At 46.6% G+C, this 57,671-nt stretch carries 53 protein-coding genes and 1 tRNA gene (1 of these 54 running past the window's edge); 45 read left to right on the forward strand and 9 right to left on the reverse strand.

All coding sequences use genetic code 11. From position 1 onward, the window contains the following. Positions 1 to 331: 331 nt before the first annotated feature. The 9 genes from HMPREF0240_RS01950 to HMPREF0240_RS01990 all read left to right on the forward strand — a co-directional run bounded on the left by HMPREF0240_RS01950 (position 332) and on the right by HMPREF0240_RS01990 (position 12,371). Entirely contained in the window at positions 332 to 1,324 is a 993-nt protein-coding gene (locus HMPREF0240_RS01950; protein WP_035312254.1) for an ABC transporter ATP-binding protein, read from the forward strand. After that, positions 1,308 to 2,174 (forward strand): ABC transporter permease subunit, encoded by an 867-nt coding sequence (locus HMPREF0240_RS01955; protein ID WP_009001781.1) that lies wholly within the window; start codon positions 1,308 to 1,310, stop codon positions 2,172 to 2,174. Before HMPREF0240_RS01950 ends, HMPREF0240_RS01955 begins: the two co-directional genes overlap by 17 nt. A gap of 12 nt (positions 2,175 to 2,186) precedes the next feature. Beyond that, the gene (locus HMPREF0240_RS01960; protein ID WP_009001782.1) at positions 2,187 to 3,671 is read left to right on the forward strand and encodes a GldG family protein; all 1,485 of its coding nucleotides are present in this window, start codon (positions 2,187 to 2,189) and stop codon (positions 3,669 to 3,671) included. Positions 3,672 to 3,685: 14 nt separating this feature from the next. Beyond that, a complete protein-coding gene (locus HMPREF0240_RS01965) occupies positions 3,686 to 4,594 on the forward strand; it encodes a DUF4340 domain-containing protein (RefSeq protein ID WP_009001783.1) in 909 nt (302 codons plus the stop codon). 257 nt (positions 4,595 to 4,851) lie between these two features. Next, positions 4,852 to 5,259 (forward strand): Zn-finger containing protein, encoded by a 408-nt coding sequence (locus HMPREF0240_RS01970; RefSeq protein ID WP_009001784.1) that lies wholly within the window; start codon positions 4,852 to 4,854, stop codon positions 5,257 to 5,259. Between the two features lie 150 nt (positions 5,260 to 5,409). Next, positions 5,410 to 6,129, forward strand: a complete 720-nt coding sequence (locus HMPREF0240_RS01975; protein ID WP_009001785.1) for a J domain-containing protein — start codon at positions 5,410 to 5,412, stop codon at positions 6,127 to 6,129. 774 nt (positions 6,130 to 6,903) lie between these two features. Next, positions 6,904 to 7,416: an NADH-quinone oxidoreductase subunit NuoE gene (nuoE, locus tag HMPREF0240_RS01980; RefSeq protein WP_009001786.1), complete on the forward strand. Its 513-nt coding sequence runs from the start codon at positions 6,904 to 6,906 to the stop codon at positions 7,414 to 7,416. Positions 7,417 to 7,420: 4 nt separating this feature from the next. Further along, a complete protein-coding gene (locus HMPREF0240_RS01985; protein ID WP_009001787.1) occupies positions 7,421 to 10,549 on the forward strand; it encodes an NADH-ubiquinone oxidoreductase-F iron-sulfur binding region domain-containing protein in 3,129 nt (1,042 codons plus the stop codon). 40 nt (positions 10,550 to 10,589) lie between these two features. Then, positions 10,590 to 12,371: an NADH-dependent [FeFe] hydrogenase, group A6 gene (locus tag HMPREF0240_RS01990; protein WP_009001788.1), complete on the forward strand. Its 1,782-nt coding sequence runs from the start codon at positions 10,590 to 10,592 to the stop codon at positions 12,369 to 12,371. A gap of 180 nt (positions 12,372 to 12,551) precedes the next feature. Here HMPREF0240_RS01990 and HMPREF0240_RS01995 read toward each other — a convergent pair whose 3' ends face one another. Both HMPREF0240_RS01995 and HMPREF0240_RS02000 read right to left on the reverse strand, forming a co-directional pair. Continuing rightward, a complete protein-coding gene (locus HMPREF0240_RS01995) occupies positions 12,552 to 12,773 on the reverse strand; it encodes a cation transporter (protein WP_009001789.1) in 222 nt (73 codons plus the stop codon). 113 nt (positions 12,774 to 12,886) lie between these two features. Then, on the reverse strand, positions 12,887 to 13,108 hold the full coding sequence (locus tag HMPREF0240_RS02000; protein ID WP_009001790.1) for a cation transporter: 222 nt from the start codon (positions 13,106 to 13,108) through the stop codon (positions 12,887 to 12,889). Positions 13,109 to 13,598: 490 nt separating this feature from the next. Between HMPREF0240_RS02000 and HMPREF0240_RS25270 the strand changes: the two genes are divergently transcribed. After that, entirely contained in the window at positions 13,599 to 13,910 is a 312-nt protein-coding gene (locus HMPREF0240_RS25270) for a hypothetical protein (protein WP_347462541.1), read from the forward strand. A 276-nt stretch (positions 13,911 to 14,186) separates the two neighbouring features. Here HMPREF0240_RS25270 and HMPREF0240_RS02010 read toward each other — a convergent pair whose 3' ends face one another. Beyond that, the gene (locus tag HMPREF0240_RS02010) at positions 14,187 to 14,390 is read right to left on the reverse strand and encodes a helix-turn-helix transcriptional regulator (RefSeq protein WP_009001791.1); all 204 of its coding nucleotides are present in this window, start codon (positions 14,388 to 14,390) and stop codon (positions 14,187 to 14,189) included. 142 nt (positions 14,391 to 14,532) lie between these two features. Here HMPREF0240_RS02010 and HMPREF0240_RS02015 point away from each other — a divergent pair, with 142 nt between their 5' ends. After that, a complete protein-coding gene (locus HMPREF0240_RS02015) occupies positions 14,533 to 14,835 on the forward strand; it encodes a hypothetical protein (RefSeq protein WP_035312255.1) in 303 nt (100 codons plus the stop codon). A 505-nt stretch (positions 14,836 to 15,340) separates the two neighbouring features. Next, positions 15,341 to 15,826: a hypothetical protein gene (locus tag HMPREF0240_RS02020; RefSeq protein ID WP_035312257.1), complete on the forward strand. Its 486-nt coding sequence runs from the start codon at positions 15,341 to 15,343 to the stop codon at positions 15,824 to 15,826. 406 nt (positions 15,827 to 16,232) lie between these two features. Here HMPREF0240_RS02020 and HMPREF0240_RS02025 read toward each other — a convergent pair whose 3' ends face one another. Continuing rightward, positions 16,233 to 16,436 (reverse strand): helix-turn-helix transcriptional regulator, encoded by a 204-nt coding sequence (locus HMPREF0240_RS02025; protein WP_009001793.1) that lies wholly within the window; start codon positions 16,434 to 16,436, stop codon positions 16,233 to 16,235. Positions 16,437 to 16,578: 142 nt separating this feature from the next. On the opposite strand from HMPREF0240_RS02025, the gene HMPREF0240_RS02030 reads away from it, so the two are divergent. Then, positions 16,579 to 16,881, forward strand: coding sequence for a hypothetical protein (locus HMPREF0240_RS02030; protein ID WP_035312258.1), 303 nt, complete (start codon positions 16,579 to 16,581; stop codon positions 16,879 to 16,881). Positions 16,882 to 17,275: 394 nt separating this feature from the next. Here HMPREF0240_RS02030 and HMPREF0240_RS02040 read toward each other — a convergent pair whose 3' ends face one another. Then, positions 17,276 to 17,563: a helix-turn-helix transcriptional regulator gene (locus HMPREF0240_RS02040; RefSeq protein WP_009001795.1), complete on the reverse strand. Its 288-nt coding sequence runs from the start codon at positions 17,561 to 17,563 to the stop codon at positions 17,276 to 17,278. Positions 17,564 to 17,740: 177 nt separating this feature from the next. Here HMPREF0240_RS02040 and HMPREF0240_RS02045 point away from each other — a divergent pair, with 177 nt between their 5' ends. Continuing rightward, a complete protein-coding gene (locus HMPREF0240_RS02045; RefSeq protein WP_050794465.1) occupies positions 17,741 to 18,010 on the forward strand; it encodes a hypothetical protein in 270 nt (89 codons plus the stop codon). A gap of 63 nt (positions 18,011 to 18,073) precedes the next feature. Here the strand turns inward: HMPREF0240_RS02045 and HMPREF0240_RS02050 are convergent, their stop codons facing one another. Further along, on the reverse strand, positions 18,074 to 18,280 hold the full coding sequence (locus tag HMPREF0240_RS02050) for a helix-turn-helix transcriptional regulator (RefSeq protein WP_009001796.1): 207 nt from the start codon (positions 18,278 to 18,280) through the stop codon (positions 18,074 to 18,076). 543 nt (positions 18,281 to 18,823) lie between these two features. On the opposite strand from HMPREF0240_RS02050, the gene HMPREF0240_RS02055 reads away from it, so the two are divergent. After that, positions 18,824 to 19,681, forward strand: coding sequence for a hypothetical protein (locus HMPREF0240_RS02055; RefSeq protein ID WP_009001797.1), 858 nt, complete (start codon positions 18,824 to 18,826; stop codon positions 19,679 to 19,681). Between the two features lie 240 nt (positions 19,682 to 19,921). Next, positions 19,922 to 21,196: a site-specific integrase gene (locus tag HMPREF0240_RS02060; RefSeq protein WP_035312261.1), complete on the forward strand. Its 1,275-nt coding sequence runs from the start codon at positions 19,922 to 19,924 to the stop codon at positions 21,194 to 21,196. A gap of 63 nt (positions 21,197 to 21,259) precedes the next feature. Here the strand turns inward: HMPREF0240_RS02060 and HMPREF0240_RS02065 are convergent. From HMPREF0240_RS02065 to HMPREF0240_RS02075, 3 genes are all read right to left on the reverse strand, one after another. After that, positions 21,260 to 21,343, reverse strand: a tRNA-Leu gene (locus tag HMPREF0240_RS02065). Positions 21,344 to 21,450: 107 nt separating this feature from the next. After that, positions 21,451 to 22,182: an SWIM zinc finger domain protein gene (locus HMPREF0240_RS02070; protein WP_009001799.1), complete on the reverse strand. Its 732-nt coding sequence runs from the start codon at positions 22,180 to 22,182 to the stop codon at positions 21,451 to 21,453. Positions 22,183 to 22,192: 10 nt separating this feature from the next. Continuing rightward, positions 22,193 to 24,787, reverse strand: coding sequence for a DEAD/DEAH box helicase (locus tag HMPREF0240_RS02075; protein ID WP_148486271.1), 2,595 nt, complete (start codon positions 24,785 to 24,787; stop codon positions 22,193 to 22,195). Positions 24,788 to 25,420: 633 nt separating this feature from the next. Here HMPREF0240_RS02075 and HMPREF0240_RS02080 point away from each other — a divergent pair. The 29 genes from HMPREF0240_RS02080 to HMPREF0240_RS02225 all read left to right on the forward strand — a co-directional run. Beyond that, on the forward strand, positions 25,421 to 27,160 hold the full coding sequence (locus tag HMPREF0240_RS02080) for a histidine kinase (protein ID WP_009001801.1): 1,740 nt from the start codon (positions 25,421 to 25,423) through the stop codon (positions 27,158 to 27,160). Then, positions 27,157 to 28,593, forward strand: coding sequence for a response regulator (locus HMPREF0240_RS02085; RefSeq protein ID WP_009001802.1), 1,437 nt, complete (start codon positions 27,157 to 27,159; stop codon positions 28,591 to 28,593). Before HMPREF0240_RS02080 ends, HMPREF0240_RS02085 begins: the two co-directional genes overlap by 4 nt. Before the next feature lie 320 nt (positions 28,594 to 28,913). After that, positions 28,914 to 30,314 carry a sugar ABC transporter substrate-binding protein gene (locus HMPREF0240_RS02090; RefSeq protein WP_035312262.1) on the forward strand — a complete coding sequence of 467 codons (1,401 nt, stop codon included), beginning with the start codon at positions 28,914 to 28,916 and terminating at the stop codon, positions 30,312 to 30,314. A 107-nt stretch (positions 30,315 to 30,421) separates the two neighbouring features. After that, the gene (locus tag HMPREF0240_RS02095) at positions 30,422 to 31,312 is read left to right on the forward strand and encodes a sugar ABC transporter permease (RefSeq protein WP_009001804.1); all 891 of its coding nucleotides are present in this window, start codon (positions 30,422 to 30,424) and stop codon (positions 31,310 to 31,312) included. After that, on the forward strand, positions 31,309 to 32,142 hold the full coding sequence (locus HMPREF0240_RS02100; protein WP_009001805.1) for a carbohydrate ABC transporter permease: 834 nt from the start codon (positions 31,309 to 31,311) through the stop codon (positions 32,140 to 32,142). Before HMPREF0240_RS02095 ends, HMPREF0240_RS02100 begins: the two co-directional genes overlap by 4 nt. Before the next feature lie 101 nt (positions 32,143 to 32,243). Beyond that, positions 32,244 to 32,819 (forward strand): 2-oxoacid:acceptor oxidoreductase family protein, encoded by a 576-nt coding sequence (locus HMPREF0240_RS02105; RefSeq protein WP_009001806.1) that lies wholly within the window; start codon positions 32,244 to 32,246, stop codon positions 32,817 to 32,819. Further along, positions 32,816 to 33,142: a 4Fe-4S dicluster-binding protein gene (locus tag HMPREF0240_RS23705; RefSeq protein WP_009001807.1), complete on the forward strand. Its 327-nt coding sequence runs from the start codon at positions 32,816 to 32,818 to the stop codon at positions 33,140 to 33,142. Before HMPREF0240_RS02105 ends, HMPREF0240_RS23705 begins: the two co-directional genes overlap by 4 nt. Next, positions 33,126 to 34,337, forward strand: a complete 1,212-nt coding sequence (porA, locus tag HMPREF0240_RS02115) for a 2-ketoisovalerate ferredoxin oxidoreductase subunit alpha (RefSeq protein ID WP_009001808.1) — start codon at positions 33,126 to 33,128, stop codon at positions 34,335 to 34,337. Before HMPREF0240_RS23705 ends, porA begins: the two co-directional genes overlap by 17 nt. Further along, positions 34,327 to 35,253 (forward strand): thiamine pyrophosphate-dependent enzyme, encoded by a 927-nt coding sequence (locus tag HMPREF0240_RS02120; protein ID WP_009001809.1) that lies wholly within the window; start codon positions 34,327 to 34,329, stop codon positions 35,251 to 35,253. Before porA ends, HMPREF0240_RS02120 begins: the two co-directional genes overlap by 11 nt. Positions 35,254 to 35,350: 97 nt before the next feature. Further along, positions 35,351 to 36,517, forward strand: a complete 1,167-nt coding sequence (locus tag HMPREF0240_RS02125; protein WP_009001810.1) for a PLP-dependent aspartate aminotransferase family protein — start codon at positions 35,351 to 35,353, stop codon at positions 36,515 to 36,517. Positions 36,518 to 36,535: 18 nt separating this feature from the next. Next, entirely contained in the window at positions 36,536 to 38,728 is a 2,193-nt protein-coding gene (locus HMPREF0240_RS02130; protein WP_050794466.1) for a TIM-barrel domain-containing protein, read from the forward strand. 20 nt (positions 38,729 to 38,748) lie between these two features. Then, on the forward strand, positions 38,749 to 39,870 hold the full coding sequence (locus tag HMPREF0240_RS02135; protein WP_009001812.1) for a uroporphyrinogen decarboxylase family protein: 1,122 nt from the start codon (positions 38,749 to 38,751) through the stop codon (positions 39,868 to 39,870). After that, positions 39,858 to 40,934, forward strand: a complete 1,077-nt coding sequence (gene pta / locus HMPREF0240_RS02140) for a phosphate acetyltransferase (RefSeq protein ID WP_009001813.1) — start codon at positions 39,858 to 39,860, stop codon at positions 40,932 to 40,934. Before HMPREF0240_RS02135 ends, pta begins: the two co-directional genes overlap by 13 nt. After that, a complete protein-coding gene (locus HMPREF0240_RS02145; protein WP_035312263.1) occupies positions 40,885 to 41,796 on the forward strand; it encodes a glycyl-radical enzyme activating protein in 912 nt (303 codons plus the stop codon). Before pta ends, HMPREF0240_RS02145 begins: the two co-directional genes overlap by 50 nt. A gap of 22 nt (positions 41,797 to 41,818) precedes the next feature. Then, positions 41,819 to 44,026 (forward strand): pyruvate formate lyase family protein, encoded by a 2,208-nt coding sequence (locus HMPREF0240_RS02150; protein ID WP_009001815.1) that lies wholly within the window; start codon positions 41,819 to 41,821, stop codon positions 44,024 to 44,026. 28 nt (positions 44,027 to 44,054) lie between these two features. After that, a complete protein-coding gene (locus tag HMPREF0240_RS02155; protein ID WP_035312265.1) occupies positions 44,055 to 45,272 on the forward strand; it encodes a uroporphyrinogen decarboxylase family protein in 1,218 nt (405 codons plus the stop codon). Positions 45,273 to 46,184: 912 nt separating this feature from the next. After that, positions 46,185 to 47,147 carry a beta-ketoacyl-ACP synthase III gene (locus tag HMPREF0240_RS02165; protein WP_035312267.1) on the forward strand — a complete coding sequence of 321 codons (963 nt, stop codon included), beginning with the start codon at positions 46,185 to 46,187 and terminating at the stop codon, positions 47,145 to 47,147. Between the two features lie 87 nt (positions 47,148 to 47,234). After that, a complete protein-coding gene (locus HMPREF0240_RS02170; protein WP_009001818.1) occupies positions 47,235 to 47,459 on the forward strand; it encodes an acyl carrier protein in 225 nt (74 codons plus the stop codon). 27 nt (positions 47,460 to 47,486) lie between these two features. Continuing rightward, positions 47,487 to 48,425 carry an enoyl-[acyl-carrier-protein] reductase FabK gene (fabK, locus tag HMPREF0240_RS02175; protein WP_009001819.1) on the forward strand — a complete coding sequence of 313 codons (939 nt, stop codon included), beginning with the start codon at positions 47,487 to 47,489 and terminating at the stop codon, positions 48,423 to 48,425. Then, on the forward strand, positions 48,418 to 49,338 hold the full coding sequence (fabD, locus tag HMPREF0240_RS02180) for an ACP S-malonyltransferase (protein WP_009001820.1): 921 nt from the start codon (positions 48,418 to 48,420) through the stop codon (positions 49,336 to 49,338). The genes fabK and fabD overlap by 8 nt, the downstream gene beginning before the upstream one ends. After that, positions 49,332 to 50,072 (forward strand): 3-oxoacyl-[acyl-carrier-protein] reductase, encoded by a 741-nt coding sequence (fabG, locus tag HMPREF0240_RS02185; RefSeq protein ID WP_035312268.1) that lies wholly within the window; start codon positions 49,332 to 49,334, stop codon positions 50,070 to 50,072. The genes fabD and fabG overlap by 7 nt, the downstream gene beginning before the upstream one ends. A 12-nt stretch (positions 50,073 to 50,084) precedes the next feature. After that, positions 50,085 to 51,323, forward strand: a complete 1,239-nt coding sequence (gene fabF / locus HMPREF0240_RS02190) for a beta-ketoacyl-ACP synthase II (RefSeq protein ID WP_009001822.1) — start codon at positions 50,085 to 50,087, stop codon at positions 51,321 to 51,323. Positions 51,324 to 51,347: 24 nt separating this feature from the next. Then, on the forward strand, positions 51,348 to 51,815 hold the full coding sequence (gene accB, locus HMPREF0240_RS02195) for an acetyl-CoA carboxylase biotin carboxyl carrier protein (protein WP_009001823.1): 468 nt from the start codon (positions 51,348 to 51,350) through the stop codon (positions 51,813 to 51,815). Between the two features lie 70 nt (positions 51,816 to 51,885). After that, positions 51,886 to 52,317 carry a 3-hydroxyacyl-ACP dehydratase FabZ gene (fabZ, locus tag HMPREF0240_RS02200; RefSeq protein ID WP_009001824.1) on the forward strand — a complete coding sequence of 144 codons (432 nt, stop codon included), beginning with the start codon at positions 51,886 to 51,888 and terminating at the stop codon, positions 52,315 to 52,317. A 15-nt stretch (positions 52,318 to 52,332) separates the two neighbouring features. After that, positions 52,333 to 53,667, forward strand: a complete 1,335-nt coding sequence (locus HMPREF0240_RS02205) for an acetyl-CoA carboxylase biotin carboxylase subunit (protein WP_009001825.1) — start codon at positions 52,333 to 52,335, stop codon at positions 53,665 to 53,667. A gap of 79 nt (positions 53,668 to 53,746) precedes the next feature. Beyond that, entirely contained in the window at positions 53,747 to 55,444 is a 1,698-nt protein-coding gene (locus tag HMPREF0240_RS02210) for an acetyl-CoA carboxylase carboxyl transferase subunit (RefSeq protein WP_009001826.1), read from the forward strand. A 23-nt stretch (positions 55,445 to 55,467) separates the two neighbouring features. Beyond that, the gene (locus HMPREF0240_RS02215) at positions 55,468 to 56,517 is read left to right on the forward strand and encodes a nitronate monooxygenase family protein (protein WP_009001827.1); all 1,050 of its coding nucleotides are present in this window, start codon (positions 55,468 to 55,470) and stop codon (positions 56,515 to 56,517) included. A gap of 49 nt (positions 56,518 to 56,566) precedes the next feature. Next, on the forward strand, positions 56,567 to 57,013 hold the full coding sequence (locus tag HMPREF0240_RS02220) for a MarR family transcriptional regulator (RefSeq protein WP_009001828.1): 447 nt from the start codon (positions 56,567 to 56,569) through the stop codon (positions 57,011 to 57,013). A 127-nt stretch (positions 57,014 to 57,140) separates the two neighbouring features. Continuing rightward, a protein-coding gene (locus HMPREF0240_RS02225; RefSeq protein WP_009001829.1) for a DUF6465 family protein crosses the window boundary here: on the forward strand, positions 57,141 to 57,671 show its 5' portion. It continues 6 nt past the right edge of the window; the window shows 531 of its 537 coding nt (coding positions 1–531); it begins with the start codon at positions 57,141 to 57,143; the stop codon falls past the right edge of the window.

The following is a 57,671-nucleotide window of genomic DNA, read 5'->3' on the forward strand; positions in this document are numbered from 1 at the left end:
CTGCACAATCATCAAGATTGTGCAGTGAATGTCTCTGATGCCTCAAAATCCGGCAGTGTTTCCATTTAGCCGTTCTCAGCAAATGCCCCGCGAACGAAAAACGGCATATCCGCTTCCCCCTGCCCCGGCAGAGGTCCGCTCCAGACATTCCCGCCTCCGCCATTTCCGAGGCGTCCCTTTGGCGCCACCCGTACCCCAAAAATTCCACACTTATAACACAATTTTGTCACAAACTTCTGTTAATTTTATCACTATGTGAAGCAATCCAATGTTTCATCCCTGCCGGTTCAATAAGATCCGGCACGAATTAAAAGACCAGGGAGGTAAGGACTTGATTGAGGTAAAAAACTTAGTGAAAAAATATGGAAGTCATCTGGCCATAGACCACCTGAATTTCAAGATTGAAAAAGGGAAGATCTATGGCTTTTTGGGTCCCAACGGAGCAGGAAAATCAACGACCATGAATATCATGACAGGGTACCTTGGAGCAACGGAGGGCGAGGTGCTTATTAACGGGCATGATATTCTCAAAGAACCGGAAGAAGCAAAGAAGCATATCGGATATCTTCCCGAGCTTCCCCCACTGTACACGGAAATGACAGTGCAGGAGTACCTGGATTTTACTGCGGAGCTAAAAGGAATATCCAGAGACAAGCGGGAATCCTCGGTGGAGGAGGTGCTAAAGCTGGCAAAACTGATGGATGTCAGGGGAAGGCTGATCCGCAATCTGTCGAAAGGATACCGGCAGAGAGTCGGTCTGGCCCAGGCTGTGCTTGGTTTTCCTGATATCATCATACTGGATGAGCCGACAGTAGGACTGGACCCGAAACAGATCATAGAGATCAGGGAGCTGATCCGTAAACTTGCAAAGGACCATACTGTAATTCTCAGTTCACACATTCTGGCTGAGGTCAGAGAGGTGTGCGATTATATTATGATCATATCAAAAGGCCGGCTTGTTGCCAGCGATACACCGGATAACCTGGAACACCTGATGGATGATTCAGAAACCGTTGAGATACTGGCAAAAACTGAGCCATCCAGACTTCGGGAAATATTGTCCTCTGTCAACGAGATTTCGGGCATCAAGACAGAAAAGAGAGCAGACGGAACAACCTATGCTACATTAGAAGTAAAAGAACATAAGGACATCAGAGAAAAAGTATTCTTTGCTTTTGCGGGAGCAAATTGCCCGCTTCTTATGCTGAATACAAACCGCGCAAGTCTTGAAGAAATCTTCCTGGAACTGACGCAGGGGGAAACTGGATCGAAACTGCTGTCTGCAGAGAGAGAGGAGGATGAGACAGATGCTGGCGATTTATAAGAGAGAACTGAGGTCTTATTTTCAGTCCATGATTGGATGTGTCTTTATAGCGTTCCTGGTAGCTTTTGCAGGAATTTATTTTATGGCGTATAACCTGAATGCGGGTTACCCCTATTTTTCCTATACATTGTCCGGCGTACTGATTGTATTTCTGGTGGGAATCCCGCTGATTACAATGAAAAGTTTTTCAGAGGAGCGAAAAAACAAGACGGATCAGCTGCTTCTGACGGCACCGGTGAGCCTCCGCAAGGTAGTGATGGGAAAATACCTTGCCATGGTTTCCGTGCTGGCAGTGCCGAACCTGATTTTCTGTTTATTCCCTCTGATTATTAAAATGCAGGGAACCGCATATCTGAAGGTGGATTATATATCAATCGCCGTATTTTTCCTTCTGGGATGTGTGTATATTGCAATCGGAATGTTTTTATCCTCACTGACAGAAAGCCAGATCATAGCATTTATCACCACGTTCGGGGTTCTGCTCGTTCTGTATCTGTGGGACGGGATTCTGTCATTCCTTCCGAGTTCTGCAATCAGCGGCGTTGTGGGGATTATCATACTTTTGACTATTGTGGCCGTTTATGTCCAGCAGATGACGGGCAACTGGTTTATCAGCGGAGGGATTGAGCTGATTGGTATTGCAGCCTGTGTGGTTACGTATATTGTAAAATCCAGCCTGTTCGAGAATATTCTGACGAAGTTCCTGGGAAATCTTGCGCTTGCAAATGTTTTCACGGATATTACGTCGAACAGTATTGTAGATGTCAGCGGTCTTATTCTGTATTTATCTGTTATTGTAGTGTTCATCTTCCTGACAGTACAGGCAATACAGAAAAGACGCTGGAGTTAGGAGGGCCGGAAATTGCAGAAAATAAAAAATTTATTTAAGACAGCGGGAACAAAAAACGGAACTTACAGTGTGGGGCTCACCGTGATCGTGATAGCAATCATAGTAGTAGCCAATATGATATTTGGGCAGATACCTGAAAAATACAGAAATATTGATGTCAGCAGTACAAAGATCTATGAGATAACGGATACCAGCCGGGAACTTTTGAAAGACCTGAACCATAAAGTAACGTTTACAGTTTTGGCGGAGAAAGACAAGGCGGACGACAGGATTAAAACGTTCCTGAGTAAATATGCCGCTTTATCTAAAAATATATCCGTGGAATGGATAGACCCGGTACTGCATCCTTCTGCGTTGACGGAACACGAGGCGAGCGAAAATACAATCGTCGTAGAATGCGCAGATACAGGCAAGAGTACAACCGTTTCATTTGATGATATTGTCGTAGTGGATACTTCCTCCTATTATTACACGGGCAGTGTATCGGAATCCGAATTCGACGGAGAAGGCCAGCTGACCAGCGCAGTAAACTATGTGACAAGTGATGTGAATAAAAAAGTATACAGGACAACCGGACATGGTGAGTCTACGTTATCAAGCTCAATTACAGACTTAATGAGCAAAAATAACTATAACATGGAAGAACTGAATCTGGTAATGCAGGCGTCCATACCGGAAGACTGCGATCTTCTGCTTATGTATGCGCCTGCCACGGATTTGACAGACGATGAAAAAACGGCCATGCAGAATTATCTTTCTGAAGGAGGAAAAGTGATGATTCTCCTGGGAGATACAAGTACGTCAGAACTTCCGAACATTGCCTCCATTATGAAGGAATACGGAATGGAAGAAGCAGAAGGGTATATTGCGGACCCGCAGAGATGCTACCAGGGCAATTACTATTATATATTCCCGACGCTTTCACTGTCCGGGGATATGGCGAAAGGAATTTCCTCCCAGATGGTACTTGTCACCAACACACGCGGCCTGAATATGGTAGATGCCGCGAGAGATACCATTACAGCGACCTCCTTTATGACAACAACAGACAGTGCTTATGCCGTGACGGAGGATAATCAGACACAGGGAACCTATACTCTCGGTGCAGTTGCCACAGAGCAGATCAGTTCAGGAACAGATACTGACGGCACGGATGACGGAAAGGAAGATGCAGAAGCGGAAGAAAGCAAAGACACATCTGATGATACAGAGGAAAGCTCCAAAGAGAGCCGCCTGACAGTGATCACCGCAGGCAGCCTGATTGATTCCCAGATAACCGATACCTTTACACAGCTTGAGAATACAACCGTATTCATGAATGCAGTGAGCAGCAACTTTGACGGTGTACAGAACATTTCAATTGAACCGAAGAGCCTTGCTACAGAGTATAATACAGTGCAGCATGCAGGACTGTTCAGCCTTCTTGTTATATTCGGCATTCCGCTGTTGATTCTGGCCGGCGGATTCGCAGTCTGGTTCAAGAGAAGAAAAGCATAGGAGGATGGATGAAGATGGAACAAAAAAAGAAGAGATCTTTCCTTTTACTGTTCTGCCTTCTGCTGATTCTTCTGATTGCCTACTTTGGGCTTCAGTCATGGAATAAGAAGCAGGAAAAAAAACAGGAGGCGAAGACAGAGAAAGAAGCAGTATATGCCACCGATATTGAGGAAATCACGGGAATTAAATACGATGTGGGCAGCGGTGAATTCGATCTCGTTAAAGAAGACGGTACGTGGTACAATGCAAAGGACCGGGACTTCCCGCTGGCACAGAGCTATCCGGAACAAATGGCCTCTGATTTTGCAAAGCTGAAAGCAGAGCGGGAGCTGAAGGACGGTGATTCACTGGAGGATTATGGCTTAAAAGATCCTGTATATACGGTGGTACTGACAGATAAAGAGGGAAAAGAAACCACAGTTTATTATGGAAATTCTACGGGGGATAATTACTACGTTACCGTCGGGGATGAAGGCAAAGTATACACGGTCAGCAGTACTTCCATATCCGATCTGCAGTATACCCTTGAGGATATGGCACAGCTGGATACCTATCCAAGCATCGGAAGCGGCAACCTGAAGAAAGAAGTTATAACCAGGGACGGCAGCGAGACCACCTATGACGCGGATAATGATGACGATGCGGAGAATATTGCCGCAGTTGCAGGCGGACTGGGAGCCGTGACATTAAGTGAGGCCGCAGATTATTCGGTGGAAGACAAAGATCTGGCAGGATTCGGGCTGGACGAAGCGGCCAGAATTACCGTTCAGGCAACTTATACAAAAGACGATGAAGAGCAGACACTGACCCTGTATATTGGGAAAGAAAACGGTGAAGGAAGCCGTTATGTCATGATGAATGATTCCAGAATTGTATATCTGATATCGGATGAAGTGTGCAAAAACATATTGAACGAAGAGTAACAGGCTGAAGTTAAGAAGGCAGGCGGCAGAAGTGCTGCCTGCCGGAAATTTTATATTTATTTTATAAGCCTTTTATTGACAATTCAGAGAAAACAGAGGAAAATATCTCTCATATAGGGCAAAGCCCCTTCAGCATGCTGACCGGCATAAAACTTGCATCGAAGCGGGCTGCGGAGAATTTGACCCTGGCGGCAGCGGCCAAGGAAGAACCGGCTTTGGACGACTGTTCGCGGGAATAAAAGTGAGGTTGGTAAAACATGAAAGAAAAACTGATACGTTTCATGCAGGGAAGATACGGAGTCGATACATTTTCGAAGTTCCTGCTTATTATGGGTCTGGTAGTAGTGCTGATTTCTTCTATTTTTAGTGGAAAAACATTTGGCATTATTTTTTATATACTGGGCTGGATTCTGATTATCTACTGCTATTTCCGGATGTTTTCAAAGAATGTGACAAAACGGTACGCAGAGAATCAGGCATTCCTGGCAAAGACAGGCGGGATACGCGGTTTTTTCAAGAATCAGAAAGCAATGTGGAAGCAGAGAAAAACGCACCATATTTATAAATGTCCGAGCTGCGGACAGAAGATCAGGATCCCAAAGGGAAAGGGTAAAATTGAAGTGTGCTGTCCAAAGTGCAGTACCACCTTCATAAAGAAAAGCTAATGAATAACGCCGGAAAAAGGCATCTGCCCCGCTGGAGCCAGCGGTCGGTATGCAGCCGGGGCAGAGGTGTATTTTGCAGGCAGGATACACTTCTGCTGCGGTGTATTTTTTTCGGCAGGGGATAGAGACGTTGAGGAGAATGAAGACAATATGAGTGATCCATATAAAGTACTGGGTGTGTCAGGGGATGCATCTGACGAGGAGATTAAAAAAGCATACCGGACAATGAGCAGAAAGTATCATCCCGATGCGAATATCAACAACCCAATGCGTGATGAGGCGGAAGCAAAGTTCAAAGAAGTGCAGCAGGCTTATCAGCAGATCATGGATGAACGGGAGCATGGATATACCGGAAGCGGAGACAGTTATGGCGGCTACGGCAATACCGGAAGTTACGGTGGATATGGCGGTTTCGGCGGCTTTGGCGGTTTTGGAGGGTATGGCCCATACGGCCGTCAGGAACAGCGCACGGCGGGGAACAGCGAGACAGACATTCATATGAAAGCTGCCGCCAACTACATACAGGCAGGGCGTTATGAGGAGGGACTGCATGTCCTGAACGGAATCAACGACAGGAGTGCCCTGTGGTATTTTTACAGTGCATCCGCTAATTCGGGCATGGGAAATAATGTCACTGCGCTGGAACATGCTAAAGAGGCCGTCAGACTGGAACCTGAGAACATGCAGTATCAGATGATGCTTCAGCGCCTGCAGGGCGGGGGCTCATGGTATCAGCAGAGGCAGAGTTCTTACGGATACCCCGGAATGGGGGGAAGTGACCTCTGTATGAAGCTTTGTATTGCGAATTTGCTGTGTAACTTGTGCTGCGGAGGAAGCGGACTTTGCTGCGGAGGGGGAAGATATATATAAAGTTTTTCGAGGGGAGGACGCTTACCGAGAGCCGGGACGGGCTGCGTAAAGCACCTGTCCTGTTTATAATTCGGGCGCTGCGCCAAACAGCAGTAAGAGGAAATCCGTAAAATCAGCCGGGACCGAACGCATTCAGCGCTTAATCTGATGATTAAGCGCCTCAGGCGTTCTGAAAAGTTGCTTCGGTAGCAACTTTTCCCCGGCTGACTTTACGGATTTCCTCTAACTGCTGCTAGTGCTCGCTGGATGAATTTTAAACAGGACAGGTGCTTTACGCAGCCCGTCCCGGCTCTCGGTAAGCTGGGTTCATCCGCAGGCGGGAAATTCCTTTATGAGGGGGATCTTCTGGCGGGGGAGGCGTATGTGGGTTGGATAAGGGGGAATTTTTGAATATGTTCGTCAACGAGGCTGAAGCTCGTTGACTGATTTTTGATCGGATGTGAATGTCTGTTTATATGGGGGTTCTGAAAATATTTCTTGACACATATGATGTTACTGTGATATTATCGAAACAATTATATAAAATACGATGAATTGTTTATTGAATTTTGTACAATTTATAACGAACTTATCGTTCCTGATTTTTATGCGTTATACCGGAAGCAGGAGGGAATTATGGTAAAGTATCAATATCTTCGGAAAAAGTCCGGAAAACGGGACTCAGTTTGTAAAAAACATATAGAGAGACTTTTAGCGGGAGCTGCCAAACAGGCAGCTCCCGCTTTTACTTTGTATGTTTTTTCACAATAAAAAAGAAAAAGGAGGCACTTATTGATGGGCGATTACACACAGGGGTGCTGTGGATGTGACCACAGTGAAACGGCTCTGCTGCAGCGGATCGGGGAGCTGGCTGCGGAGTATAGGGGGAAGGAGGGAAGCCTGATTCAGGTTCTTCATATGGCTCAGGGGCTTTATGGGTATCTGCCGCTGGAAGTGCAGGAGGTTATAGCGGACAGTCTGGACCTTCCGCTGGCTGAGGTGTCGGGAGTTGTTACGTTTTACTCGTTTTTTGCTACTCAGCCAAGGGGGAAACATACGATACGTGTCTGTCTTGGTACGGCCTGCTATGTGCGGGGTGGGAAAAAGATTGTGGAGCGGTTGAAGAAGATTCTGGATGTGGAGATTGGAGAGACGACTAAGGATCGAAAATTCACTTTTGAGGTGGCACGCTGCATCGGTTCCTGCGGTCTGGCTCCGGCCATGTCCATAGACGATCAGGTGTATAAACAGGTGAACCCTGACAAACTGGAACAGATTCTGCAGCGCTATTATGAGGAGGAGGAGTAAGATTATGGCGGGAATAAATGAAATATCCAGGGAGAAACGGCTGGTTAGAGACCAGATGGATCTCCGCGTGATCAAGGGGGATTACCTGGCGCGGCGGAGAAAGTACAGACGCCAGGTGCTGGTATGCGGGGGCGCAGGCTGTATATCCTCCCATTGCCAGGAAGTGAAAGACGCACTGTACGAGTCGCTGGCGAATTATCAGCTGAAGGATGAGGTGGAGGTTCTGGTCACCGGATGCATGGGGACCTGCTCACTGGGGCCGGTAATCCTGGTTGAGCCTGACGGGGTTTTTTACACACAAATGGAACCGGAAAAGGTGGATCATATCGTGTTCAGTCATCTGATGAATGACGAGATCTGTGAGGAATATACATACTTTGACGATGACATGGGCATCCATGTGCCGCTGATGAAAGATATCAGATTTTTTGAGGGACAGATCCGCATCGCCCTGAGAAACTGCGGGCGCATGGAGTTCTCTTCTCTGGAAGCTTATATCGCAAGAGATGGTTATGGAGCGATTGCGAAAGTATTGGGCGGCATGAGCCAGGAGGACGTGGTTGCTGTTATAAAAAATTCCGGGCTGCGGGGCCGCGGCGGCGCTGGTTTTCCTACTGGAGTGAAGTGGGAAGCCGGGAGGAAAGCCCAGTCACCGGACGGGCGCAAGTTCATGGTCTGCAATGCTGATGAAGGGGATCCAGGAGCATTTATGGACCGCAGTCTTCTGGAGGGGGATCCCCATAGCATTATAGAAGGCATGATGCTGGGTGGTTATGCCATTGGTGCATCCAGGGGCTATATCTATGTCAGGGCGGAATATCCCATTGCGGTAGAGAGACTTGGAAATGCGATCGACCAGGCAAGGGCAGCCGGTATACTGGGAAAGAACATCATGGGCAGCGGCTTTGATTTTGATGTGGAGATCCGTATTGGGGCCGGAGCGTTTGTGTGCGGCGAGGAAACTTCTCTGCTGGCTTCCATAGAGGGAAGAAGAGGCGAGCCCAGGCAGAAGCCGCCGTTCCCGTTTGAGAAAGGATTGTTTGAATGTCCCACTATTATCAACAATGTGGAGACTCTGGCCAATGTGGCTCCTATTATTCTGAACGGTTCAGAGTGGTACCGCAAGATCGGTACGGCAGGCAGTGCCGGGACTAAGGTATTTGCTCTGGCCGGGGATATCGTGAATGCCGGTATCATCGAAGTGCCCATGGGTACAGTTCTGGGTGATATTATTTATAAGATCGGCGGAGGTATCATTGGAGGCAAACGATTTAAGGCTATTCAGTCCGGCGGACCTTCCGGCGGCTGTCTCACCAGGGCACACCTGAATACCCGGGTAGATTATGACTCACTGGCGGAGCTTGGAGCTATCATGGGATCCGGCGGCCTGGTGGTCATGAATGAGGATACCTGCATGGTGGATACGGCGCGGTATTTCATGGACTTTATCTGTGATGAATCCTGCGGCAAATGTCTCCCCTGCCGTAACGGCACCCGTCGGATGCTGGAGCTTCTGGAGGGAATTACGGAAGGAAAGGGACGGCCGGAAGACCTGGATCTTCTGGAGGAACTGGCGGAGACAATCAAGCAGACTGCTATGTGCGGTTTGGGACAGACAGCGCCCAATCCGGTTCTTTCCACTTTAAAATATTTCCGTGGGGAATATGAATCCCACATCTATGATAAATACTGTCCGGCAGGTGTCTGCGCGGAACTTCAGACCTCTCCGTGCCGCAATGCGTGTCCGGCAAATGTTTATATACCAGGCTACTTATCTCTTCTGGCCGCAGGGCGGATCGATGATGCATACCGCCTGATCCGGCAGGATAACCCATTCCCGGCAGTGTGCGGGCGTGTCTGTACACATCCCTGTGAGGATCACTGCCGAAGGGCACAGGTGGATGAGCCGGTGTCTATCTGCTCGATAAAAAGGTTTATCGGGGATTATGCGCTCCGGGATGACTATACCATCCCCACAGTAGAGCCGCTGCCGTCTACCGGAAAGAAGATTTCGGTCATCGGCGCCGGCCCATCGGGGCTGACCTGTGCTTACTATCTGGCAAACCTGGGTCATGAGGTACATATTTATGAAGCGGAATCTGTGGCCGGCGGCGTGCTGTACTGGGGAATCCCGGAATACCGGCTGCCAAAGAAGGTTCTTGAGAAGGAGATCCACGCTATCGAAAAGAGCGGTGTCCATATCCATCTAAGCACCAGTATAGGGAAGGATCTGAGCCTTGAGGATATGCGCAGCCAGTCGGATGCCATCTACATTGCGGCAGGCACCCAGAGCTCCCGTCTGCTGGATATTCCGGGAGAGGATCTGGAAGGCGTGGAAAGCGGCCTTGGTTTCCTGAAACGGATTGGTTTGAATAAAGATCTGTCTGTGCCGGACCGTCTTGTTGTCATCGGCGGGGGCAGTACGGCTATCGATGTTGCAAGAACTGCTGTCCGCCTTGGCTCAAGCCAGGTTACAGTCATCTACCGCAGGGCTGAGCAGGAGATGCCTGCAGGAAAGGAAGAGGTAGAAGAGGCACGGGAAGAAGGGATAGAGGTTATCTCAATGGCGTCCCCGGTTGAATTTAAGGGTGAGGGAGGAAAAGTGACGGGGATACATCTGATTCGGCGTTATAAAGCGGAGTTTGGTTCCGATGGGCGCAGATTGACCAAGCAGATGTCAGGTTCGGACTTTACCCTCGACTGTGACGGCATTGTTACCGCGATCAACCAGGATGTAGATCACAAGGTTTATAAAACAACAAATGTAGGTCTGGATAAGACCGGCAAACTGGAGATTAACAGATTTACCAGACAGACTGCGGAAGAGGGCATATTCGCTGGTGGAGATGTCAGTCCGTGGGGCAAGAACGTGGTGATACAGGCAATTGCCGATGGCAAACATGCGGCTGTGAAGATCGACCAGTACCTGGGAGGAAGCGGGGAATTAAATAAGGGACAGCAGTTCGACATCCCGGAGATTGAACTGGAAGTAAATGAACCCCATGACCGCTATCCAACCAGATGCCTGAAGCCGGAAGACCGGGCCGATAATTTCCGGGAAGTAAACTGTGGATATCACAAGCTGGACGCGATGGCGGAATCCCTGCGCTGCCTGCATTGCGACAGGCGATAGCAGCGGAAACCCTTAACAAGACAGAGACCAGGAGGTTATTATGATACATTTAACAATAAATGGAAAGCCGGTGGAGGTATTGGAAGGCTCCACCATTATGGAAGCGGCAGAGGCTTCCGGTATCCGTGTGCCCAGCCTGTGCCATATGAAACATGTCCACCAGTACGGCTCCTGCCGGATCTGCGTGGTAGAAGTGGAAGGAATGAAGAACCTGCAGGCATCCTGCATGGTAAAGGTTCGGGAGGGAATGAAGGTGAAGACCCATTCCCCCAAGGTTCTGGAAGCCAGGAAAGTCCTGTATGAACTGCTGCTGTCCAATCATTCCCGGGACTGCTTAAATTGCAGCCGCAACCTGAGCTGTGAGCTGCAGGCCCTCGGAAATGAGCTGGATGTGACCGAAAGCCGTTTTGAGGGCGTTGTGTCTGAAGGGCATGTGGATATCTCGCCGTCCATCACCCGTGATACCAGCAAATGCATTTTGTGCCGCCGCTGCGTCACTGCCTGCGCAGAGATCCAGAAGGTAGGCGCGATCCAGGCACAGAACCGGGGCTTTGATACTATGGTCAGCCCGGCTATGGGGCTGCCGCTGAACTCAACATCCTGTGCCATGTGCGGCCAGTGTACCATCGTCTGTCCCACCGGGGCGCTTAAGGAAACCGATGGCCTGACGCCGGTATGGAAAGCTCTGGCTGATCCCGAAAAGCGGGTAGTAGTCCAGGTGGCTCCCGCTGTGCGTGCGGCACTGGGGGAGGAATTCGGGCTGCCCTGCGGAACTCCTGTGACAGGAAAGATCGCAGCGGCACTGGGGGATATCGGGTTTGATGATGTATTCGATACCCTGTTCTCCGCGGATCTTACGATCCTGGAAGAAGGCACAGAACTGCTTGGACGCCTGAACGCTGCTCTGACGGGCGAAGAGGCTGTGCTTCCGATGATTACGAGCTGCTCTCCGGGATGGATCAAGCATGTGGAGCACCAGTTTCCGGAGGCACTGGGGCATTTGTCCACCTGCAAAAGCCCTCACACCATGATGGGCGCTTTAGTGAAGACCTTCTATGCAGAGAAGACGGGCACGCGGCCGGAAGATATGTTTGTCGTTTCCGTTATGCCCTGTACGGCGAAAAAATATGAGATCCAGCGGCCGGAGATGGAAGTGGACGGCATCCGCGATGTAGATGCGGTGCTGACCACCCGGGAACTGGCACGGATGATCAGGAAGTCCGGCATTGACTTCGTGAAGCTGCCGGATGAAGCGTTTGATGCTCCTATGGGGCTGGGGACCGGCGCGGCAGATATCTTCGGCGTGACCGGAGGCGTTATGGAAGCCGCCCTGCGTACAGTCTATGAAGTAGTAACGGGGGAGGAACTGCCCTTTGAAAAATTGCATGTGACACCAATTATTGGGCTTGAACAGGTGAAGACAGCGGAGATCGCCATCGTGGAAACACTGCCGGAGTACGCCCATCTGAAAGGTGTAACGGTGAAGATTGCCGTAACCAGCGGTCTTGCCGGGGCTTCTAAGTTGATGCAGGAAGTTGCAGACGGTACATCGCCCTATCATTTTATCGAAGTAATGGGATGTCCCGGTGGCTGCATCAACGGCGGCGGACAGCCGCGCTGCAGCGAGGAAGGGTACCGTGAAAAGCGGACACAGGCACTGTACAGCGAGGATGAGCGCAAGGTACTCCGCAAGTCCCATGAAAATCCGGATCTGCTGAAACTGTATGATGAATATCTGGGGGATCCGAATGGACATAAGGCACATCATCTGCTGCATACTCATTATGTACCGAGGGGGAAATATAATCAGCTGGCAGAGTGAGCCGGTTCCAAAAGACAGGGTAGTACAGATATGCCCCAATAGGGCAGTATATTCAAATATGAAGGAATATGAGCCAGCCTAAAACAGCGGTGCATCGCTCCTTCCCGGAAAAGGGATATTGAGTGATGCACCGCTGCAGCGTGTTAAGAAGATTGTACAAATTCTGACGGCCTGCCAAAATCATCGGTTGGGACAATTCTTACAGTAAAATGGCTTCGCAAGAATTTTTTGAATCTGGCTGTCAATCTCGGCTTCTTTATCATCGTCCATATTGACAGTTAGCTTCTTTAATTTAAATGAAACCATCGCCGATGTTACGCCTGTGAGAGAATTAACATGTGCTTCCGTTACTTGGGCACAATGTGTACAGGTTACATTTTCTAAGGCATATATTTTTTTCATTCTTTTCCTCCTCTAAAAATTGGATGACTTTCGGCTAATGGCACTATGTAAAGACAGCGATATGCTGCCGTGTCTTCTGCCGGATTGTACAAAATTCCGATAGCCTGCCCGAATTATCGGTTAGGACAAGTTTTGCAGTAAACCGGGTTCTCTATCAGCTCGAGAACCTGACTTTCAACCTCAGCTTCTTTATCATCGTCCATATTAACAGTCACTTTTTTTAATCGAAATGAAATCATTGCTGATGTTACGCCTGCGATAGAACTGATTTTTGTCTCCATCACCTGCGCGCAGTGTGAACAGGTTACATCTCCTAAAGCATAAATTTTTTTCATCTTTTCCCTCCTCTTAGAATGGGTGACTTTTGGATTGTTTGAAAGAAATGCCTCTTTCGTGAACAGTAACGAAACAGCCGCAGATGTATTATGCCGGTGTACACTTTGGGGGTCTTTTTTTTCTGTCCTATTGTCACTTTTTTTGCTGCAATAAACTTATAATTTAATTATATTGAAAAGAAAAGTTGCCGTCAATGGGCCTTTAGTAGTATAAATTTTTCGGAATTCTCAATAAATCAGGTATTCAGACTACACATGCTGGAGGTATTACAGTATCAAGCATAGAGTAGACTGCTGTAGACAATATCAGCAGGTTTAGAAGAAGTAATCCGCTGTATTTTGCTTGCACCAGGTGATTTTTTTGGGCAATCCCCAATTTATGTCGGGATTTTCTGTTAGCCATGATAGAATATACTTACTGCAGGATAAAACATTTAGGGAGATTCTGAGAAGGATTGTGGCTTATTGAATGGAAATGGAGGAAATGCTATTGGACAGGAATATAAACATAATAACAGACTTGAATGGAAATAAAATTGTTCTGATCAATGATATTGTATTCAAAGGGAAAAAGTCTATAAATTGGGATGGTGTAAGAACGTATCCTGAATCATATGTGGGTGAGTTTTATAAAATAGCCGATACAAAAGATATCGTGTATATCGGCAATGACTTGCCGGACGAGTATGCAGGCTCCAGATATACCTATTCTTTAAAAGGTGCGAATGCGAAAGCAAAGGCTAATTCGGCACAGGGGATACCTCAAATGCGAAAGATTGCAGTTGGAAAACATTTCAGGTAAAATTCAGGGGAAAAACATCAACGAAGTGCGGAAAATGGCTGGTACAGATACGATTCCCGTTTTGCTTTACCAGTTTATGATGACAGGGGGAAAATTGAACGATATAATGTGTTCCATGCATCCATGTTGATTCTCCATGCGAATGATGGAAAAATGTATCTGTACGATATTTTAGACATAAAAAAAGAAACGAGCAGCCCATTCAAATCATAAGATAATTGTTAACAGTTTGATTAAATAAGTCACTTTTGTGCCGGATATGACTAGCAGATAATACTATTTTTGATTTGTACGTCCTAATAGGTAGTCAACTGTAACGCCATACAAATCAGCTAATTTCTCAAATACTTCGACAGGAATATTAATTTTACCTAACTCGTATTTGGAATATGTTGTTTGCGTAATATTGAGATAATCAGCAATTTCTTTTTGCGTTTTATCCTTATCTTCGCGTATATTGCGAATATTTTCATAAATCATGTTTTGGCCCTCTTACTGTTTTTTATATTATAAGAAAGTCTAACCACGACTATTGAAAAATAGTCTTATTACGACTATACTTATTGAAAGAAGCATGATAATCAGATTATTATTTGAGCGGTATGTAGTGGAGAATGGTATTATGTATAGAGAAATGTCCATTGAAATGACAGATAAAGAAGTTAAGAAGTGTATGGCTATGCTCGTGGAGGATAGCATTATTTTAAAAATTAAAAGGGATACAGTCCAGAATGCAATAGATATAAAATTCAAAGTACGGGGAGACTGTAGTAAGAAAAAATATCGTATCTCATTATTACCAGATGCAGTCGAAGAACTATCTGAAGGTATTAAATTAAAGACCAATGGCGAATATTTATATCAACAGTTTATGATTGCAAAGGGATATAGTGATTACTGGAAAGATAACATTTTTATAGACTGATCTATACAGAGATATACTAAAAATTTGAGATACAAAATAGGAGGGGGCTTTTTCACATCTATGATAAAGTATAAAAATGGAAATAAGGTCAAAAAAATATTGAAAACAAAGGAGTCTTCCGAACAATGTTATTTTAAGACTCCGAACACATTTCCGAACTTGTCCATTTTCATTCCAGAATCATCCATCCTTTTACACATCCTTCTATCATATCCCGCATCAACTCCAATCCCTCAAACACCATATATTTCATACTAAAATCAGGCACATGCACCCTCTTAAATATAACAATCTTCGAAGTCTAAATATAAAGTGGTATAATAAATGATTCAATTAAGAAGTGTAATAGATATTATTATAAATTAATGGTAATATATAACAAAGAAACACTTGAGCTAATAGGGAGGTGAGAGACATTAAAATCAACAAAAATACGATATGCAATATTGCTTTAATTTTTTCTTTTATCCTCTGCATGCTTAGTATATGTCAGATAAGAATGAGAATGTTTTGGATTTATATTCTTATATTAATTATCGCTGCAAGCAAAAAAAATCGTACAATAGTAATATTATGTGGATGTTTCTGTTGTATTATTTTGTTATCTTATTATTATTTGACTGCTAACTATTTGGATAGATTTAGGTTTCCAATTTTAGAACCTTTCTACGAAGCAGAAGCAAAAGCGATTTTAAAAGATGAAAAAGTAAGCGAAGGTGAATATACTCGTCATACAGTTGGGGATAGAGGTTCTTGCATATTTCTTTCATATAGCCATGAATATCATATTTATAGAGACAATGATATTACCACAATATATTTACCAGTACAGAGAAATCTTTTGCATAGTTATGGCTATGCATACTGTGAAAATGAATTTGATGTGGACGCACCGGCATATTCACTTAGGAACGAGGAGGTATTGGCAATAGAAAATTATGATTGGGTCGAAATACTAAACGAGCATTGGGCTTATGTTAAAGTTTTTTAGATTAGAAAGATATATCCAGTTGTTTTGACAGAAGAAATAATACACAGATTGAGACACAGTTAGAAGAAGCATTAAAATTTAATAATGAAAAAAGTAACATCATAACTTTTGTAAATCCATGTAACATGAATCAGGTAACCATAGGTAACCAAAATCAAATCTAAAACAATTCAATAAAAAAAGCGGAGAAGCCTTAATACATAAGGACTTCTCCACTTTTCCACCAATGCGGAAGAAGAGACTTGAACTCCCTTTATCTGCATAAAACTACGTAGGAAGGGGCATTCGTACATCATCCAATTAGAGGTAACCAAAAAAGTAACCGGAAAGAAGAAAATGTTGTTGGAATTCTTAACAGTTTGATTAAATAAGCCACTTTTATGCCGAATATGACTAACAGATAATACTATTTATGATTTGTACGTCCTAATAGGTAGTCAACTGTAACGCCATACAAATCAGCTAATTTCTCAAATACTTCGACAGGAATATTAATTTTACCTAACTCGTATTTGGAATATGTTGTTTGCGTAATATTGAGATAATCAGCAATTTCTTTTTGCGTTTTGTCCTTATCTTCGCGTATATTGCGAATATTTTCATAAATCATGTTTTGGCCCTCTTACTGTTTTTTATATTATAAGAAAGTCTAACCACGACTATTGAAAAATAGTCTTATTACGACTATACTTATTGAAAGAAGCATAATAATCAGATTATTATTTGAGCGGTATGTAGTGGAGAATAGGATTATGTATAGAGAAATGTCCATTGAAATGACAGATAAAGAAGTGAAGAAGTGTATGGCTATGCTCGTGGAGGATAGCATTGTTTTAAAAATTAAAAGGGATACTGTCCAAAATGCAATAGATATAAAGTTTAAAGTGCGGGGAGACTGTAGAAAGAAAAAATACCGTATCTCATTATTACCAGATGCGGTCGAGGAACTATCAGAGGGTATCAGATTGAAAATCGATGGAGAATATTTATATGAACAGTTTATGATTGCAAAAGGATATAGTGATTACTGGAAGGATAATATTTTTATAGACTGATATATATACAGAGATATCTAAAAATTTAAGATACAAAATAGGAGAGGGCTTATTCTATAGGTCTTCTCCTATTTTGCAGGGGTGGTTTACATTTTGGAGCAATGAGATTGAGATAAAAGATGGTATATGTATTACATGCGAACGTCAACCGGCAAAATATTATTTCGAACGTGTTTCATTAATTGGAAAAATAGAAAAGCCTGTATTAATAGGACTTTTTACATATATGACAGGATGGAAAGATGAGATTAAAGTCTAAAAAGCATTGAAAACTGAGGCGTTTTCCGAACACTGTTATTTTAAGCCCCCGAACGTAGTCCCGAACTCTCTACTACGCCCGAATTAAATAATCATTATGAATAGAGATTATACCTTTTTCATATCTTCTGTAGACTTATTTTCGTTTGATCAGCAAATTAACCATTTGTCTCACAACCTCAACCTCATGTTCATCCAGACCGCTGACGTCAACTACTTCCATTTTCTCCAGCCCTAAAAGATAATCGGTGGACACGTGAAAAATTCTCGATAATGAGATCAACACATCATAGGAGGGATACCTATTACCAGCTTCATAAGCAGATATTGCGCTAACTGCTACGCCGGCTAAACTTGCTAATTGCTTTTGCGTAAAATTATACTCTTTACGAAGTTGCTTTATTTTTTTACCAAAATCCACCATATGTAACACCTGCTTTCACAAATAGTGTACTAAAAATGATTTCCCCATAGGTGTAGTTATATACACTCAAACGGAAAATATGCGTTGAAAATAAGCAAAGGTAATAGTAGAATAATAATTATGTATGACTAAACTACTGAGATTGGAATTATGCATGATATATATGGGGGAATATATATGAGCAAAGAGTACAAAATTAACTTAACGATGGAACAGCATAAGAAATTTGAACGTTTTGTAATGGGTAACGACTTAGACTTTTACGAAGATTATGTTATAAATCTAATAGATAGAGATCAACAAAAATTTTTCCTTGAAAATCCCCAATTTATGTCGGAACTTCCCGTTAGTCATGATAAAATTCACTTACTACAGGATAAAACATTTAGAGAGATTCTACGAAAAATTGTGGCCTATGAGGAGGACAAAGAAAATAGCATTAAATAAATGTACGGAGTGTAGAAAAGAATTAAGTACTAAGGCTGGGGCAGGATGGAATGTCCGGGAATTTCAAAGTTTTCTAATTGTACGTCCTATAATATAATCCACACTGGTTTTATACAGATCAGCCAACTTTATTAAGTAATCAATAGGAATGGTGTGCGTACCCTTTTCATACCTTCTGTAGACTTCTCTTTGTATACCCAAATGATCAGCAATCTGCTTTTGGGTCAAATCATGGTCGACTCGTAAATCTTCCAACCGTTTAAAATACATATAATCACCTCGTAAAATAATGCTACTATATAGTTGTATTACGTCAAATAAAGAAAAATACACTTGCAAACATATGTTCGGTATGATAGTATAATTGTGTAATCCACAGAACAGTAAAGTTAACAATATAATATGTCTCGTAGGTGCTAGGGTATTTGATATAAGTTTATAAACCACTGGACTCAGATCATGTTTAGTGGTTTTTTAATTGCAAACAATTAGGGCAATTAAAAAACCGATGCTGGTAACATCGGCTGGATACGAGTGCTGGTAACACTCTGTATTGGATTTAAACGACACATGAAGCATCGTATATATAATGCAGTTAAGTATAACAGAAAGTTTTGTGTCGTGTCAATAAGGAACCTCTCCTTACTTATCCCCCTGATTTTCACATAGATACAATTACATACAGCAGGTTTCTCAGAACCATTTTTCAAAACTGAAGGGGCAGCAGGCAGACCCAGAAAAAGATGTCTAGGGTGACTTTCTAATAAGTACAAAATTGCAAGGGAGATTATAGGTATTAGCAGTAACTACGAAATGACAGCGAGTATCCACACGTTGTCAATAAAATTCAACGGATTTACGGGAAGCATCCAAAAGGAAGTAAAAGACTGCATGAAAAGCGGGTTTTTTGAGGAATCGGGAATAACCAGCAGTAAGATTAATGTGAACAGACTTTACGGAGATATTTACAAATATAGTGAATTTCAGACAGCATTAAATACGATCCTTTTAGATGCAGGAGTAAAAGATTACAGAATAACGCGGGTCGATGTAAGATTGGACTCGTACGACAAAGAGCATTATAAGCGGTATATGAAACTCAACAGGATCATCACAAGTTTACTTGGCACGACATATAAAACGCAAAATAACTATAGATGTGTTGATTTGTTTTCAAATAAGCAGTTGTCCATAGCGGTTAAAAATGATTATTTTCAGATTGAACATTACGACAAAAACCAACAAAGTCAAGGCCGGGATAAAGCAAAGAGCCGACTTGAATTGAGGTCGTTAAAATGGAATACTACTGAGGATAAGCTAAAGGACAAATTTATTGCTGAATGGGAACACAGATTAGATAAATCCGTTGAAAATTATGGAAAGATGCAGATGCGGTATAATGATGAGCTGGTGCAGTTATTTAAGCAGGAAATGAATAAGTACCCTAAAAGGTATAATAATCTGACGGGTTTTCTGTTACAGTATCAGGATTGCATTTTTACCAAAGAGCAGATGATAGATTTGCTAAAACGTTTTGATGAAGTTAGTAACCCCCAGAACAAAGAAAAGAATCACAGGCAAAAGTATGGTATTGACTATTACTCAAAATTAGATGTGCTGGAAGCAGTGGAGATAATTAAAAGGGCGGTCAGGGCATATTTTGACAGCTGATATATAAAGCTATCCGTATTACGGGAGAGAGTTATGGGCTTTTTCCCGTATACAAAGGGATATCTTGAATCGAGTGCTATGTTTATATCTAAATCTAGGAGATATGAATATTTATAATATATTTTGGGGAGGTAACTTTAAGTTAAAGCGTCAGAATCACAGTTAAATAATACAGAGATATTGAATCAAGCCATTGCCAGTGGTATCATTAATTTGGATGATGTGCGGATAAAACTTGATATGGCAACTAATGTAGAGATACTAAACGCACATAATAAAGCTAAATGGCAAGGAAAGGATGGTAAGTGGTACACACATGTATATGATTCGACTAAAAAAGACAATAGAAGGCTGTTAAAGCGTAAAACAGAAGAAGCGCTGAATACTGCAATCATTAAAATTGTTAAAAATCAACTTGCGAAGAAAAAGAAAAAGAAAGACAAAGAGAAGATTACACTGGAAATAATATACCCGGACTGGCTGGCTTATAAGAGTTTACATACAGAGAAAACGTCTTCTATTAAGCGATATTCTACTGAATGGAAGCGTTACTATATGTCAGATCCAATTATAAAAAAGCCTCTGGATGAGCTGAGTGTACTAATGCTGGATGAGTGGGCTCATAGAATGATTAAGCAACATAAAATGAATAAGAAGCAGTATTATACGATGTCAATTATTCTCAGGCAGTCTTTACAATACGCAAAGAATCGGGGAGATATCAGTGAAAATCCGTTTGAAGCTGTAAAGATTGAATCGAAAATGTTTCGCAAGACGAAGAAAAAGGCTGATGAAACCCAGGTCTATCTGGTAGAAGAGCAGGCGTTAATTATTCAGGAAGCATGGAAGGATTACAATTCATCCAATGCCAAGGAGACAACACCTCTGGCCGTAATTTTGGCATTTTATTTAGGCTGTAGACCGGGAGAAACAGTTGCTATCAGAGAAGAAGATATAAGAGGGCAGTATATTCACATACAGCGGATGGAGATAGGCGAATTTGAGACAACAGACGGAATAAACTATATAAAAACCGGCGTGGATGTTGCAGAGCACACAAAGACAGATGCAGGAGACAGGGAAGTATATGCCACATCAGAAGCAATGGAATTAATTCGTATGATAAAATTTGCTAATCAGAAGCAAGGATGCAGTGGAGAGTACTTATTTATGCAGGACGGTGAACGTACGAAGGAAACAGCGGTTGCATGGAGACTGGAAAAATATTGTAACCATATTGCCATCCCTTATAAAAGCCCGCACAAGATGAGGAAAACATATATTTCAACACTGATAGATAATAACCTCAATATTAACACCATTAGGAAATTAGTCGGTCATGAAGATGAAAAAACTACATACCAGAGTTATTGTTTTGACAGAAGAAATAATACACAGATTGAGACACAGTTAGAAGAAGCATTAAAATTTAATAATGAAAAAAGTAACATCATAACTTTTGTAAATCCATGTAACATGGATCAGGTAACCATAGGTAACCAAAATCAAATCTAAAACAATTCAATAAAAAAAGCGGAGAAGCCTTAATTTATAAGGACTTCTCCACTTTAACACCAATGCGGAAGAAGAGACTTGAACTCTCACAGGATAAACTCCCACTAGAACCTGAATCTAGCGCGTCTGCCATTCCGCCACTTCCGCTCGACAAGTGATATTCTATCACAAGATACCAGACTTTGTAAACCCCTATTTTAAAATTCTTTACCTTTGCTTCTTTTGAATGAATTTTCAGATATTTAATAGCGCTGTTAATCCAGGACCCCAAACAGACTGGCCACATCGTCAGAATCCATTATCCGGCTGCTTGGCTTTTCGGCATTTGCCAGCATGGAATCCACTTTGCTTGCCAGCGTCACATCTATAAACTTTCCGACATCAATACCACGGAGTTCAAAGAACAGAAGCGGCTGTTCATCCAGACGCACGCCAACACCATAGAGTGATGCCGCTACGTGTTTGCACATCAGGGCCCAGTCTGGGCAGCTGCAGCTGAAGCTGATTTCTTTTGGCGTGGGAAATAATCCATCCTGTCCCTGAAACAGTTCTTTCATTTCTAACGGGAAATTACCCGACATAAGCTCTTCAAGATTCTGCACCTTTTTTTCGCATCTTTGGATAATCGCCTGGCACTTTTCTTCCGATAGAGGGCTGATTCTGATTTCTACCTTATATGGTGTTTTGCGGGTTCCCTGTACTCTGGATATAATTTTTCCTTTTTGAATCTTAAGGTCAATGACTGCTCCTGTTCTGACATAACGCCGTCCCCGGTCAAGGCGGCTGTCATAATCAGCATACTGTTCCAAATTATCGCACCATGCTTTCCCCCACCAATTATTTACTATGGTCCGGCCCTGTATTGTAACCGGTTCGAGCATCTTTCCTTTGCTCTGTTCTTTCTTTTTACTTTCAGCTGATTTTTGCCTGATCTCCGCCGCAGTAGGCTGACTGTAGCGTGGTGTATCGTTCCAATATCTACTCATACTGATCCTCCTATCCCAGACGCAGCATGGACATCAGTTCCTCATTACTGAGTTCTGTAATCCATTTCTCTCCACCAGATCCAATTACATTCTCCGCGAGTTCTTTTTTAGAATTTATCATAGCATCTATTTTTTCTTCTATGGTTCCTGTACAAACCAGCTTATGGACCATTACATTTTTTTCCTGGCCGATCCGAAATGCCCGGTCAGTGGCCTGATTTTCTACAGCCGGATTCCACCAGCGGTCAAAATGGATCACATGATTGGCTTTCGTAAGATTTAATCCTGTTCCGCCCGCTTTTACGGAAAGCACAATATAAGGTATGTACTTTTCGCCCTGAAATGCTTCTACGATCTCACTTCGTTTTTTTACGGGGGTTCCGCCGTGAAGTACATAACCTTCCGTTTTAAAAATACTCTTTAAAAAGTCTCCCAGATATTCTGTAATTTCTTTGAATTGTGTGAATATAAGAACCCGCTCTCTCTTTTCATAAATAGTTTCACAGATTTCTTTCAGCATTGCAAACTTTCCGCTGTCCTCCAGGGCAAATGTCTGCTGTCCCATATACTGATCAGGATGGTTGCATATCTGCTTGAGCTTCATAATTGAAGTCAGAACCAGTCCGCAGCGTTCGATCCCCTCTGCCTCGGCGAGCTTATTCTCCAGATCCAGAATAACCTTACGGTATAGGACAACCTGCTTTTTAGAAAGCGGTGCGTAATCAACCAGTTCTATTTTTTCCGGAAGATCGGAGATAATACTCTTGTCTGTCTTTACACGCCGGAGCATGAATGGCGATATCATGGTTTTCAGCCGTACATATCCTTCGGGATGTTCATTCAGGCTCTTTGAAAATTCATGGAATTCCTGGGAAGTTCCCATCAGGCCCTTGTTCAGAAAATCGAAAAGTGACCACAGATTCGTAAGGTCGTTCTCAATGGGGGTTCCCGTCATGGCAATGCGCATATTGGCAGACAACTGTTTGATTCCCTTTGTCTGCTTTGTGCCCGGATTTTTGATGGCCTGTGCTTCATCTAAGATGAGGCAGTCCCAGCGAATGGCCTGAAGTTCCTTAATCCTGGCGGCCATACCATAGGTTGTTATGGTAAGAAATGCCGTATTCTCCTTCAGATCCTCACTTAACAAAGCGGAGGTCTTCCCGTGCAGGATTTGTAAATCCATGGACGGAACGAATTTTTGGGCTTCCTTCTGCCAGTTTCCTATTAAGGATGCAGGTACGACCAGAAGGACACGGGAATTCTTTTTTGTGGTTCGCACTTTTTCAAGATATGCAAGCACCTGAACCGTCTTTCCGAGTCCCATGTCATCGGCAAGACAGGCTCCAAAGCCAAGCTTGTCCATATAATTAAGCCATGTATAGCCCTCCTTTTGGTAAGGACGAAGCGATGCACGCAATGTTTTTGGTGCTGCCGATTTTCTGATAGTTCCGGGTTTTCTCAGATTAGAAAGAAGGGATGCCAGCCATTTCCCATTGGTTATAAGCGGTCCGACATCCACGGGCTGCTTCCCTGTTCCCAGTTCCATCCGAAGCGCTTCCATCAGCGTGGTTTCGCCCGGAACCTCTTTCATCTGCTCAAGCAGCTTATTTAGCTTTTCATGATCCACCTCAACCCATTTACCCTTTAAAAAAGCAAGTCCATCTGTCTGGGCGAGTAGTGTCCTGATATCTGTATCTGTAAGAGGAACTCCGTCTACCATCAGCCTGGGGGCCATGGATATGAGTGTGTTTGCGCCCAGCATAGTCGGCTTGTCTTCCCCCATGCTTACAGACATAGATACAGAAGCAGCCTTTTTTTTCCACCAGTTCGGGATCCTGCAGAGAACTCCGGTGCTCTCTATAGCCTCAATCTCCTTCAGAAATGTGTAGGCCTCCTCAGACGTCAGCCGAAGCGGATGAAACAACTCTCCACTCTCAACAAAACCAGCTATAAGCTCTGATACCTCTGCTACACGGTTCAGACATGACAATAGTGCCAGAAGCTTTTCGCGCTCATTCTGGAATTCCGTTAATGCATATTGAAGTGGGACATGGCGTACTTTCTGGTCGTCCCCCCTTGTCGCATAAGTTGCAAGAAACGCAAACGGATAATCATCCCCTGTATTTTCTACCAAATGGAAGAATATACGCTCAGGCACTCGGAGATGCTGACTCTTTTCTGTCAGATACATTTCTACGGTTCCATTATAGTCCGCAATCTCTGTTGAAAATATCTCTCCAAGTTTCAGAAACAGTCTGTCAATCCAGTTCCGGGTAATATATTCCGCTCCGATTGCAAAAGGAATGGCTTGTTCGAGAATTGCATATGTATCTTCGGAAGGTTTAATTTCTGTCTTTTCCCGCGTAAGCGCAAGCTCAGGCAAGTCCGTCAGCATTTTAAAGAACGTGTCGGAAAACCGATAGAGAAAGGCCGCGGAGGGACTTAATTCAGAGGGCTTCTCACAAAAGCCCATCTGATACAGTGCTTGATACCGATCCTTTTCAAATAGCGAAAACTTCTTTTGATCCGCAGCAGATAATTCTGTGGTTACTGCGTCTGGATAAAAGCTCTCTTCTGTGAATATAAATTGCAATGGTTTTATCATAATTACCTCTTTCCGCAGCATTTCTTATATTTCTTTCCGCTGCCGCACGGACAGGGATCATTTAAAACTGTGTTTTTTAAATTTTCGTTTGGCATAACAAGCTTCCTCCATTAATTACATTGACCGGTACCTGACCGGCAGCCTTTATATATAAGTATATCACTATATATACTAAATGGATAAACTTTTTTGACGGTGAGCCCTGTAGGCTCACGGGATTAACTCCGCCGGAATCTGATTCCGGCACATGTGATATTCCGCTACGTCCGTTCGGCTAGTGATAGTCTATTGTAAAATGCCGGACTTTGTACTTCATGACATTTTAAAATCTTTCCCCTTATATATTTTGGTGGTAATTTGCTGAAAATAAAAGAAATCCAGAATCATTGTTTATTACACAAATATCTTTACTTATATACTTGCGGAAATTTTCGGAAAATGATATTAATTATCTTATTCAAAGGATGATGAGTAAAATGAGAAGTTACAATATTTCGATTCCAGCGTATGTAAATCAGGCGGTTATGAGTGGAAATAAGTGGAAAGTATTTATTCTGAGTTCTATTAGCTTAGTACCGCCAGTTGTGTTAACATAGTAAGAAATGTTGTGGCTCATCACGGACAGGAGACGGTATGGGGAAGAAAAAAATGCATTATATGACGATGCTGAATTTGGTGGTGATCGGTAATGTTTTGAGTACGATTCTTATAATCGGCATTATATTTGGCACAGTTTACTATCGTTATATGAAGGAGGAGGTTATCACATCTCTGGAGAACGATGTGGGGCAGGCGGAGAGCTACATGTCTTCTTATATAGAAAGCATTACAAATACAGGCGAAAAACTGGCAATGGATGTGGAGCTGGGGCTTGCAGTGGAAGATTATCTCAGCTCAGATATCAGCCGGTCGGTAGACGGGAAGGGCATGATTGATTATATACTTCAGAGCGCCCTGAGTATGAATTCCTCTATTGAAAATATTACAATCGGGACAAAAGATAAGATTATTCAGCGGGACGGATACAGCATTGACAAAGACAGCCATATGGAGAGCATCTGTAACGAAACATGGTACAAAGAGATACAGAAGGACAAGCTGGAAAGAAAATTTGCTGAAAATACATTCTATAAAAATACATACGCGCAGAAGCCTTATTATCTTTATGCCACCAAGTTTAAAAATAAATTTTATCAGACCAGGGATCAGGAAGACCGGGTGATCATCATTACCTTTAACACCACTGAACTGGAGAAGCATATATCTGCGCTTACTAATAATGCGGTGATCAACATCAACGTCTGGTGGGAAGAGAACGGAGAAAAAAAGCTGGTATATCAGGCGGCGGAACAGAAAGATGTGGAGGAATACCTGATAGGGAACCCAAGCGATAAAGAGAAAGAAAAGGTTGAGGCAGGATATGTATTTACCCAGAAGGAAACGCCTGCCATAGGCTGGCATATTGTGGGTAATATCAATAAAAGCACTTTTTACAGTCTTGCCTATCAGGTGGAACCCTGGATGGTTCTGATTATTCTGGGGGTAATCGTGGTTTCAGTCATACTCAGTGCAGTAAGCTCACAGGCTGTATCAAAACCCATGAAAAAGCTGGTGGCCGCGATGGAGGATATAGAAAACAGTCAGTTCCATAAGGTGGACAACAATACCAGCTGTATAGAAACGGATAAACTGATTTTTACCTATAATAGAATGGCAGGACGGATTGAAGGGCTGATCGAAGACATTAAGATGCGGGAGGCAGAAAAGCGAAAAATAGAGTTTAAGGTACTGGAAGCCCAGATTAATCCGCATTTTATATATAATACCCTTGATGCAGTCAAATGGGTGGCGCGTGTAAACCAGTCTGATAAGATTGCAGATATTATAGAATCATTTGTACGTCTGCTGCGGATCTCGCTTTCCAAGGGGCGTGAGATGATCCCTGTGGCCAATGAGATTATTCTGGTCAGGGAATATGCAAATATTATGATTTTCCGTAATAACTACGAGATCGAGATTAACTATGAGATTGCGGAGGATACACGAAGCTTAAGTACGCTGAAACTAGTACTTCAGCCATTTGTAGAAAACTGTTTCTTTCATGCGTTTAACAGTGAAGCCAGGGACAAGCATATTACAGTCAGAAGCAGGCTGACGGAGGACTCGCTTATATTTGAAGTAACAGATAACGGAATCGGATTCTGTGCGAAAAATAAAAATATGAAGCAGATGACGGGGATCGGCATTGATAATATTGACGAGCGTATCAAAGCGTGGCACGGCAGCGGATACGGCGTAGAGATTATCTCGGGGGAGGACCGGGGTACAACTATCAGAATCAGACAGCCTATAATAAAGGAGGAAATTGGATGATACCGGTTATGATTGTCGAAGATGAATTTTTAGTGAGGGCAGGACTCAGGACAAGTATTGACTGGAATGCGGAAGGGTTTGAAATTGTAGCGGAAGCACAGAATGGCGAGGAGGCCCTGGAGCTGTATCAAAGATATCATCCCCTGATTATTATTACCGACATCCGGCTCCCAAAGATGGACGGAATTGCAATGATGAAGGAACTGAGAAAACAAAAGGCAAAGGTGAACTTTATTGTGGTATCTGCCTATGATGATTTCCAGTATGCTAAAGAAGCAATCGGAATTGGAGTGGCAAATTATTTTCTGAAGGGTGATCTGGATGTCAGTGAGTTTCTGAAAACTCTGCATGGTCTTTTTAAAGAACCTCACGAGGACGCGAAAGGTGGCATTTTGGAGCATCAGAATACGTTGAAAGCGCTCTATCAAAGCAAAGATGTGGCAGAATTCATATCCCGGGAATGGAAAGAACCTCCTTCCAGCATTTATCTGCTTCATTTCCGTGCAAAAAATGCGAATCCCCGGATGCTGGAAGCGATGGTGTGTGACCTGCTTTCGGGAAAAGATACCAGATGTATGAAACTGGAGGAAGAAGGGGGCAGCTGGTTTCTGTACGCAGGAACGGCAGAAGGGCAGGACAAAGTGGCGGAGGAACTGTCCCATATGTTCCGGCGGTATGTGGATGAAGAGATTACCATTATAAGGTCGGAGAATCTTTTTCAGTATCCGGATATGAAAGAAGCAGTCTACCATGTACTGCTGTCTTACGAGTACGCTTCTAATCCGGCATACCGGCTCAGAGGCGGGGGGCAGGAGAGTGAGAAGGAGGCAGTACGGCAGATACGAAGCGCGGAAAACAGCCTGGCCGAAAAGCTGAGGTTCCAAAAGTATGAGGAGGCACAGAAGCAGCTGGAGGAACTAAAAATCAGAATTGTCACGCTGAGTTCTCCTGCTGCGTTGTCTGCCAGCGTTTACAGACTGCTGGGAGTTCTGGCAGAGTGTGACGAAGAGCTGCATGCGTCCAGGGTGTATGATAATCTGATGAGTTCTTTAAGCTTGTCCGGCATATACCGGACATTGTCTTCTCTGATAGAAGATTTACAGATGAAAAACGAAGATGATAATAATATCTATGTGCTGAAAGTGAAGGAGTTTATCGAGCAGAATTACAGAGAACCCATCAGAATTAAAGACCTGTCTGATTATATCCATGTTTCCCCAAATTATCTTGGAAAACTATTTTATCTAAATACAGGAGAACATCTGAGGGATTACATTAATTCTGTGAAGCTTGAAAAGGCAAAAAAGCTGCTGTCAGCCAGAAAATACCAGATAAGCGAAGTGGCGTCTATGGTAGGGATTGAGGATCAGCGGTATTTTTCAAAGCTGTTCAAGAAATCATACGGAGTGTCACCAAAGGAATTTGGTAAATAATAAAATAAAAGATATATAAAACGAAACGGAATAGTTTTATATATCTTTTTTTGCTCTATCGACATAATAATGTATATTAAACAGAAAAATAAAACAAAATTGTTGAAAAGTACACTTAGTATTAAAAAACACACATTATGAAATGTGAATAGTTAATAATTACACAACGGTGATTAGAAGGATGGTTGTGCAAAAGATACAAAAAGGTAAAATGGACTTATACATTATTTCGCAGTTTACTGCGGACCCGCCCGCAGGGCATGCATTACGGGGTGCCCTATGGGGGTAAACAAATCCACACATATGAAGGAGGAAAAAGAGTGAAAAAGAAAAGGTTATTAAGCGTTTTGTTGGTAGCAGTTATGGCGGCACAGACATTTGCACTTGCAGGCTGCTCGGACAAGTCTTCGCCGGAAGAGACGAAGAAGTCAGATGAGACCAAGAGCAAGGATCCGGTGGAATTAAGATTCCATGACATCATCCCGAATCCGGCCAGGGAAGCCAAATTCAAAGAACTGGTAGACCGGTTTAATGAGGAAAATCCGGATATCAAAGTGATCTATGAATCCACTCCATGGGATCAGGCACACAACAAGCTGGTAACACAGGGAAGTGCAGATGTGCTGCCGGACGTGACGATTATGCATGCATCCTGGGCAGGGGAATTCAACAGTGCAGGATGGGTCATTCCACTGGACGACTACCTGAGTGACTGGGAGTACAAGGATGAATTTATTCCATATGTGTCCAATGTACTGATGGAATATGACCAGAAGGAGGTTTACGGATATACATTTGGTATTCCGGACGGTCTGACAACTCATGGCATGTATGTCAGAAAAGACTGGGTGGAAGCGGCCGGCATGAAGCTGGAGGATCTGGAGACATGGGATGGAATCTTCGAGGCCGCTGAAAAGATGACGGATCCCGCTAAAAATCAATATGGTTTTGCTTTCAGAGGGGCAAGAGGCGGAGCCGACCAGCTGGGTATGTATCTCCTGGGCGCCCTGAACGGAAAGCTTTATGAGGAGGACGGTACCTGCCGCATCAATACTCCGGAAGGCCTGGAAGCATTCAAAAAGTACTGCGGCCTGTATCTGGATGGTAATGCACCGAAAGACTCCATCAACTGGGGATATGCAGAGATGGTTCAGGGATTCACCTCCGGATTGTCAGGCATACTGAATCAGACCACAGAGGTAGTACAGACCTGCAAAGACACGATGGAAGACGATGAGTGGACGGTAGTTCCATTCCCGCGTTCCGCTGACGGCAATATATACAGCAAAGCAGATTCCTTCTTCTATACGATTACAAAATCCAGCAAACATCCGGATGAAGCATGGAAATTCGTATCCTTTATGATGTCACCGGAGAATAACAGGGAATACTGCGAGACAAATCTTTATATCCCGGTTATGAAAGGGGCAGAAGAGGATCCAAGATTCACGGAAGGCGGAATGGAAGGATTTGTAACGGCTTTAAATGATGAGAATTTTGTAAGGAATCCATTCTATGGATACTTCCCGGAATTAACAGAATTTGCCGAGACAATCTATGATTCTGAAGTGCAGAAATATCTCCTTGGGCAGCAGACAGCCGAGGAGGCAGTGGACAATATTTCCAACTTCCTGACAGATGCGCAGCAGAGATTTATGGAATCGAATCCGGATACACCGCTCCCGAGAGCAGTTAAGACGGACGGAACAGAAATTAAATAACCAATACCGGCATTCTCAGATACAAATGGGCTTTGCATTGCGAGATCGAGACAAGTTTCCTTTGCGAAGCTCATTTTTTATCCTCTAACAAAGGAGTGAACGAGCACATGAAAAAACTAAAAAAACAAATGGAGCCCCATTTCTTTATGACGCCCAGTTACATCGTCATTTTGATCTTTATGGGCTATCCGCTTTTAAACTGTATCCGTCTGGCTTTTTCAAATTATAAGGTCACGGAACTGGACAACATTACATTTGCCGGGCTGGCTAATTTTAAACGGATATTTACGGATCCCCAGATCGGGATGATCGCACTGAACACGGTGCTTTTCGTAGTGGTTACCCTGCTGTGCCAGCTTGTTTTCGGCTTTATACTGGCACTGGCGCTGAAGAGGCCTTTTAAAGGAAGGGGCGTATATCAGGGAGTCGTATTCCTGCCGTGGGCATTTTCCGGATTCCTTGTAGGCCTGACCTTCCAGTGGATGTTTAACGGAGAATATGGGCCCATTAACGATATTCTAATGAAACTGAACCTGATTTCCGAAAAGATTACATTTCTCGGTTCGCCGAAACTGGCCATCTTTACAGTTATCACGGCCCTTGTATGGCAGGGGATTCCGTTTTTCGGAATTATGATCCTGGCGGCGCTGCAGTCTGTACCAGAAGAGCTGACAGAAGCGGCCAAGATGGATGGGGCAAGAGCGCTGCAGCGGTTTACGCATGTAACGATTCCATGCATCAAGCCAACACTTGTTATTACCATTTTACTGAGAACCATCTGGATATTCAATAACGCAGATATTATCTACATCATGACAAAAGGAGGGCCGGCAAACTCGTCGGACACCCTGTCTTCTTATATGTTCATGAAGGCATACAGTACACTTGATTTTGGATTCGCCAGCGCTCTGGGAGTGCTGTTTATGATAGGACTGACCGCTTATATCGTTATATTCATTAAAGTTACAAAATACAATCAGGCAGGTGAAGACGTATGAAAAAGAAAAAAACGCTGCTTTTAATCGGCAGGATTTTAATATTGGCTTTCTTTCTTCTGCTGGTCATACTTCCGATATACTGGATGTTTATTACGTCGCTGAAGGCACCGGCAGACATTGCAACACTGGATATACAGTACTGGCCGAAGAATCTGACCTGGGATAATTACAAAAATGTTCTGGCCGGCAGTAATTTTCTTCTGTATCTGAAGAACAGCACCATTGTAGCCACCATCTCTTCCGCAATCGTTCTTCTGGTTGCGATCACGGGTGGGTACGGGCTTTCCAGATACCGCTACAAAGGGAAAGGACTCACGATGGTGGCATTTCTGATCACACAGATGATTCCGATGACGCTGCTGCTGATCCCCATGTTCCTGATCTTCTCCTCACTGAAGCTTCAGGACTCACTGGTCAGCCTGGTAATATTGTATGTGGTGCTGAATGTTCCGTTCTGTGTCATCACCATGCAGGGGTTCTTTATGAATATTCCGGTGGTGCTGGAAGAGGCGGCCCGGATTGACGGCTGCACAAAGTTTCAGACAATCTGCAAGATCGTGCTTCCTGTTATGCTTCCGGGGATCATTGCAGTATTCATATTCGCATTTATTGGAGCGTGGAACGATCTGCTTGGCGGTGTTATGTTTATTAATTCGGAGGCGAAGAAGACCATCCCCGTAGGCCTGAGCTACTATGTTGGGCAGTTCTCCGTAAACTGGGGAGAGATGACAGCCGGAGGAATTCTGGCGCTGCTGCCGTCAGCCGCACTGTTTGCCTTTGCCCAGAAGTACATAGTGGAAGGCATGACCAGCGGGGCCGTGAAAGGTTAGGCAGTGTCATATGAGAAATAAAAAAATGTGAATATAAACCAAAGGGGTCAGACCCCTGTGCAAAAGGGTCAGACCCCTTTGCATAGCAGGAGGAAAAGAACATGGATAATATGATTGAAATCCGCTGGCATGGCCGCGGCGGACAGGGCGCTAAAACGGCAGCCATGCTGCTGGCAGAGGCAGCCTTTGATACGGGCAAGTTTATACAGGGATTCCCGGAATACGGGCCGGAGAGAATGGGAGCGCCGGTGACGGCTTACAACAGGATCAGCAATGAAAGAATTCTGGTCCATTCCAACATCTATGAACCGGATTATGTAGTCGTCGTGGATGAGACACTCATGGATACCCTGGATGTCACAGCCGGGCTGAAAAAAGAAGGGGCGCTGCTGATCAACTCCCCCAAAAGCCCGGCAGAAATCAGAGAAAAATGCGGGGGATATGAGGGAAGGATCTACACCATAGATGCGGACCGCATAGCCATGGAAACGCTGGGAAAGAATTTCCCCAATACGTCCATGCTGAGCGCGGTAGTTAAGATAACAAAAGTGGAGGAAGAAGAGAGGTTTCTGGAATCACTGCAGGAATCTTTCCGGCACAAATTCGAACACAAGCCGCAGATGATTGAGCCTAACATGCAGGCTGCGGCCAGGGCATTCCGGGAGGTGAAGGAATGAAAGAACAGGATCTGATACAGCCTTTTACACCATGGCAGGACACCACCAGAGGCGGAAATATCTACGGAAGCGGTACTTCCAAATATTACAGGACCGGGGGCTGGCGCGTGGATACGCCGCAGTTTGAGGCCGCCCGATGCGTGAACTGCATGCGGTGTTTTCTGCTGTGTCCTGACGGTTCCATAGCACTGGAAGACGGTCAGGTGACAGGAATTCATTATAATTATTGCAAAGGGTGCGGTATATGCAGCGAGGTATGCAGTGCAGGCGCCATTCATATGATGAGCAGACAGGAGGAGAGTGCACATGGCAGTGAGAGATAAACGGTCTGGAAATGAGGCGGTGGGAATCGCCATGAGACAGATGAATCCCGGTGTGGTTGCTGCATTTCCGATTACTCCGTCCACGGAAGTGCCTCAGTACTTTTCCGGGTATGCGGCAAATGGAGAAGTTGATACAGAATTTGTACCGGTAGAATCGGAACATTCCGCTATGTCGGCCTGTATCGGTGCCAGCTATGCGGGTGTGAGAGCCATGACGGCAACGTCTTCCAACGGGCTGGCCCTGATGTGGGAGATGCTGTATATTGCATCCTCAGACCGGCTGCCGATTGTAATGGCAGTTGTCAACCGGGCGCTGTCCGGCCCCATCAGTATACATAATGACCATGCAGATTCCATGGGAGCCAGAGATGCGGGCTGGGTGCAGCTGTACGGAGAAAATAATCAGGAAGCCTATGACAATGAGATTATGGCGGTCTGTGTCGCGGAACATCCGGATGTAGAGCTGCCGGTCATGAACTGTTACGATGGATTTATTACCTCACATTCGGTGGAAAACATAGAACTGCTGGAGGACGATGCAGTCAGAGATTTTGTGGGAGAATACAGGCCCGGCCATCACCTTTTGAATCCTGGTGCGCCGATGTCTGCCGGACCGCTGGATATGCCGGGATATTATTTTGAACACAAACGTTCCCAGGCAGAAGGGATGATATGTGCAAAGAAGGTGATTCTGGAGACGGCCGACCGGTTCTATGAGCTGACAGGCAGAAGATACGGACTCTTTGAGGCATATCAAATGGACGATGCCGAGATGGCGGTCATATTGATCGGATCTTCGGCGGGGACGGCAAAAGAAGCGGTGAACAGGCTTCGCAGAGAAGGCGTCAAAGCAGGTCTTATAAAAATACGGGTATTCAGGCCGTTTCCGGCAGAAGAGATCAAAGAGGCGCTTAAGGGTCTGAGAGCAGTGGCAGTGATGGACAAGAGTGAAGGGTTCAGTACACACGGCGGGCCTTTGTTCCACGAAGTTTCTTCCGCACTGTATTACGGAGACAAAGATCTGCTCCTTTGCAGCTATATCTATGGTCTGGGCGGAAGAGATGTCCGTGTTGAAGATATCCTGCAGGTTTTTAAAAGCCTTTCAGATGATATTGCAAGAGGAAGCGCAGAGCCGTACTGCCGCTATCTGGGCGTGACAGACAAGGAAAAGGAGGAAGCAGCGGATGGCATATAATATGAAAAATACAGTGCAGAAACCGGAGAGACTGTCTCCCGGACATCGGATGTGCGCAGGGTGTGCTGCACCTGTTGTAGTCAGAACCGTTCTGCGGGCGCTGGAAGAGGGCGACGAGGCAGTGATCACAAGTGCGACCGGCTGTCTGGAAGTATCCACGTTCATCTACCCGTATACATCCTGGAAGGATTCATTTATACATTCCGCCTTTGAAAATGCTTCGGCTACAACGGCGGGAATTGAAGCGGCTTACCGGTATAAAAAGAAAATGGGTCTGCTTGAGAAAGATTATAAGTTCATCACATTCGGGGGCGACGGCGGCACCTATGATATCGGCCTCCAGTCTCTCTCCGGTGCGATGGAGCGGGGGCATGACATGGTTTATGTCTGCTACGATAACGGGGCGTATATGAATACCGGAATCCAGCGCTCTTCGGCAACGCCAAGGTATGCGGATACGACCACAACTCCATCGGGAACGCAGAGCCTGGGAAAGGGGCAGCCCAGAAAAGACATTACAGGAATCATGGCGGCCCATCGCATCCCATATACAGCACAGAGTGCGCTTACGGCGAACATGAAAGATTTATACGAAAAGTCACAGAAAGCAATCTATACACAGGGACCGGCATTTCTGAATGTTCTTGCGCCCTGCCCGAGAGGCTGGCGTTACGATACCCCAAAACTGCTGGAGATATCCAAAATCGCAGTGGATACCTGTTACTGGCCGCTGTTTGAGGTGGAGGGCGGAGTATATACGCTGAATTACCAGCCTAAAAACAAAAGGCCTATCAGCGACTGGCTGGAAATCCAGGGCAGATTCAGGCATATCCTGAAGAAACCGGAGATCGTAGAGGAGATTCAGAAAGAGGTTGATGAGAGATGGAAAGAGCTGCTGAAACTTTCCGGTAATTAATTCATCATAAAATCAGGCCAGTGAAGTGAGAAGTTATTTAACACACAGCGGACTGGCACTGCGGAAATATATAAGGAAAAGAAAGGTCGATGGCAAAATGAACAGTAAGTATGAAAATATCGAGGATATACTGGCGCACGAGGGGGACGACTACGCTAAATTCGGAGGGGCAGTTGTCCCGCCGATCTACCAGAATTCCCTGTTTGTCCTGCCCACTGAAGGCAATGGGGTCGGGGAACATCCGTATGTTTATACAAGGACAACGAATCCGACCGTAGAGGTTGTGGAGAAAAAACTGGCAGCGCTGGAGAACGGGGGAGATGCCCTGTGCTTTTCGTCAGGGATGGCCGCAATCTCTTCTGCCATGATGTATTTTATTGAAAAAGACTGCCATATCATCACGGTAAAAAGTATTTATAATCCTTCCAGGACACTGCTGAAAGAATATTTTCCGAAAAAGTTCGGGATCAGGACAAGCTTTTTAACCACTGAGGAGATGGAACATCTGGAAGATTATATTACAGAGGATACCAGACTGATCTATCTGGAGAGTCCGTCAACGGCGGTATATAAAGTGCAGGATCTGGAATACATTGCAAATATTGCAAAAAAACATCATATCGGTACGGTAATCGACAATACCTATGCCACGCCTCTGTACCAGCATCCGCTGGATTTTGGGATTGATATATCCGTGCATACTGCCTCCAAATATCTGGGCGGCCACAGTGACATCGTGGCAGGGGCGCTGATCAGCTCTGAGGAGATATGCAATGAAATCCGTTACGGAGAGAGGGCCAACTTCGGGGGCTGTATCGATCCGCACCAGGCGTGGCTGATGCTGAGAGGCATGCGGACTCTGAAGATCCGGGTAGAACAGCATGCCAAAAATGCCATGGTAGTTGCGCAGTATCTGCAGGGGCATCCATGTGTGAAGGAAGTATATTATCCGGGTCTTTGTGATCATCCGCAGAAGGAGCTGATTGACAGGCAGATGACAGGATTTAACGGCCTGCTGAGTTTTGTGATCGACGGAACTGCAGAACAGGCAGAAAAATTCATGAATTCGTTGAAATGTTTTCTGAGAGGATGTTCCTGGGGCGGTTTTGAGAGCCTGGTTGCTCCGTTCACGGTCGGAACCACAGAGGAATACGGCGATGAGATTGACTGCCCGCCGAACCTGATCCGCCTGCACATCGGGATTGAGAGTACAGAGACTCTGATTGCGGATCTGGACCAGGCATTTAAGAAAATGAAGGAATAGCTGATAAGAGGGATGATTATGATGCAGTCTGAAAAAGGAAAGATAACCATAAAAGCCGGACAGGGAATGACCCAGGAGATCACGTTTCTTTCCCCGGATATTGTAAGATGCCGGGCATGGTGGGGAGACACAGAACCCAAAGCGGATACCTATATGTCAGAGTGGGAGATACAGGATGGGGACGAAACCGCAGTTGATGAACAGGAGAATGTGATAAGGATACAGGGCTCCCGGGTATTGATTGAGATCGAAAAGGGCAGTGGGAAAGTCAGCTGCCAGACAGACGAAAATGTGATCTTACAGGAAGCCGGCAAAAAAGCCGGATATCTGGAGCTTTGCCTGGAGGACGATATTCTGCGGGGGCTGGGGCAGCAGCAGGAGGCGCTGGAAGGCTACAACGGGAAAAAGATTGAGCTTCTCCACAAAAATACTTCGATCACCGTCCCTTTTGTAATCAGCAGCAGGGGATATGCCGTACTGTGGAACAGCAGCTCTGCCGGGATTGCGGATTTCACAAAGAGCAAGCAGATGAGTTTCAAGGCATACGGAGGCATCCAGACAGATTATCTGGTGTTTTTGGGAAACCCTCTGCAGGTGGTGCAGAGATTCTGGGAGCTGACCGGGCCGGGCAGAATGCTGCCCAAGTGGGCATTTGGTTTCTGGCAGAGCAAGATGCGTTACACCACGCAGGAAGAACTTCTGAAAGTAGCGGAAACATACCGGGAAAAGAATTATCCGGTGGATATTATCGTGGTGGATTTTTACCACTGGACCCAGATGGGGGATTTTACATTTGACCGGAATGACTGGCCGGACCCTGAGGGGATGCTGGAAAGGCTGAAGCAGCTGCACATAAAATGCATGGTCTCTGTATGGCCCCACGTTTCCACGAAAAGTGTCCATTACGAGGCCATGAAAGAGCGGGGATTTTTCCTGAAGAACGGCAGCGGTGACTCGATTGTATTTACGCTGTTTAACGGGGACGATAACGGGCTGTATGATGTCTTCTCAAAAGCAGCGGGAGAATTCCTCTTCCAGAAAGCAAGGGGGTATTACCTGGCCGGAGCGAAAGTGTGGTGGCTGGACGGCTGCGAGCCGGAGGTGCCGCTTGACGAAATGGATGAGAAACAGATTATGACGGCCGACGGGCCGCTGAAAGAGCGGGTACTTGCTTATCCACTTCTCCATGCCAGGACTTTTTATGAGGGGCAGAGAAGCATCGATAAAAACAGCAGGGTCATAAGCTTTGCACGCTCCACTTTTGCCGGGGCACAAAAATATGGTGTGTGCGTATGGTCAGGAGATGTGGGCCATGATTTTGCGGCCCTCAGGAGTCAGATCGCCGCCGGGCTGAGCGCGGCCGTGAGCGGGCTGCCCTTCTGGACAACCGATATCGGCGGCTTTACCGGCGGAAACCCGGAGGATGAGGCATACAGAGAGCTCTATATCCGCTGGTTCCAGTATGGCGTGTTCTGCCCCATATTCCGCGTGCATGGCAGCAGGGGCGCCCTGAATGAGGATGACCTGCTCTATGGATTCTCCAGAGGGGAGAATGAACTCTGGTCTTTTGGAAAAGAAGCGGAAAAGATACTTGTCATGTATGACAGGCTCAGATATCTGCTGCTCCCCTATATTTACACACAGGCACATAAGACCACGGCGGAAGGGATTCCCATGATGCAGCCCTTATATCTCAGGCATGAGAGAGAAGCGGCATGCTGGGAGATCCGGGACCAGTATTATTTTGGGGAAAGCCTGATGGTTTGTCCCGTAGTATATGAAGGGGCCAGGGGGCGGGAAGTATATTTCCCGGGAGAAGAGAACTGGTATGATTTCTGGACCGGAGAGTGTTATATGCCAGGCAGGCGGGTGTGGATCCCTGCCGGTACAGACCGGATTTTACTTTTTGTCAGGGAACACGCCATGCTTTTGTTCAAAGAAGCGGAAATGTACACGGATGAGAATCGGGATGCCGTTGTCTACGCAGCAGTGTACGGCGATACAGCAGAGGGGATTTATTACAATGATGACGGAGAGACTTATGATTATGAACAGGGCGATTATGAGGAAATCCGGCTTTGCTGGCAGGATGGAACGCTTCAGACAGAGGCTTTGAACCAAAGAGAACAAAAGACTGATTTCCGGCTGCTGAAAGGGGCGGAAATTACAGCGTTTATCAGTCGGAATATAGAGCAGAAAGAACAAATATAAACGGACAGGAAGAGACGAGTATGAAAGCACAGGAACGGTTACTTAGAATCATAAAGGGCCTGGAATATGACAGGCCCGCCTGGTCCCCTTTTCTGGCATACTGGTGGGAGATGAAGGAAAAGGACTACCAGAGAAAAGGCGAAATAAAGGCATTGCTGGAGATGGGCGCCGATCCTCTGATCCGGGGGCATATTCCGCTGGATTCACAGCCAGGCCGGGATCTTTTTGTTTTTGACACCGTTAGATGGGGCTATGAGATCCGTGAAACGATCTGCGGGAATAAGAAGCGGGTATGTTATGAGACGAGGGTCGGGAGTCTGACTGCGGAATATAAGATGACAGGCGGCAGCAGCACCTGGTTTTTGAGCAGCCATCCCGTTAAATGTTCCGAGGATTACAATATTTTACAGTTTATCTGCGAAAACACGAAATTAATACCGGACGGCAGTATATATAAAAGGCTCAATGAGGATGCAGGGGGCGAGGCGCTTTTGGCTCCTCTCCTCGTTCCATTTGGAAAATCTGATTTCCAGTCTCTGATTGAATACTGGGTTGGCACAGAGGAAATGGCCTATGCACTCATGGATGAGCCGGAATTGGTGGAGGAAACACTGGAAGTCATGGGCAGGCTGTCCGGCCAGGCAGTCCGTATCAGCGCAGATTCAGAGGCGGAGGTCTTTATCAGCTGGGAGGATTCCTCTACCACCAACTATTCCCCGTATCAGTATGAACAGTATATATTGCCGCAGATAAACCAGTGGTGCAGGGTTCTGCATGGACATCAGAAATATTATATCCAGCACGCCTGCGGGCATTTGGCAGCACTGGCCCCGGCTTTTCGCCGGTCAAAGATTGACTGTCTGGAGTCGGTTTCACCGCCGCCCACAGGTAATATTGGACTGGAAGAGCTGTGCAGCCGTATTGAGAAGGACATCACATATATTGGGGGCATTGAGCCGGTATTTTTTCTGAATGCGTCTCTGGAAGAACTGGAGATGGAGGCGTTAAGACTTATGAAATGCATGGAGGGAAGGCGTTTTATACTGGCAAACAGTGACAGCTGCCCTCCGGGGATCGGTCTGGATAAATTCAGGGCGGTCGGCAGACTAATGGACGGAGTGAAACAGAGATGGCGGAATTAAATTTTATAGAACAGATGAAACAAAAGGCAAGGGAAAAACAGCGGGTTCTGGTGCTTCCTGAATCAGAGGACCTTCGGGTGCTGCGGGCGGCAGAAATGATAACAGAAGAAAAGACAGCCAGGGTAATCCTGCTGGGCAGCAGACAGGAGATCGAAGTGGCAGCAGGGGCGGAGGGCATATCTCTTGGGAATATCGAGATCCGTAATATCAGGGACCGGGACTTCCTGAGCCGCTGTGCTGAGCGGTATACTTTGCTTAGAAGGGCAAAAGGAATGACAAGGCAGGAGGCCACACGGCTGCTGTCGGCAGACCCGATCACCTGCGGCGCGGTCATGGTTGAGATGGGAGAGGCAGACGGCATGGTGGCAGGCGCAGCCCATCAGACGGCGGAGGTCCTGCGGCCTGCGCTCCAGGTTCTGAAAATGCCGGGGGCATTTGTATCGAGCTTCTGCATCATGGATGTACCGGACTGCAGTTATGGCCTGGACGGGGTTTTCTTCTTTGCGGACTGCGGACTCAACCAGAATCCGGATTCTCAGGAGCTGGCGGAGATCGCCCACAGCTGCGGGAGAAGTTTTGAGCAGCTGCTGGGCTGTGAACCGGTGGTGGCCATGATTTCACATTCCACAGACGGAAGCGCGCACCACGAGCTGGTGGATAAAGTAAGGCTGGCGTCCCAGACCGCAAAAGAGCGGTGGCCAAAGCTTCTGTTGGATGGGGAAATGCAGGTGGACGCGGCCATTGTACCTGAAATCGGACTTTCGAAAATGAAAGGGAGCCGGGTAGCCGGCAGAGCGAACATTCTGGTGTTCCCTAATCTGGACGTGGGAAATGCAGCGTGCAAACTGGTTGAACGTCTCGGAAAGGCCAGAATGTACGGGCCAATTCTGCAGGGGTTAAAAAAGCCGGTAAACGATCTGTCCAGAGGCTGTTCCGCCGATGACATCGCGGGTGTGGCGGCCATTACAGCCGTTCAGGCAGGTGCAGCGGCCGGGGCAGAGAAGGAGAAACAGTATGAAGCCGAGAGGAATTATAACAAATATCCAGAGATTCAGCCTGCATGATGGTCCGGGTATCCGTACGACCGTATTTTTCAAAGGCTGTCCCCTGCGCTGCCTGTGGTGTCATAACCCGGAAACATACGCAGGAGAGAGGGAGCTGTGCTATAAACAAAGTCAGTGCATTGCATGCGGCCAGTGTGTGGAGGAATGCGGTCAGGGTGCACTGTCTGTGGGGACGGACGGGCTGCAGTATACAAAAGCCAGCTGTATCCATTGCTTTCATTGTGCACAAAACTGCCCTTCCAGGGCACTCTTTGTTTGCGGGGAAAGCAGGAGTGTGGAGGAGACCGCGGAAGAAATCCTGCTGGATAAAGGATTATATAAAAGCAGTGGAGGCGGTGTGACATTTTCGGGGGGAGAGGCGACACTGCAGAGCGAATTTGTGATTTCCCTTGCGTCCAGACTGAAACGGGAAAACCTTCATCTTGCGCTGGATACGTGCGGGTTTTGCAAACCGGAAATTTTTCGCAAAGTAGTAAAAGAGATGGACTTATGCCTGTTTGATATAAAACACAGCGATGCAGACAGGCATAAGGAACTTACAGGGACGGACAATCGGCTGATCATGGAAAATCTTGCTTATCTGAACGGTATGGGCAAAAAGATACAGATCAGAATCCCGGTGATACCTGGGATGAATGACAGCCGGGATAATTTTGAAAGAATATCTGAAATACTGAGTGATATGGAAATGGTGGAAGAAGTAATGTTATTGGGATATCATCCGCTGGGGCTATCCAAAGTATTCCAATTCGACGGTCATCAGAAGGACTTTAAAATACGGCAGCCCAAAAAAGAAGAGCTGGAAGAGGTACAGGCCTTCCTTCAGGTAAGGCTTCCGTCCGTTAAGATCAGGTTCAGATAAAAAAAGGAGGTCAGTATCTATCATGAATTATGACGAAAGAATCAAACATTTATACCGTCAGAAACTGCAGTTTACAGAAGAAAAACGTCAGGCCATAGGTTACATAGATTCGGATGACTCAGGGATGATTCTTCCGCCGCCCGAAAAGCGCAGAAAGATTGAGACCATCAGTTCCTCGGGAATGCCGGTTACTGACATGATTTTTCCGGATTTCCAGCCGGTGTCCGCAAGTGGGGAAGGATTCTTCGGACTGAGGGAGTGCGGAGAGAACTATGAGCGGCTTCTGAAAATGCATCCGGTCTTCGTGGATCGGGCCAGTGGACTGGCCGGAGCGTTTATGACAAACTTTAACTCATACCGGAAAACACAGTGGAACCCGAAACATCCCTATACAGAGTTGATGCCGGTTCTGGAAAAGTACCAGCTTGTACACGCAATCGGAGCGTCCCAGCATTTCTGCCAGGACTTTACAATCGGGCTGGAGCTGGGGTTCGGCGGCCTGAAGGAAAAACTGCTTAAATATCAGCAGGTGAACCGGGATACAGAAAAGCAGCAGGATTTTTATGAGGGCTGTCTCGCGGTTATCCGGGGAATGCAGGACTGGATCGGGCGGACCGCGGAAGAATGTAAGAAAAAAAGCCTGGAGGAATCTGATTCCGAATTGAAAGAGAATCTGGAGCAGTTGTATCGGATTAACACCAGACTGGTATCGCAGCCGCCGGAGACTTTCCGGGAGGCATGCCAGTGGATTCTCTGGTATCAGCTCGGTGCGCGCATGTATAACGGAAGCGGTTCCCTTGGCAGGCTGGATATATATCTGCAGCCTTACTATGAGAAAGACCGGGCGGCAGGCTGTCTGGATGACGAAGAAGCGGTATACTATCTGGCGTCTATGCTGGTGCGGGATACGGGATATATTCAGATCGGGGGTTACGGCCCGGATGGAAAAGACAATACAAACAGGTTGTCCTACCTGATTCTGGAGGCTGCCCACAGGCTGAAGATTCCGTCCAATATCGGACTGGCAATCGGAGAAGGAATTGACCGGAATCTGCTGCGCAGGGGCGTGGAGATCCAGTTCGGAGATAAGTGCGGCAATCCCCGCTTTGTAGGCGTGGATTCCCTGATACAGGGTTTTATGAAAAACGGATATGATTATGGAACAGCCGCCGGGCGGATCAATGCGGGCTGCCACTGGATGTCCATTCCGGGAAGAGAATACTCTCTGCAGGACTGCATTAAAATTAATCTGGCGACGATCCTGGACGTGGCAATACATGATGTCAGGGATTCAGAACCAGATCCGGATATGAATGTGATCTGGGCGTATTTTGAAAAGCATTTAAGGGCTGCTGTTGCGGGAATTGCTGCGAGTATTGATATACAGTATAAGCATATGTACGACACGTTTCCGGAATTATTTCTGGACCTGCTGTGCTATGGCCCGGTAGAAAAGGGAATCGACGCGTCAAACGGAGGACTGGAGTACTATAACTTCGGTGTCGATGCCTCGGCGCTGGCGGTCGTTGCGGACAGCCTGGCGGCGATGGAGGAAATGGTATTTGAAAAGGGGAGATACAGCTTTGCTGAAATGGTCGAACTGCTGGATGCAGACTGGTCAGGGCCGGAGGGCGAGAAGGCCAGACAGTACTTTTCAAACTGCGGCAAATACGGACAGGGTGTCAGTGCCGCAGACCGGTATGCAGTAAAGCTGTCTCAATGCTTTACACAGGAGATAACCCGCGCGGCAACCCCGGACGGACATCGTATGATACCGGGCATCTTTTCCTGGGCAAATACAATACCAATGGGAAAGATTCTGGGAGCCTCCCCAAATGGAAGAAAGGCCCAAGAACCCATCTCCCATGGGGCAAATCCCAATCCAGGATTCAGGGAGGACGGAGCCGCTACCGCCATTTCGTGTGCGATTGCATCTGTCCAGCCGGGCTTCGGCAATACGGCTCCGATGCAGCTGGAACTGGAACCGGGTGTGGCAAAAGAGGAAGGCGGCGTGGAGCTGATCGCAGAGCTCCTGGCAGACCACTGCCGGCGGGGCGGTACGCTGATCAATCTCAACATACTCAATGCAGAGAAGATACTGGAAGCAAATGAAAATCCGGAGAAGTATCCCGACCTGATTGTCAGGGTCACCGGGTTCAGTGCATATTTTGCAAGTTTGTCGCCGCAGTTCAGGCAGCTTGTGGTGGACCGTGTGGTACGGACGTTGTAGAAGCCAGGAGCCGAAAGGAGAAAGGAAAATGAGCAAGAGACAGGATGTATTGGATGTGCTTCAGGGAAAGCAGCCGGAATATGTTCCATGGTTTGGAGACCTGGCCTACTGGATTGATTATCTGAAGGATGAAGGGCTGATTGAAGAAAAGTACAAAGAGGCAGAATCCGGTGACACCGGTACGGCAAAGGAGAGTCACACAGATGCGGATGAGACTGGCAGCAGTTCAGGCGGGCGGAGCGCCGTCAGCCAGGGGCTTGCAGGTTCATTTTGCGAAGAGGGACTGCAGCAGATGCACAGAGATCTGGGAGTCGGTTTCTATCTGCAGGGGTATTTCCCGTTTCAGACCATATATGAAGGTGTGGAGTATACTGCAGAAGATGACGGCAGCACCCGTGTGACAAAGTTTCATACGCCATACGGGAACCTGCAGGAAATATGGAAATACATGAAGGAAACTCATAGCTGGGCGCCCATCGAAATGCTGTTAAAGAATGAAGAGGATATCCCGGCCCTGAAATATGTCTATGAGCATACCAGATATGAGCCGGATTACGAGCTGGCGGTCAAAAGAAAAACCGGGATTGGTGAAAACGGTCTGGTACTCGTCTACGCGCCCAAATCTCCTCTGATGGAACTGGTGGCTCTGCGTGCGGGAATAGAAACAGTAGTAGAGCTTAGTATGGATACCCAGGAGGAATTCGAGGAGCTGCTGGAGGTCATGCAGAAAAAGCATGAAGAAGCGCTGGAACTCTCCCTGAACTGCCCCGCAGACTGCATCATGGTTCCGGACAACCTGTCCAGTGAACTGGTAGGCGGTTCTCTCTACGATGATTATATCCGGACAGTCCACGAAAAATGGACAGAGAAAATAAGAAAATCAGGAAAGTTTTCTTTTGTCCATCTGGACGGCACATTAATCCCTCTTCTGACAAAGCTATCCAAAGCAGGTTTCGATGTGATAGAAGCGGTAACGCCTAAACCTGTGGGAGACGCCGCACTGGAAGACCTCAGGAACATGGTGGAAGAAAACACCGTAATCTGGGGAGGCCTGCCCGGAGGATACTTTACGGGCCAGCTGTCAGATGCAGAGTTCGATGAATATGTAATCCATGTCATAACCTATATGAAAGAACACCCCCGCTTCGTACTGGGAGTCGCCGATCAGGTAGTGCCGGGGGCGACAGCCAAAAGAATAGCCCGCGTAGATCACCTAATCAGAAAGTATGGGAGGGGGGACGCCTGATGAGGACGGACCGGAAGAAGAGTGTACGCCTGCCGGGGGCAAACTGCATGGAGGGGCTGCGGGGAGGCTTATGCGGATTTTGGAAACCGGCCGCTTAGCCAAGAAGTTCTAGCCGTGAAATAGCCGCGTTTTATGGGACCGAGCGTATTCACTTAGAAAGCCGATGCTTTCTAAGCTCAGACGCTCTGGATAATTGATTCGGAATCAATTATCCCCCATAAAACGCGGCTATTTCACGGCTAGAACTTCTAAGGCACGCTAGGAGGCTTCCAAAATCAGCATAAGCCTCCCCGCAGCCCCTCCATTCAGTTTGCCCCCGGCAGGCGTACACTCTACTTCCCGTCCGTCCTCATCAGGCTGGGCGCACCCGGGCGGGACGGGAGCGGCGGATTGAATCGAGGATGCGGAAAAGGAATGGCTGGGGATATTTATGCGCAGCATCACGAATCGATCCACTGCTCCGGTTGAAATTCCCCCCATGGATGGAGGTTTTATTACCGATTGGATGCACGCAGCCCTGCGGGAGGCTGATATGCCCTGACAGGATGCGTCTTTTGGGGGCTTACTGGCGGTACATCAAAAGAAGCTCTGATATGCAGGCTTCCATCAGGGCCACAAGCCCTGATGGAAAGCCGACCCGCAGCGGGAATTCATCAGAATTCCCGTGAGTGTCGGCGGTGCCTGTCATATCAGAGCTTCTTTTGATTTACCGCCAGTTAGCCCCCAATACCGTATCCAGTCAGGGCATATCAGCCTCCCGCAGGGCGGACCTCCTGCCAACACCCCCCATCCCCCAAAATTTCCTTCTTGACAAATGGGGAGATTGTTATTATACTTTGGTAATCAAAGTATTTTGGTGTAAAAGTATTTGAATGTAAAATTAACTCACTAATTCGAACATGGAGATAGAATATGATAGGAAAGATTTGCGGAACAGGCTCCTATGTGCCGGAGCATTTTCTGGATAATAATGATTTATCCAGGATGGTAGATACCAGCGATGAATGGATACGGGAGAGAACCGGCGTTGTCAGGCGGCATATTATTGAGGATGACACAACCGTCTCCATGGCCGTAAAGGCATCCAGGATCGCTTTGGAAAATGGGGGTGTGGCACCGGAGGAGCTGGATCTGATTCTGGTTTCTACGTTTACTTCTGAGGTGATGCTTCCCTGTGCGGCCTGTGAGGTGCAGAGAGAGCTGGGGGCTGTAAATGCAACGGGGTTTGACATGAACGCGGCCTGTACGGGATTTCTTTTTGCTTATAATACTGCACAGGCTTATATTGCTTCCGGGATGTATCGGAGGATACTGGTGATCGGGGCGGAAAGCTTATCGAATACGGTAAACTGGGAAGACAGAGGGACCTGCATTCTGTTTGGAGACGGAGCAGGGGCTGCTGTGCTCAAGGCTGAAGAGGGGACGCCTTATCTGCCGGTAACGTATTCTGACGGTGGGAAAGGTGATGCACTGACCTGTAAGAGCAGGCACCGCAGGGATTGGGCGGACGGGGATATGGATCTGGACTCCTATATGAAGATGGACGGCCAGGCGGTGTTTAAGTTTGCGGTTAAAAAGGTGCCTGAGGTGATCCGGGAAATTCTGGAGAAGGCGGACCATACTGCGGATGAGGTGGATTATTTTATTCTTCATCAGGCAAATAAGAGGATTGTGGAGGCCGTGGCCAAACGGCTGAGGCAGGATATCGGCAAATTCCCTATGAATATGGAAGAGTATGGGAATACATCATCGGCCAGCATTCCCATTTTATTAGATGAGATGAACAGAAAAGGGATGCTCAAAAAGGGGCAGAGACTGGTGATGTCGGGCTTTGGTGCAGGACTTTCCTGGGGAGCCGCCTATCTGGAGTGGTAGAAAGATTTTAATACAGGTAATTGCCGGCCGGGCCGGATTACAAAATAAAAGAATAAATGAAAAAGAGCAGGAAAGGAATTTAAAACTATGTTAGAAAAAGTAAAAGAAATCGTAGCAGATTCATTAGGAGCAGAAATCAGTACACTTACAGAGGCAAGTTCATTCAAGGATGACCTGGGAGCAGACTCTCTGGATCTGTTTGAAGTGGTTATGGCATTTGAGGAAGAATTTGACGTGGAGATTCCGTCTGAGGATCTGGAACAGATTGCAACAATCGGCGATGTTGTGAAATATCTGGAGGCTCATAAATAAGAATTGCTTGTAAGAAAGGTTGTTAGTATGAAGACAAAAGTAACCGAAATATTAGGAATTGAATATCCGATTATCCAGGGTGGAATGGCATGGGTTGCTGAACATCATCTTGCAGCCGCCGTATCAGAAGCTGGCGGGCTCGGACTGATTGGAGCGGCGAGTGCGCCGGCCGACTGGGTACGGGAACAAATCAGGGCAGCGAAGAAGCTGACCGACAAGCCTTTTGGCGTAAATATTATGCTGATGAGTCCTTATGCGGACGAAGTGGCAGAAGTAATCGTAGAGGAAGGCGTTAAAGTTGTGACAACCGGCGCCGGTTCTCCTGAAAAATATATGAAGATGTGGAAAGAAGCAGGGGTGAAGGTGATACCTGTCGTTGCCTCTGTTGCACTTGCAAAACGAATGGAACGCTGCGGGGCGGATGCTCTGGTAGCGGAAGGTACAGAAGCCGGCGGACACATTGGTGAGAATACGACCATGGTTCTGGTTCCGCAGGTGGTGGATGCGGTGAGTATCCCGGTGATCGCGGCAGGCGGTATCGCGGACGGCAGAGGAATTGCGGCGGCATTTATGCTGGGCGCACAGGCCGTGCAAATGGGAACTCATTTTGTGGTTACGAATGAATCTGTTGTTCATGAAAATTATAAGAAATGCATTTTAAAGGCAAGGGATATTGATTCCCGTGTTACGGGACGTACAACCGGACATCCGGTTCGCGCCCTGCGCAACCAGATGACGAAGGTCTACCTTCAGAAGGAACAGGAGGGCGCTTCTCTCGAAGAGCTGGAACTGCTGACACTGGGCGGACTGCGCAAAGCAGTTGTGGAAGGTGATGTGATAAACGGCAGCGTGATGTCAGGTCAGATTGCAGGTATGGTGAAGGAAGAAATGTCCTGCGCGGAGCTGATTCAGAAGCTGGTAAGAGAGACTGACAGCCTGATTGGAGGAAAAGGGTTTTATGAGTAAGACTGCATTTATATTTCCCGGACAGGGCGCGCAGAAGGCCGGTATGGGAAAAGATTTTTATGAACATAGTGAAACGGCAGGGATGATGATCGACAGAGCATCGGAATTGTTGGATATAGATATGAAAGCTTTATGCTTTGAGGAAAATGATCTGCTGGATCAGACCGAATATACCCAGGCGGCGCTGGTGACAGTCTGCCTGGCGATGGAAAGAGTGCTGGAAGAGCGGGGACTGAGGCCCGATGTAACGGCAGGGTTAAGCCTTGGCGAATACTGTGCGGTTGCTTGTGCAGGCGGAATGTCGGCGGAGGATGCCATAACTACAGTCAGAAAGCGGGGCATCCTGATGCAGAATGCGGTTCCGGACGGAAAAGGCGCTATGGCGGCTGTGCTGGGATTATCTGCGTCGGATATTGAAGCGGTACTCGCCGGTATGGAAGGCGTCAGCATTGCAAATTATAACTGTCCCGGGCAGATTGTAATTACTGGATGGAAGGAAAGCGTGGATCAGGCGTGCGAGGCTCTGAAAGGAGCCGGGGCGAAGAGAGTGCTTCCGCTGAATGTAAGCGGACCGTTCCATTCTCCTATGCTTGAGGGGGCAGGAGAGGAGCTGGCGAAAGTGTTGGAGCCTGTAGAACTGCACCCGCTGCAGATTCCCTATGTCACAAATGTCACAGCAGAGTATGTCCGTGACAGCGGTCTGACGAAAACTCTTTTATCGAAACAGGTTGCATCCTCCGTGCGCTGGCAGCAAAGCGTGGAGGCGATGATCGCAGACGGTGTGGACCGTTTTGTGGAAATCGGGCCGGGCAGGACTCTGGCAGGTTTTATGCGGAAGATCAATAAAGAAGTAACGGTATATAACGTGGGAACGTGGGAAGATGTAGAGAAGGTGGTTCAGGAATTATGTTAGAAGGAAAAGTAGCGGTTGTTACGGGGGCATCCAGAGGAATCGGAAGGGCCGTTGCCCTGAAGCTGGCTTCTCAGGGAGCCGTGGTTGTGATCAATTACAATGGTTCTGCAGGACGTGCGGCCGAAGTGAAAGAAGAAATCGAAAAGACGGGCGGCCAGGCCGAGACGATGCAGTGCGATGTATCCGACTTTGGGGCCTGTGAGAATTTTATAAAAGAAGTCATCGCAAAGTTTGGCAGGCTTGATATTCTTGTGAACAATGCAGGGATTACGCGTGACGGGCTGCTGATAAGAATGTCCGAGGAGGACTTTGATGCAGTGCTGGATACGAATTTGAAAGGCACATTCAACTGCATTCGTTTTGCTTCCAGGCAGATGATGAAACAGAGAAGCGGACGCATTATCAATCTGTCTTCTGTTTCTGGAGTGATGGGAAATGCAGGGCAGGCGAATTATTCTGCTTCTAAGGCGGGCATGATTGGGCTGACAAAAGCTGCGGCCAGGGAACTGGCATCCAGGGGAGTGACGGTGAATGCGGTTGCACCTGGATTTATCAATACAGAGATGACAGCAGAGCTTTCTGAAAAAGTGAAAGAAGGGGCTGCTGCGCAGATTCCCCTGGGAAGCTTCGGGGAACCGGAGGATATTGCGGAAGCGGTTGGATTTCTGGCTTCCGAAAATGCCGGATATATCACAGGCCAGGTTCTGTGTGTAGACGGCGGAATGGCAATGTAAAAGGAGAACAGCATGAAAAGAAGAGTGGTAGTGACCGGGATGGGGGCAGTAACTCCGATCGGGAATACAGTAGAGGAATTCTGGGGCGGCATTCGCAGAGGAAAGGTCGGTATCGGCCCGATTACGAGGTTTGACGCGTCTGAGTATAAAGTACAGATTGCGGCGGAAGTAAAAGATTTCGTGGCAAAGGAGCGCATGGATTTTAAAGCGGCAAAGCGGATGGAAACATTTTCCCAGTATGCGGTCGCTGCGGCGAAAGAGGCGTTTGAGGATGCCGGGATAGACATGGCGCAGGAGGATGCGTATCGTGCGGGTGTGATCGTGGGTTCCGGAATCGGGAGCCTGCAGGCAGTGGAGCAGAATTATACGAAGATTGTGGAAAAAGGACCGAGCAGGGTGAACCCGCTGATGGTTCCGCTTATGATTTCCAATATGGCTGCCGGAAATGTGTCAATCCAGCTGGGGCTGAAAGGAAAGTGTACGAATGTTGTGACGGCCTGTGCGTCGGGCACGAACTGCATTGGAGATGCCTTAAGGGCCATTCAGTATGACGATGCCGATGTTATGGTGGCGGGAGGAACGGAAAGCTGTATCTGTCCTACGGGAGTAGCCGGATTTGCCGGATTGACTGCATTATCAACCTCGGCAGACCCGAAGCGGGCCTCCATTCCTTTTGATAAAGACAGAAACGGTTTTGTCCTCGGAGAGGGCGCCGGGATCGTAGTGCTGGAAGAACTGGAGCATGCAAAAGCCAGAGGCGCCAAAATCTATGCGGAACTGGTTGGATATGGCTCAACGGGAGATGCATATCATATCACATCCCCTCAGGAAGACGGCGAGGGGGCAGGTATGGCCATGAAACTGGCGATGAAAGAGGCAGGGGTGGAACCAGAGCGGATTGATTATATCAATGCCCACGGAACCAGCACCCACCACAACGATTTGTTCGAGACCCGGGCGATCAAATACGCGCTGGGCGACGCTGCAAAAGATGTTGTTATTAATTCTACCAAATCCATGATCGGACATCTGCTTGGCGCGGCAGGCGGTGTGGAATTTATTGTGTGTGTAAAAAGCATACTGGATGGATATATCCACCAGACGGTCGGAACCGTGGAGACAGATGCAGAGTGCGACCTTAACTATGCAGTAGGGGCGCCTGCAGAAAAAGAAGTAAATTACGTACTGACCAATTCCCTCGGATTTGGCGGACATAATGCAACTTTATTAGTAAAGAAATATGAAGCATAGTGCGGCGCACATCAAGGAGGCAGCATGAAGATAGAAGAAATATTACAGTTGGTGGATGCGGTATCAAAATCCGCGCTGACAGAATTTAAATACGAGGAAGGCGCAGTGAAGCTTTCCCTCAAAAAAGCAACAAAAAACGCTCCGGTTGAGGCAGAGGCCGTGCAGGTAATGACAGATCAAGCCCCGGCAGCGCTTCCAGCAGCGCCTGCGGCTTCGTCAGAATCAGAATCAGGTTCGGCCCCCGCAGCTGTTACGGAAGGCAAAGTAGTGAAATCACCGCTTGTTGGAACATTCTATTCGGCACCGTCAGAAGATGCAGCTCCCTTCGTAAGCGTAGGGGACAGCATAAAAAAAGGCCAGATACTGGCAATCGTAGAGGCTATGAAATTAATGAATGACATCGAGAGCGATTACACAGGAACCGTGGCAGAAGTACTGGTAGGAAATGGGGATACCGTAGAGTATGGCCAGCCGTTGTTTGTTATAAAATAGTCAATCAAGGGCAAAGGGGTCAGACCCCTCTGCCGTAGGGGTCTGACCCCTTTGGGAAAGAAGGTTAATTGTGAACAGATTAGATATTAAACAGATCCAGGAAATTATCCCGCACAGACACCCGTTTCTTCTGTTGGATTATATTGAAGATTATGAGCCGGGCAAGTATGCGGTTGGCTACAAATGTGTGACTTACCGTGAGGATTTCTTCAAGGGCCACTTCCCGGAACATCCGGTTATGCCGGGCGTGCTGACGTTGGAGGCTCTGGCACAGGCGGGTGCGGTTGCCATACTGAGCATAGAGGAAAATAAAGGGAAAATCGCATTCTTTGGCGGCGTTCAGAAATGCAAGTTCAAAGGCATGGTACACCCTGGAGATAAGTTAAAGCTGGAGACAACGATTATCAAGCAGAAAGGTCCTGTGGGAGTAGGCCAGGCGATTGCTTCCGTGGACGGCAAAGTCGTAGTTACCGCAGAATTGACATTCATGGTTGGAAATTAAGGAGATGTGCAGGTTATGATTGAAAAGGTATTGATTGCAAACCGGGGCGAGATTGCAGTGCGCATTATCCGTGCCTGCCGGGAAATGGGAATTGAGACAGTGGCGGTCTATTCTGAGGCCGACAAGGAAGCTTTGCATACACAGCTGGCAGATGAGGCGATCTGTATCGGTCCCGCTCCTTCCACAGAAAGCTATCTGAGTATGGAGCGTATCATAAGTGCTACGCTTGTATCAGGCGCGGACGCCATCCATCCGGGGTTCGGATTTCTGTCTGAAAACAGTAAATTTGCAGAACTGTGTGAGCAGTGCAATATTACATTTATCGGACCGGAATCTAAAGTGATTAGAAAAATGGGAAATAAGCAGGAAGCCAGAAATACAATGGTGGCTGCCGGAGTGCCGGTCATTCCAGGAAGCACTGAACCGATTTACGATGCAAAAACAGGCGCAGTCACAGCAGAGGAAATTGGCTATCCTGTGATCGTAAAAGCTGCTCTTGGCGGTGGTGGAAAAGGCATGCGGGTGGCAGAAAAACCGGAAGATTTTGAGAACAGTTTCAACACAGCACAGAAGGAAGCACAGATGGCTTTTGGTGACGGCACTATGTATATTGAGCATTTTGTACAGCATCCGCGGCACATCGAGTTCCAGATACTGGCGGATAAGCATGGAAACGTCATCCACCTTGGAGAACGTGACTGCTCCGTCCAGAGAAACCATCAGAAAATGATAGAAGAATCCCCGTCCATCGCGCTTTCAGAAGAAATGCGCAAAAAAATGGGGGATGCAGCAGTCAAAGCGGCCAAAGCCGCAGACTATACCAATGCAGGTACAATAGAATTTCTGCTGGAAAAGAGCGGGAATTTCTATTTTATGGAAATGAATACAAGGATCCAGGTAGAACACCCTGTTACAGAGTGGGTGACTGGAATTGATTTGATAAAAGAACAGATCCGCATCGCGGACGGCAGGAAGCTGAGTTATTCTCAGGAAGACGTCAAAATAACCGGCCACGCAATAGAATGCCGGATCAATGCGGAAAACCCGAAAAAGAACTTCCGTCCGTCACCGGGAATGATCACAGACATGTATCTGCCGGGAGGAAAAGGCGTACGTATTGATGCCGCAATTTACAGCGGATACACCGTGACGCCATACTATGATTCCATGCTGGCAAAACTGATCGTACACGCGGGAAGCAGAAAAGAAGCAATCCGCAAGATGCGCAGCGCCCTTGGAGAGATCATCATCGAGGGGATCGAAACAAATGTAGATTATCAATATGAAATACTACACCATCCTGATTTCGAATCCGGAGATATTGACATAGAATTTATAGAAAAAATGTAGAGTGGCATATAGAAATTGTCAGAATAGTCAGAAAAAGGAGCGCAAAGGGGTCAGACCCCTTTGAAGTTAGGAGCTGTTTATGAAGTTACAGAATATGTTTAAGAAGACGAGCAGAAAGAGTTATATTTCTCTGAAAGAGTCTAAGCCCGAGGTCCCGGAGGGACTTCTCAGAAAATGTAATAAATGCGGCGCGGCTATTATTGCAGAGGACGTCAAACAGGGCTTCTATATCTGTCCGAAGTGCCACGGCTACTTCCGTGTCCATGCGTACAGAAGGATAGAGATGCTGACAGATGAGGGTTCTTTTGAAGAGTGGGACCGTGGAATGACAACCAAAAATCCCCTGGATTTTAAGGGATATGAGGAGAAGATAGAAGCACTTCAGGAGAAAACAAATCTGGAGGAGGCGATTGTCACAGGAAAAGCCAGTATAGAAGGCATGCCGGTAGTTATCGGAGTATGTGACGGACGGTTTCTGATGGCCAGTATGGGAGAGGCGGTCGGCGAAAAAATTGTCCGGGCGGTGGAGCGTGCTACAGAGGAAAAGCTCCCTGTTATCATATTCGCCTGTTCCGGCGGTGCAAGAATGCAGGAGGGGATCGTGTCCCTGATGCAGATGGCTAAGACTTCGGCGGCTCTGAAGCGGCACAGCGATGCCGGGCAGCTCTATATATCCGTTCTGACAGATCCGACCACCGGTGGTGTAACTGCCAGTTTTGCCATGCTGGGAGACGTGATTCTGGCTGAACCCCACGCACTGATCGGCTTTGCGGGGCCCCGGGTCATCGAGCAGACGATCGGGGAGAAGCTGCCCAAAGGCTTCCAGCGTTCAGAATTTTTACTGGAGCATGGTTTTATCGACCGCATAGTAGAGCGTGAAAACATGAGGCAGGAGCTGGCGGAAATATTACGGCTGCATTGCAACACGGAACGTGTTCTGCGTACTCCTGACGAACAGCAGGTACACACAGAACTGGAGGAAAAAGTTAAGAAAGTACGCAGTGCGTGGGACCGCGTTCAGATTTCCAGGAGAAAAGACCGTCCGGTAGGCTCCAATTACATTGAAAATCTCTTCGAAAGTTTTATGGAATTCCACGGAGATCGCTGCTTCAAAGATGATAAAGCAATTACGGGCGGCATTGCATATTTTAAAGGCATGCCGGTGACGGTGATTGCCCAGGCAAAAGGAAGAACCACGAAGGAAAATATTGAGCGCAACTTTGGAATGCCGTCCCCTGACGGCTACAGAAAAGCACTGCGCCTGATGAAACAGGCGGAGAAATTCGGCCGCCCTGTTATCTGTTTTGTGGATACCCCCGGTGCATTCTGTGGTCTGGAGGCTGAGGAGCGGGGGCAGGGAGAAGCAATTGCCAGAAACCTGTTCGAAATGTCCGGCATGAGAACCCCGATTCTGTCGATTGTGATCGGAGAGGGCGGAAGCGGCGGCGCGCTTGCAATGGCGGTTGCCGATGAGGTATGGATGCTGGAAAATTCCGTATACTCCATTCTCTCTCCGGAAGGATTTTCCAGCATCTTGTGGAAGGACAGCAAACGTGCCAGCGAGGCCGCAGAAGTCATGCGGCTGACAGCCGATGACCTGCTGCATCTGCAGATCATCGAAAGGGTCATACCGGAGCCGGAACACTACACAACGGAGAATCTTAATAATGTCTGTGACGTACTGGAACAGCAGATCAGGGATTTCCTGGAAAAATACACAGCTATTTCCGAAAGCGATCTGACTGAAAAACGTTACGGAAGGTTCAGAAGGATGTAAATGAAAAGAGAGGTCATATAAACATGAATCCACTTAAAATAGGTGATAAGACTGCCAGAGTTCCCCTGATACAGGGGGGTATGGGAGTCGGAATCAGCCTCGGCAATCTGGCGGGGACAGTTGCACAGCAGGGCGGAATCGGGATCATTTCTACGGCCCAGATCGGGTTTCGGGAGCCGGATTTTGACGCGCACCCGTCAGAGGCCAATCTGAGGGCTATCCGGAAAGAAATGGAGAAGGCCAGGGCCATTTCTCCTGACGGTCTGATCGGATATAACATCATGGTAGCTCTGAAAGATTATAAACAGCATGTTGCCGCAGCCGTGGAAGCCGGAGCGGACCTGATCATATCCGGTGCGGGACTGCCCACCGAACTGCCGGGCCTGACTGCGGGAAGCCCGACGAAGATTGCACCCATTGTCTCCACAGAAAAGTCAGCCAAAGTGATATTGAAGTACTGGAGCAGAAAATATCACAGGACTGCGGACCTTGTCGTAATCGAAGGCCCGAAGGCCGGCGGGCACCTGGGATTTAAAGAGGAGGAGCTGGAGCACTATTCTCCGGAAATATACGAACAGGAAATCAAGAAAATTATAGAAACTGTCCGAGGATTTGCCGATGAGTATCAAACAGAAATCCCCGTTGTTATAGCCGGCGGTATATATGATGCCGGAGATGTACAGCGGGCAATGGCTTTAGGCGCAGAGGGAGTACAGGTTGCATCAAGATTTGTAACCACACAGGAATGCGATGCGGATATCCGCTATAAAGAGGCTTATCTTAATGCATCCAGGGAAGATATTGTGATCGTGAAAAGTCCTGTAGGCATGCCGGGACGCGCCATCTTGAATCCCTTTATGAAACGTGTTATGCTAGGGGAGAAGATTGAACATACCCCATGCCACAGGTGCCTTGCAAGGTGTAATCCGGCAGAGATTCCATACTGTATCACTGACAGCCTGATACGGGCAGCCAGAGGAGATGTGGAGGAAGCCTTATTATTCTGCGGAGCCGATGCATACCGGGCAGAGCGCATGGAAACCGTAAAAGAGGTAATAGACTCCCTCTTTTAAGTGAAGAGGGTTCAGCCATACAAGAAGCAGAGAAAGGAGCACAGCATCTGTGAATGCACACGAGACCATCAATGATATACTGGTTCATTTGTTCAATGAAATCTGGGAATTAGAGGAAGAGGCAATCATAACAGATGAATATAAGGATATCAGTAATAATGATATGCATATCATAGAGGCCATTGGACTTGGAGAGGACAGCACTATGTCTGTGGTAGCCAAGAAACTCGGTATTACTGCCGGGTCTCTTACTACGTCCGTCAACAGCCTCGTGAACAAAAAATACGTGGTGCGTGAGAGAAGCGAATCCGACAGGCGTGTAGTCTATATCAGGCTCACGGAAAAAGGTAAAAAAGCATTTTATCACCATAAGGATTTCCATACACAGATGACGGATGCCGTAATACAGAGCCTCGATGAAAATGAAATTCCGGTCCTTTTAAAAACGCTGGAAGGCCTTTCAGAATTTTTTCGCGGATACAAAGCAGAAATATAACTTTTCAGTGACTATGGAAAAGTTTTTTTGACGTTTCAAATAAAATGAGGTACAATATGCCTTGTAGCAAAAATAACGTTCATGTTGAAGTCTAAATACTTGATTGTTTTAGCAGGAGGGAGCAAGTATGGCACCAAGGAAAACAACAAAGAAACCAGTAACCACAAAACCAGCGGCAGAAGAGGCTGCAGAGATATCTGTAGAAGCAGCCGGGACAGCGACTGCAAATGCTGAGGCTACAAAAGCAGCTGTCAAAACCGAAGCGATCGAGACAAAAGCAGGTAAGGCAAAGGCAATCGAGACCAAAAAGGACACGACAAAAGCAATTGAGACAAGAGCGGCTGTTCTCAAGGATCCTGAACCTGCTGCAGAAGAACCGAAGAAAACGGCGGCAAAAAAGGCTGCACCTAAGAAGACCACTGCAAAAACAACTGCTGTGAAGAGAACTACAAAAAAGGCAGAGTTGAAGACAGAGTTATTCCTTCAGTTTTCAGGAAAAGAATATTCAGAAAAAGAAGTACTTCAGAAAGTGAAAGAGGTATGGACCAAGGAGCTGAAGAATAAAGTGGGCGATATGAAAGACGTAAAGATCTATCTGAAACCAGAAGAATTTGCGGCATATTATGTAATCAACGGCGATACAACCGGAAAAGTAGAT

It is taken from the genome of Clostridium sp. D5 (genome assembly GCF_000190355.1).
Classification (GTDB): domain Bacteria; phylum Bacillota; class Clostridia; order Lachnospirales; family Lachnospiraceae; genus Faecalicatena; species Faecalicatena fissicatena_A.

Excerpts from the sequence above, each read along its gene's own strand:
- HMPREF0240_RS02210 (WP_009001826.1), top strand. The coding sequence starts at position 53,747 with ATGAAGTTACAGAATATGTTTAAGAAGACGAGCAGAAAGAGTTATATT.
- HMPREF0240_RS02215 (WP_009001827.1), top strand. The coding sequence starts at position 55,468 with ATGAATCCACTTAAAATAGGTGATAAGACTGCCAGAGTTCCCCTGATA.
- porA (WP_009001808.1), top strand. The coding sequence starts at position 33,126 with ATGGCAGTGAGAGATAAACGGTCTGGAAATGAGGCGGTGGGAATCGCC.
- HMPREF0240_RS02030 (WP_035312258.1), top strand. The coding sequence starts at position 16,579 with ATGTATAGAGAAATGTCCATTGAAATGACAGATAAAGAAGTGAAGAAG.
- fabD (WP_009001820.1), top strand. The coding sequence starts at position 48,418 with ATGAGTAAGACTGCATTTATATTTCCCGGACAGGGCGCGCAGAAGGCC.
- HMPREF0240_RS02165 (WP_035312267.1), top strand. The coding sequence starts at position 46,185 with ATGATAGGAAAGATTTGCGGAACAGGCTCCTATGTGCCGGAGCATTTT.
- nuoE (WP_009001786.1), top strand. The coding sequence starts at position 6,904 with ATGGGCGATTACACACAGGGGTGCTGTGGATGTGACCACAGTGAAACG.
- HMPREF0240_RS02205 (WP_009001825.1), top strand. The coding sequence starts at position 52,333 with ATGATTGAAAAGGTATTGATTGCAAACCGGGGCGAGATTGCAGTGCGC.
- HMPREF0240_RS02020 (WP_035312257.1), top strand. The coding sequence starts at position 15,341 with ATGTTTTGGATTTATATTCTTATATTAATTATCGCTGCAAGCAAAAAA.
- HMPREF0240_RS02120 (WP_009001809.1), top strand. The coding sequence starts at position 34,327 with ATGGCATATAATATGAAAAATACAGTGCAGAAACCGGAGAGACTGTCT.
- HMPREF0240_RS02000 (WP_009001790.1), bottom strand. The coding sequence starts at position 13,108 with ATGAAAAAAATTTATGCTTTAGGAGATGTAACCTGTTCACACTGCGCG.
- HMPREF0240_RS02125 (WP_009001810.1), top strand. The coding sequence starts at position 35,351 with ATGAACAGTAAGTATGAAAATATCGAGGATATACTGGCGCACGAGGGG.
- HMPREF0240_RS01990 (WP_009001788.1), top strand. The coding sequence starts at position 10,590 with ATGATACATTTAACAATAAATGGAAAGCCGGTGGAGGTATTGGAAGGC.
- HMPREF0240_RS02055 (WP_009001797.1), top strand. The coding sequence starts at position 18,824 with ATGACAGCGAGTATCCACACGTTGTCAATAAAATTCAACGGATTTACG.
- HMPREF0240_RS02105 (WP_009001806.1), top strand. The coding sequence starts at position 32,244 with ATGGATAATATGATTGAAATCCGCTGGCATGGCCGCGGCGGACAGGGC.
- HMPREF0240_RS01985 (WP_009001787.1), top strand. The coding sequence starts at position 7,421 with ATGGCGGGAATAAATGAAATATCCAGGGAGAAACGGCTGGTTAGAGAC.
- pta (WP_009001813.1), top strand. The coding sequence starts at position 39,858 with ATGGCGGAATTAAATTTTATAGAACAGATGAAACAAAAGGCAAGGGAA.
- HMPREF0240_RS02010 (WP_009001791.1), bottom strand. The coding sequence starts at position 14,390 with ATGATTTATGAAAATATTCGCAATATACGCGAAGATAAGGATAAAACG.
- HMPREF0240_RS01975 (WP_009001785.1), top strand. The coding sequence starts at position 5,410 with ATGAGTGATCCATATAAAGTACTGGGTGTGTCAGGGGATGCATCTGAC.
- fabG (WP_035312268.1), top strand. The coding sequence starts at position 49,332 with ATGTTAGAAGGAAAAGTAGCGGTTGTTACGGGGGCATCCAGAGGAATC.
- HMPREF0240_RS02155 (WP_035312265.1), top strand. The coding sequence starts at position 44,055 with ATGAGCAAGAGACAGGATGTATTGGATGTGCTTCAGGGAAAGCAGCCG.
- HMPREF0240_RS02150 (WP_009001815.1), top strand. The coding sequence starts at position 41,819 with ATGAATTATGACGAAAGAATCAAACATTTATACCGTCAGAAACTGCAG.
- HMPREF0240_RS01970 (WP_009001784.1), top strand. The coding sequence starts at position 4,852 with ATGAAAGAAAAACTGATACGTTTCATGCAGGGAAGATACGGAGTCGAT.
- HMPREF0240_RS01955 (WP_009001781.1), top strand. The coding sequence starts at position 1,308 with ATGCTGGCGATTTATAAGAGAGAACTGAGGTCTTATTTTCAGTCCATG.
- HMPREF0240_RS02100 (WP_009001805.1), top strand. The coding sequence starts at position 31,309 with ATGAAAAAGAAAAAAACGCTGCTTTTAATCGGCAGGATTTTAATATTG.
- HMPREF0240_RS02045 (WP_050794465.1), top strand. The coding sequence starts at position 17,741 with ATGAGCAAAGAGTACAAAATTAACTTAACGATGGAACAGCATAAGAAA.
- HMPREF0240_RS02060 (WP_035312261.1), top strand. The coding sequence starts at position 19,922 with ATGGCAACTAATGTAGAGATACTAAACGCACATAATAAAGCTAAATGG.
- HMPREF0240_RS02070 (WP_009001799.1), bottom strand. The coding sequence starts at position 22,182 with ATGAGTAGATATTGGAACGATACACCACGCTACAGTCAGCCTACTGCG.
- HMPREF0240_RS02085 (WP_009001802.1), top strand. The coding sequence starts at position 27,157 with ATGATACCGGTTATGATTGTCGAAGATGAATTTTTAGTGAGGGCAGGA.
- fabK (WP_009001819.1), top strand. The coding sequence starts at position 47,487 with ATGAAGACAAAAGTAACCGAAATATTAGGAATTGAATATCCGATTATC.
- HMPREF0240_RS02170 (WP_009001818.1), top strand. The coding sequence starts at position 47,235 with ATGTTAGAAAAAGTAAAAGAAATCGTAGCAGATTCATTAGGAGCAGAA.
- HMPREF0240_RS02080 (WP_009001801.1), top strand. The coding sequence starts at position 25,421 with ATGGGGAAGAAAAAAATGCATTATATGACGATGCTGAATTTGGTGGTG.
- HMPREF0240_RS02025 (WP_009001793.1), bottom strand. The coding sequence starts at position 16,436 with ATGATTTATGAAAATATTCGCAATATACGCGAAGATAAGGACAAAACG.
- HMPREF0240_RS02075 (WP_148486271.1), bottom strand. The coding sequence starts at position 24,787 with ATGATAAAACCATTGCAATTTATATTCACAGAAGAGAGCTTTTATCCA.
- HMPREF0240_RS02050 (WP_009001796.1), bottom strand. The coding sequence starts at position 18,280 with ATGTATTTTAAACGGTTGGAAGATTTACGAGTCGACCATGATTTGACC.
- HMPREF0240_RS02015 (WP_035312255.1), top strand. The coding sequence starts at position 14,533 with ATGTATAGAGAAATGTCCATTGAAATGACAGATAAAGAAGTTAAGAAG.
- HMPREF0240_RS02095 (WP_009001804.1), top strand. The coding sequence starts at position 30,422 with ATGAAAAAACTAAAAAAACAAATGGAGCCCCATTTCTTTATGACGCCC.
- fabF (WP_009001822.1), top strand. The coding sequence starts at position 50,085 with ATGAAAAGAAGAGTGGTAGTGACCGGGATGGGGGCAGTAACTCCGATC.
- HMPREF0240_RS02145 (WP_035312263.1), top strand. The coding sequence starts at position 40,885 with ATGAAGCCGAGAGGAATTATAACAAATATCCAGAGATTCAGCCTGCAT.
- HMPREF0240_RS01965 (WP_009001783.1), top strand. The coding sequence starts at position 3,686 with ATGGAACAAAAAAAGAAGAGATCTTTCCTTTTACTGTTCTGCCTTCTG.
- HMPREF0240_RS02135 (WP_009001812.1), top strand. The coding sequence starts at position 38,749 with ATGAAAGCACAGGAACGGTTACTTAGAATCATAAAGGGCCTGGAATAT.
- HMPREF0240_RS02130 (WP_050794466.1), top strand. The coding sequence starts at position 36,536 with ATGATGCAGTCTGAAAAAGGAAAGATAACCATAAAAGCCGGACAGGGA.
- accB (WP_009001823.1), top strand. The coding sequence starts at position 51,348 with ATGAAGATAGAAGAAATATTACAGTTGGTGGATGCGGTATCAAAATCC.
- HMPREF0240_RS23705 (WP_009001807.1), top strand. The coding sequence starts at position 32,816 with ATGAAAGAACAGGATCTGATACAGCCTTTTACACCATGGCAGGACACC.
- HMPREF0240_RS02040 (WP_009001795.1), bottom strand. The coding sequence starts at position 17,563 with ATGGTGGATTTTGGTAAAAAAATAAAGCAACTTCGTAAAGAGTATAAT.
- HMPREF0240_RS01995 (WP_009001789.1), bottom strand. The coding sequence starts at position 12,773 with ATGAAAAAAATATATGCCTTAGAAAATGTAACCTGTACACATTGTGCC.